The sequence below is a fragment of the Zarconia sp. genome, from assembly GCF_057467645.1.
Genome location: NZ_JBRJXU010000092.1, coordinates 57,672 through 115,342, shown reverse-complemented (window position 1 = coordinate 115,342; position 57,671 = coordinate 57,672). Strand labels below are relative to the sequence as shown.

The 57,671-nt window shown below is 50.9% G+C and carries 44 protein-coding genes and 1 pseudogene (2 of these 45 cut by a window edge); 21 read left to right on the top strand and 24 right to left on the bottom strand.

What is annotated here, in order from left to right; genetic code table 11:
* Both AC2215_RS13950 and AC2215_RS13945 read right to left on the bottom strand, forming a co-directional pair.
* On the bottom strand, positions 1 to 773 hold the start of the coding sequence (locus AC2215_RS13950; RefSeq protein ID WP_486810616.1) for a two-partner secretion domain-containing protein. 1,990 nt of this gene lie to the left of the window's left edge; the window shows 773 of its 2,763 coding nt (coding positions 1-773); the start codon lies at positions 771 to 773; its stop codon lies off the left edge, out of view.
* Positions 774 to 2,408: 1,635 nt separating this feature from the next.
* Entirely contained in the window at positions 2,409 to 4,007 is a 1,599-nt protein-coding gene (locus tag AC2215_RS13945; protein WP_486810615.1) for a photosystem II high light acclimation radical SAM protein, read from the bottom strand.
* 408 nt (positions 4,008 to 4,415) lie between these two features.
* On the opposite strand from AC2215_RS13945, the gene AC2215_RS13940 reads away from it, so the two are divergent.
* Positions 4,416 to 4,796 carry a DUF1830 domain-containing protein gene (locus tag AC2215_RS13940; protein ID WP_486810614.1) on the top strand — a complete coding sequence of 127 codons (381 nt, stop codon included), beginning with the start codon at positions 4,416 to 4,418 and terminating at the stop codon, positions 4,794 to 4,796.
* 186 nt (positions 4,797 to 4,982) lie between these two features.
* Positions 4,983 to 5,534, top strand: a complete 552-nt coding sequence (locus tag AC2215_RS13935) for a hypothetical protein (RefSeq protein ID WP_486810613.1) — start codon at positions 4,983 to 4,985, stop codon at positions 5,532 to 5,534.
* 96 nt (positions 5,535 to 5,630) lie between these two features.
* On the opposite strand, the gene AC2215_RS13930 is transcribed toward AC2215_RS13935, so the two are convergent.
* The gene (locus AC2215_RS13930) at positions 5,631 to 5,789 is read right to left on the bottom strand and encodes a hypothetical protein (RefSeq protein WP_486810612.1); all 159 of its coding nucleotides are present in this window, start codon (positions 5,787 to 5,789) and stop codon (positions 5,631 to 5,633) included.
* Between AC2215_RS13930 and AC2215_RS13925 the strand changes: the two genes are divergently transcribed.
* Positions 5,788 to 6,600 carry a carbonic anhydrase gene (locus AC2215_RS13925; RefSeq protein WP_486810611.1) on the top strand — a complete coding sequence of 271 codons (813 nt, stop codon included), beginning with the start codon at positions 5,788 to 5,790 and terminating at the stop codon, positions 6,598 to 6,600. The two genes, AC2215_RS13930 and AC2215_RS13925, sit on opposite strands and share 2 nt — an antisense overlap.
* 31 nt (positions 6,601 to 6,631) lie before the next feature.
* On the opposite strand, the gene AC2215_RS13920 is transcribed toward AC2215_RS13925, so the two are convergent.
* Together AC2215_RS13920 and AC2215_RS13915 are read right to left on the bottom strand one after the other, a co-directional pair.
* A complete protein-coding gene (locus AC2215_RS13920) occupies positions 6,632 to 7,147 on the bottom strand; it encodes a DUF2396 family protein (protein ID WP_486810610.1) in 516 nt (171 codons plus the stop codon).
* A gap of 202 nt (positions 7,148 to 7,349) precedes the next feature.
* Complete coding sequence (locus AC2215_RS13915) at positions 7,350 to 9,752, bottom strand: transporter substrate-binding protein (protein WP_486810609.1); 2,403 nt, start codon at positions 9,750 to 9,752, stop codon at positions 7,350 to 7,352.
* A gap of 519 nt (positions 9,753 to 10,271) precedes the next feature.
* Between AC2215_RS13915 and AC2215_RS13910 the strand changes: the two genes are divergently transcribed.
* Both AC2215_RS13910 and AC2215_RS13905 read left to right on the top strand, forming a co-directional pair.
* Positions 10,272 to 10,619: a Dethiobiotin synthetase gene (locus AC2215_RS13910; RefSeq protein ID WP_486810608.1), complete on the top strand. Its 348-nt coding sequence runs from the start codon at positions 10,272 to 10,274 to the stop codon at positions 10,617 to 10,619.
* 76 nt (positions 10,620 to 10,695) lie between these two features.
* On the top strand, positions 10,696 to 11,085 hold the full coding sequence (locus tag AC2215_RS13905) for a hypothetical protein (protein WP_486810607.1): 390 nt from the start codon (positions 10,696 to 10,698) through the stop codon (positions 11,083 to 11,085).
* A gap of 491 nt (positions 11,086 to 11,576) precedes the next feature.
* On the opposite strand, the gene AC2215_RS13900 is transcribed toward AC2215_RS13905, so the two are convergent.
* Positions 11,577 to 12,419 carry a choice-of-anchor L domain-containing protein gene (locus tag AC2215_RS13900; RefSeq protein ID WP_486810641.1) on the bottom strand — a complete coding sequence of 281 codons (843 nt, stop codon included), beginning with the start codon at positions 12,417 to 12,419 and terminating at the stop codon, positions 11,577 to 11,579.
* Between the two features lie 626 nt (positions 12,420 to 13,045).
* On the opposite strand from AC2215_RS13900, the gene AC2215_RS13895 reads away from it, so the two are divergent.
* The 3 genes from AC2215_RS13895 (at position 13,046) to AC2215_RS13885 (ending at position 20,656) form a co-directional block, all read left to right on the top strand.
* Positions 13,046 to 14,353, top strand: a complete 1,308-nt coding sequence (locus tag AC2215_RS13895) for an aminopeptidase P N-terminal domain-containing protein (RefSeq protein WP_486810606.1) — start codon at positions 13,046 to 13,048, stop codon at positions 14,351 to 14,353.
* An 852-nt stretch (positions 14,354 to 15,205) separates the two neighbouring features.
* On the top strand, positions 15,206 to 19,831 hold the full coding sequence (gene gltB, locus AC2215_RS13890) for a glutamate synthase large subunit (protein ID WP_486810640.1): 4,626 nt from the start codon (positions 15,206 to 15,208) through the stop codon (positions 19,829 to 19,831).
* 162 nt (positions 19,832 to 19,993) lie between these two features.
* Positions 19,994 to 20,656 (top strand): DUF4279 domain-containing protein, encoded by a 663-nt coding sequence (locus tag AC2215_RS13885; RefSeq protein ID WP_486810605.1) that lies wholly within the window; start codon positions 19,994 to 19,996, stop codon positions 20,654 to 20,656.
* 30 nt (positions 20,657 to 20,686) lie between these two features.
* On the opposite strand, the gene AC2215_RS13880 is transcribed toward AC2215_RS13885, so the two are convergent.
* The 3 genes from AC2215_RS13880 to AC2215_RS13870 form a co-directional block, all read right to left on the bottom strand.
* Positions 20,687 to 21,589 carry an ABC transporter substrate-binding protein gene (locus tag AC2215_RS13880; RefSeq protein WP_486810604.1) on the bottom strand — a complete coding sequence of 301 codons (903 nt, stop codon included), beginning with the start codon at positions 21,587 to 21,589 and terminating at the stop codon, positions 20,687 to 20,689.
* 28 nt (positions 21,590 to 21,617) lie between these two features.
* On the bottom strand, positions 21,618 to 22,394 hold the full coding sequence (locus tag AC2215_RS13875; RefSeq protein WP_486810603.1) for an ABC transporter ATP-binding protein: 777 nt from the start codon (positions 22,392 to 22,394) through the stop codon (positions 21,618 to 21,620).
* 349 nt (positions 22,395 to 22,743) lie between these two features.
* A complete protein-coding gene (locus tag AC2215_RS13870) occupies positions 22,744 to 23,943 on the bottom strand; it encodes a FecCD family ABC transporter permease (protein ID WP_486810602.1) in 1,200 nt (399 codons plus the stop codon).
* Between the two features lie 612 nt (positions 23,944 to 24,555).
* On the opposite strand from AC2215_RS13870, the gene AC2215_RS13865 reads away from it, so the two are divergent.
* Positions 24,556 to 26,895 carry a vanadium-dependent haloperoxidase gene (locus AC2215_RS13865; RefSeq protein WP_486810601.1) on the top strand — a complete coding sequence of 780 codons (2,340 nt, stop codon included), beginning with the start codon at positions 24,556 to 24,558 and terminating at the stop codon, positions 26,893 to 26,895.
* Positions 26,896 to 26,979: 84 nt separating this feature from the next.
* On the opposite strand, the gene AC2215_RS13860 is transcribed toward AC2215_RS13865, so the two are convergent.
* The 3 genes from AC2215_RS13860 to lepB form a co-directional block, all read right to left on the bottom strand.
* Positions 26,980 to 27,105, bottom strand: coding sequence for a hypothetical protein (locus AC2215_RS13860; protein WP_486810600.1), 126 nt, complete (start codon positions 27,103 to 27,105; stop codon positions 26,980 to 26,982).
* Between the two features lie 77 nt (positions 27,106 to 27,182).
* A complete protein-coding gene (locus AC2215_RS13855) occupies positions 27,183 to 28,115 on the bottom strand; it encodes an RluA family pseudouridine synthase (RefSeq protein ID WP_486810599.1) in 933 nt (310 codons plus the stop codon).
* A 33-nt stretch (positions 28,116 to 28,148) separates the two neighbouring features.
* Entirely contained in the window at positions 28,149 to 28,874 is a 726-nt protein-coding gene (gene lepB / locus AC2215_RS13850; RefSeq protein WP_486810598.1) for a signal peptidase I, read from the bottom strand.
* A 285-nt stretch (positions 28,875 to 29,159) separates the two neighbouring features.
* Between lepB and AC2215_RS13845 the strand changes: the two are divergent.
* Positions 29,160 to 29,506, top strand: a pseudogene (locus tag AC2215_RS13845) (amidohydrolase family protein); the annotation flags it as partial.
* Positions 29,507 to 30,257: 751 nt separating this feature from the next.
* Here AC2215_RS13845 and AC2215_RS13840 read toward each other — a convergent pair.
* Genes AC2215_RS13840 through AC2215_RS13830 form a run of 3 tightly spaced genes read right to left on the bottom strand, consistent with a single transcriptional unit; the run spans position 30,258 to position 32,522 of the window.
* The gene (locus tag AC2215_RS13840) at positions 30,258 to 31,430 is read right to left on the bottom strand and encodes a hypothetical protein (RefSeq protein ID WP_486810597.1); all 1,173 of its coding nucleotides are present in this window, start codon (positions 31,428 to 31,430) and stop codon (positions 30,258 to 30,260) included.
* A 2-nt stretch (positions 31,431 to 31,432) separates the two neighbouring features.
* On the bottom strand, positions 31,433 to 31,579 hold the full coding sequence (locus tag AC2215_RS13835) for a hypothetical protein (RefSeq protein ID WP_486810596.1): 147 nt from the start codon (positions 31,577 to 31,579) through the stop codon (positions 31,433 to 31,435).
* Positions 31,580 to 31,631: 52 nt separating this feature from the next.
* Complete coding sequence (locus AC2215_RS13830) at positions 31,632 to 32,522, bottom strand: AraC family transcriptional regulator (protein ID WP_486810595.1); 891 nt, start codon at positions 32,520 to 32,522, stop codon at positions 31,632 to 31,634.
* Between the two features lie 378 nt (positions 32,523 to 32,900).
* Here AC2215_RS13830 and AC2215_RS13825 point away from each other — a divergent pair, with 378 nt between their 5' ends.
* On the top strand, positions 32,901 to 33,965 hold the full coding sequence (locus tag AC2215_RS13825; protein WP_486810594.1) for an aldo/keto reductase: 1,065 nt from the start codon (positions 32,901 to 32,903) through the stop codon (positions 33,963 to 33,965).
* A 262-nt stretch (positions 33,966 to 34,227) separates the two neighbouring features.
* Here the strand turns inward: AC2215_RS13825 and AC2215_RS13820 are convergent, their stop codons facing one another.
* Together AC2215_RS13820 and AC2215_RS13815 are read right to left on the bottom strand one after the other, a co-directional pair.
* Positions 34,228 to 35,463, bottom strand: a complete 1,236-nt coding sequence (locus AC2215_RS13820; protein WP_486810593.1) for an LL-diaminopimelate aminotransferase — start codon at positions 35,461 to 35,463, stop codon at positions 34,228 to 34,230.
* Between the two features lie 401 nt (positions 35,464 to 35,864).
* Positions 35,865 to 36,800, bottom strand: coding sequence for a hypothetical protein (locus tag AC2215_RS13815; protein ID WP_486810592.1), 936 nt, complete (start codon positions 36,798 to 36,800; stop codon positions 35,865 to 35,867).
* A gap of 702 nt (positions 36,801 to 37,502) precedes the next feature.
* Here AC2215_RS13815 and htpG point away from each other — a divergent pair.
* On the top strand, positions 37,503 to 39,560 hold the full coding sequence (gene htpG / locus AC2215_RS13810) for a molecular chaperone HtpG (RefSeq protein ID WP_486810591.1): 2,058 nt from the start codon (positions 37,503 to 37,505) through the stop codon (positions 39,558 to 39,560).
* A 121-nt stretch (positions 39,561 to 39,681) separates the two neighbouring features.
* Positions 39,682 to 39,903, top strand: a complete 222-nt coding sequence (locus AC2215_RS13805) for a hypothetical protein (RefSeq protein ID WP_486810590.1) — start codon at positions 39,682 to 39,684, stop codon at positions 39,901 to 39,903.
* 13 nt (positions 39,904 to 39,916) lie between these two features.
* Here the strand turns inward: AC2215_RS13805 and AC2215_RS13800 are convergent, their stop codons facing one another.
* A complete protein-coding gene (locus tag AC2215_RS13800) occupies positions 39,917 to 40,057 on the bottom strand; it encodes a hypothetical protein (protein ID WP_486810589.1) in 141 nt (46 codons plus the stop codon).
* Positions 40,058 to 40,102: 45 nt separating this feature from the next.
* Here AC2215_RS13800 and rpmB point away from each other — a divergent pair, with 45 nt between their 5' ends.
* From rpmB to AC2215_RS13775, 5 genes are all read left to right on the top strand, one after another.
* Positions 40,103 to 40,339 (top strand): 50S ribosomal protein L28, encoded by a 237-nt coding sequence (rpmB, locus tag AC2215_RS13795; protein WP_486810588.1) that lies wholly within the window; start codon positions 40,103 to 40,105, stop codon positions 40,337 to 40,339.
* 546 nt (positions 40,340 to 40,885) lie between these two features.
* Entirely contained in the window at positions 40,886 to 45,706 is a 4,821-nt protein-coding gene (gene hpsA, locus AC2215_RS13790; RefSeq protein ID WP_486810587.1) for a hormogonium polysaccharide biosynthesis protein HpsA, read from the top strand.
* Between the two features lie 48 nt (positions 45,707 to 45,754).
* Complete coding sequence (locus tag AC2215_RS13785; RefSeq protein ID WP_486810586.1) at positions 45,755 to 46,522, top strand: type IV pilus modification PilV family protein; 768 nt, start codon at positions 45,755 to 45,757, stop codon at positions 46,520 to 46,522.
* Positions 46,523 to 46,603: 81 nt separating this feature from the next.
* On the top strand, positions 46,604 to 47,668 hold the full coding sequence (locus tag AC2215_RS13780; RefSeq protein WP_486810585.1) for a PulJ/GspJ family protein: 1,065 nt from the start codon (positions 46,604 to 46,606) through the stop codon (positions 47,666 to 47,668).
* A 52-nt stretch (positions 47,669 to 47,720) separates the two neighbouring features.
* Complete coding sequence (locus AC2215_RS13775) at positions 47,721 to 48,278, top strand: pilus assembly FimT family protein (RefSeq protein WP_486810584.1); 558 nt, start codon at positions 47,721 to 47,723, stop codon at positions 48,276 to 48,278.
* Positions 48,279 to 48,300: 22 nt separating this feature from the next.
* On the opposite strand, the gene plsY is transcribed toward AC2215_RS13775, so the two are convergent.
* Entirely contained in the window at positions 48,301 to 48,993 is a 693-nt protein-coding gene (gene plsY / locus AC2215_RS13770) for a glycerol-3-phosphate 1-O-acyltransferase PlsY (RefSeq protein ID WP_486810583.1), read from the bottom strand.
* 78 nt (positions 48,994 to 49,071) lie between these two features.
* Between plsY and yidD the strand changes: the two genes are divergently transcribed.
* Positions 49,072 to 49,584: a membrane protein insertion efficiency factor YidD gene (gene yidD, locus AC2215_RS13765; RefSeq protein WP_486810582.1), complete on the top strand. Its 513-nt coding sequence runs from the start codon at positions 49,072 to 49,074 to the stop codon at positions 49,582 to 49,584.
* Complete coding sequence (locus AC2215_RS13760) at positions 49,538 to 50,530, top strand: formylglycine-generating enzyme family protein (protein ID WP_486810581.1); 993 nt, start codon at positions 49,538 to 49,540, stop codon at positions 50,528 to 50,530. The genes yidD and AC2215_RS13760 overlap by 47 nt, the downstream gene beginning before the upstream one ends.
* On the opposite strand, the gene AC2215_RS13755 is transcribed toward AC2215_RS13760, so the two are convergent.
* From AC2215_RS13755 to AC2215_RS13740, 4 genes are all read right to left on the bottom strand, one after another.
* A complete protein-coding gene (locus tag AC2215_RS13755) occupies positions 50,516 to 51,112 on the bottom strand; it encodes a tellurite resistance TerB family protein (RefSeq protein ID WP_486810580.1) in 597 nt (198 codons plus the stop codon). The genes AC2215_RS13760 and AC2215_RS13755 overlap by 15 nt on opposite strands.
* A gap of 101 nt (positions 51,113 to 51,213) precedes the next feature.
* Positions 51,214 to 52,446, bottom strand: a complete 1,233-nt coding sequence (locus AC2215_RS13750; RefSeq protein ID WP_486810579.1) for a class I SAM-dependent methyltransferase — start codon at positions 52,444 to 52,446, stop codon at positions 51,214 to 51,216.
* 253 nt (positions 52,447 to 52,699) lie between these two features.
* Positions 52,700 to 54,025 carry a hypothetical protein gene (locus AC2215_RS13745; RefSeq protein WP_486810578.1) on the bottom strand — a complete coding sequence of 442 codons (1,326 nt, stop codon included), beginning with the start codon at positions 54,023 to 54,025 and terminating at the stop codon, positions 52,700 to 52,702.
* 270 nt (positions 54,026 to 54,295) lie between these two features.
* The gene (locus AC2215_RS13740; protein WP_486810577.1) at positions 54,296 to 54,856 is read right to left on the bottom strand and encodes a TetR/AcrR family transcriptional regulator; all 561 of its coding nucleotides are present in this window, start codon (positions 54,854 to 54,856) and stop codon (positions 54,296 to 54,298) included.
* Between the two features lie 248 nt (positions 54,857 to 55,104).
* Between AC2215_RS13740 and AC2215_RS13735 the strand changes: the two genes are divergently transcribed.
* Positions 55,105 to 56,694, top strand: coding sequence for a glutaredoxin domain-containing protein (locus AC2215_RS13735; RefSeq protein WP_486810576.1), 1,590 nt, complete (start codon positions 55,105 to 55,107; stop codon positions 56,692 to 56,694).
* A gap of 373 nt (positions 56,695 to 57,067) precedes the next feature.
* On the opposite strand, the gene AC2215_RS13730 is transcribed toward AC2215_RS13735, so the two are convergent.
* On the bottom strand, positions 57,068 to 57,671 hold the end of the coding sequence (locus tag AC2215_RS13730; protein WP_486810575.1) for an ABC1 kinase family protein. It continues 1,442 nt past the right edge of the window; the window shows 604 of its 2,046 coding nt (coding positions 1,443-2,046); its start codon lies off the right edge, out of view; it ends in the stop codon at positions 57,068 to 57,070.

Here is a 57,671-nt window from a genome sequence, read left to right as displayed (position 1 = left end):
AGTTGAATGGTTCCCATGGGTCGATTTGAACTGGCAAAGGGGGCATCCAAGCGTACGGTTTCATTATTGCCAGAAATCACATCGATCGCGCCGTCGGGGGCATTCAGATGTCCCCCTTCCAAAGCAATACTTCCCCCCACAACGGTGATGGTTTGAGTGGGTCGAACGGCGAGTCCGATCGGATTCTCTTCAAATGTAAATTGAGAGCGATCGACGATCGAACCCGGATTTGAACCCAGTTGCAATCCAACCGGAACGCTAACGGTTAAAAGGGGAGACGCTTGGGGTTCGACGGCACTATATATACTGCCATCTTCAAATAGCAAACTGTCAGCAGTGCTGGTCACAAACGACCCGCCAATATCGAGAGCGGCGTTGGCACCGAAGACGATCCCCGCAGGGTTGAGCAGGAATAGATTCGCCGTTCCATTGGCTCGAATCAAGCCATCGATATCGGAAAGTTGACCGCCGGTGACCCGAGTAATAATATTCTCGATGGTGAGGGCATTATCGAAATAAGCCGTAGAACCGGTCTCGAGGTTAAATCGATCGAAACTGTGGAATAGATTATTGCCCGCTTCCGTCCCGCCTGTAATTTGCTGGAGCGAGCCATCAATTTCGACGATCGAATTGTTGGGTAATGTACGATCGGGAATAATTTGAGCAAAAGTGCTTTGGGGAGAAACGAGTATTCCCAAAATCGATAAAATCGAGTAAATTTTTAGAAGATTTGAATACTTAATACTTGCAATATATTCTGTCTGTCTGTTCATACTTTTAATCGCCAGATGAATGGATTTTTTTTATGTCGATAAAAACATACTTGCTAACTCTTAATTATTTTTTATTGCAGCATAACGAACATCGTTTGAGAGATTACGAAAGGCTTAAAAAAAATAAACTATTTGATATAACGAAAAATTCATCCGTGATTGCCACTATATTTTAGTGGTTTACTAGTCCTACCATTAGAATTCATAAAAAGAGAGCGAAATCCTCTAACCTGGATGATTCATGAGCTGGGATTAAAATATCTCAAAGCCTTGTCGTGCCCAGAAATCTGGGAATTTCCCAAACCCCAAAAAACAGACTGTTTTTTGAAGTTTGATATGCGTCGGGATTGTGGCGTTTGGTGAAGAATCCAGGCTAACGTAGTGTATTGCATGCAAAAAAAATACAGTATCAAATACAAGATTCTGATATCGATCGACTCGACCTTAGATTAATTGAGTCTCGATCGAGAGTAAGGCTTAGAGGGATAGCTGATTGCGAGCGCAAGAAAAAATCAGGAGAACTCGACATCTATTTAGCCTAAATCAATTCTGCTTGCACCTGGGTTCAAGCGTTTTCAAAATTCAACTGAAATTCTCATAAAATCCTAGGAATCTATGTTTACCCGTCAACTTTACTTAAAGTGATTTTTGTAAATTTTTAACATGAATTGAAAAGTAAAAAATCAAGATTATTTTTAGTAATGACCTCTAAAAATAACCGCTCGAAACAAAATTCGATCCACCGGCTAAGTACAGAAATGAGATGCAGCACAAATTACCCAAAAAACAATGATGGGAACTCGAGATTGAAGCGGTAGATTTAAACCCGATTTTCAGAATTAGAGTTTAGACAAATTGGAGGGATAGAACCATCAAATCTTTATCTTGACTAGATTTGAAAGATGCAAGGAGGAATCGGAAAGTTCAAACTCAAAAGGCTTTCCACCTATGGGTTATCCCCTTCGCTATCTAAATTTTGTCTCGACTCCAGTCAGAACTTAATTTGCGAATATCGCGATCGTTCGGCACGATCGCAGTGCTCAAGTCCGTGAGGGCAGATCGTGAACCTCATCCATTCGAGAAACGCAATAGTCGTTCACCCCACCCAGTTGATTTGAATCGGTAAACCGATCTCGATCGCCCACAGATTTATCCCGTATTTGACCCGAGTAATCACCAAGGAATGAGTCCTACACAATGACCGATCGGAATGTGCGCGCTCAAGTCGTAGTATCGCTAACGTTTTAGATGACTTGTATCTGATGCTGGTCATCATCGTTGGGATCTGCTCGAACCAGCATTAGGATCGCCTGTTAGATTTAGTTAGATTTCGCGCACGTCAAATACCATTACATTATAAAAACGGAAGATTCCGGATGATTTTGGAGGGAAACAAAAATTTACCGCAGTCGTAACCACTGCGTTCGATAATGACGCCCACGAAGATCTCGAAAATGGTAAGACGTATGGCACACAGAGAAGTTAGGAGGAGAGTTTAGGCCTGTTCGGGAGGCTAAGGGAAAAACATACTTTATAAGATTGGCGTGTGTGCACCTCTCCTGAATGCACTGATGGAGAATCACGATCGCGAAAGATGAGCGATCGATTATCCCTTGACTCTCCCCCACCCATTCCTCACCCGGTTGCCGTTAACTGTTTCTTCTGCGATGGCGAAGATGACTTCATCGGTGCCGAAAGGGCTTCGCTTAACTCAGCACAACCCAATCGTTCCTCCAAAATGTTCATCACCTCGCGCCCGAAATCATTTTCGTTACGCTGCCACGCCTCCAAACAGACCTCACCGAAAAAGCTGCCCAACGGTTCGGGATTCCAGAGTAGTTTCCGCGCCGTCCAAGGCATCAAACTCATCGGATCGTAATCGGGTTTGAGAATACCTTCCTCGATCGCGTATTCTTCTAAATGCGTGTGGGGTTGCAAGCCGATAAAGAAAATCGCCGGTTCGACTTTATCCGCCCCAAAAATTCGTTCGAGTTCGCGATGGTAGGCAATGGTTTGGCGAATCGTCTCGAAGGTTTCGTCGATAACGTTGAACGAGTAGTTCACCGACACCAAATCGTTAAATCCAGCAGCTTTTAAATCCCGGCAGTTTTCCAGTACCACTCGCAGGTTATAGCCCATCCGCATTTTGCGGACTAGTTCCTGGGAACCGCTGGTAATGCCGATTTCAAAATAGTTCATCCCCGTTTTCACCATCAAATCGCACAGTTCGGGGGTGAGATTGTCGGCGCGAATGTAGGCCGCCCAATGGATATCGTCCATCCCGGCATCGATAAGTTTGCGCAACAGTTCGATCGCATCGTCAATAAACCGACGGGCCGGGATAAACTGGGCATCGGTAAACCAGAAGTTGCGAATTCCGCGATCGTACAACTGCCGGATTTCCGCCACCACTTCATCCGCCGGATTGATGCGCACTTGCTTCCCTTCAATGACGGTATAAATGCAATAGCAGCAGTTGTGGGGACAGCCGCGTTTGGTTTGCACCCCCAGGTAGAAGTCGCGATCTTGCAGGTAGTAGTCGAATTCGGGCCAAATACTTTCGATATAGTCGTAGTCGCAGGCAGTTTTTTCGATCGGGGTGGGGGCTTCGTGGATCGTCCCTTGCCGAGGTTGAGTTACCCCAGCAACGTAGCAGCGTTCGCTACCAATATCTTCCCCTCGTAGGAGTTTGCTCAGTAAAGCCTCTCCCTCTCCTACAGAGACAATCGTTCCTTTGGGCAAACTGCGTCCGAGTTGCTCGTAAAAGACGCTGACCGCCCCACCACCAACCACGGCGCGGGCTTCGGGATGATACTTTCTCGCTCGTTTTAATCCCCGCTTAATTAACCCCTGGTTGCGCCACAGTTCCGTATAGTACGAACCGGCCAGACGCAAGCCTCCGATTGCCCCCCGCAGCTTAATCGCTGGATTCTTTGCGTAATAAAATTCGAAGGCATTTTGCAGGGGATTGCCGCCTCGACCGCCAACAGGAGCGTAGATTTGGATATCGCGCCAGGAAAACACCAATAACGTGGGTTTAAACTCATCGATACATCGATCGAGGGCACTCGAAAAGTCCAACGGCGGCACCGCACCTAAATCGAAAATGCGCTGCTCGATGTCCTGAAACTGCTTGCGAACGAAATCGGCAAGGTAGACAACCCCGATGGGAAAGATCGGATTGCAAGGAAGGCGGACATATAAAATGCGGTTTACGATTCCAGAACTCGTCATCTCGAAATCTTTATATAACTTAACTTTTAAGATACCACTTATTTTTCGAGAAGATGGACGCTTTCCCCGCACGAAGGGCGATCCCCTGCTCAGAGATTCACTCCCTCCCAGTTTCTCGAATATTTCGACCTCGATCGCATTGATTCGCGATCGCACCATCCGATTGCTTAATTCAACCGATTCAAACGGATCTAGATTTCTGATGCCCGTTGGCGAGGCATTTTTCGATAGTTTTGGCTAAAAATTCCCAAAACGCTGGTTTTTTGTCAGATCGAATTTCCAGCTTTCTACGTGGAAATGCTGGCTTGGTAGTCACTTTTACAACTTGTGGGGATCGCAAAATGTTAGTGTGCAAATATAACAAGCAATTAATATTGTTTCACCCCAGTAATTCACTCACCTATAGCTATGGCTCAAATCCTCGATCCCTTACCTTTAGGAAGCGCCGACCCCATTACTTGCTGCTATGTCAATGCTACGAGCCAGATTCAGATTGCTCGCATCACCAACGTGCCCAACTGGTACTTCGAGCGAGTAGTCTTTCCAGGACAGCGCCTCGTCTTTGAGGCTGTCGTGGAGGCACAGCTCGAAATTCACACGGGAATGATGGCAAGCGCCATCCTGTCGGATACAATTCCCTGCGATCGCCTGCAGCTCCAGGTGGTCGATAGCATTGAAGAAAATTCTACCTCCCCAAGGGGATTAGAAGATGTAAATAATTATGAAGCATCAACCTCGAACGAGGCAACCCATGCATCGAAACGTAAGGTGCTCGCGTCTGTAGATTAAGCCAGACCGACGCTTGAGTTTCCATTGCCAGTCAACGAGAATTGGGGATAGCAGTAGTACCTGCTCAAACGCTCGAAAAAAGTATCCAGAAGGGATTTAGGATGTCGCGATTCGCTCGAATCGCCCGCACGGGGACGCAGTGTATGACTGCGCCCCAATTCTCACGTTTAGCCATATTCAACCATCGTGTCCGAAACCACCCAATCCTCCGAAACCACCCTCTATCGAATTTCCCCCCTAATTCGGCTGACCTTACTCGGTTTGTACGTTGCCCTAACCCTTCCCCTGCCTGCGTTGTCGACTCACACTCACGCACCGGTATCTCCGACGTTCTTGTGGGTGGGAATTGCCATTGGATTTGTTGCCTTGTACGGAGCCCTCAGCGAGCGAGTACGACTTGACGATCGCGGCATTCAAGTCACCTATCCCAACTGGGTTCCTTCCATATTACGTAAAGGTTGGTTCCTTCCCTGGTCGGAAGTCCAAGCCCTCAAACCGCGCTCTACCGGTCAGGGAGGTCTGGTTTACTATTTCCTAGCCAAATCCGGTCAAGGGTATCTGTTACCGGCGCGTGTTGCGGGATTTTCTCGGTTGGTGAGCCAAGTCCAAGCCCGGACGGGGATCGATACCACCGACGTTCGTCCCCTCGCTCAACCGTGGATGTACTTTATTCTGCTCGGTTGTACGTTGATGCTGTTGCTCGTCGATAGATGGACGGTATCGGTCGCCCTCGGATGAGTTTTTCGATCGCGATCGACACCCAATAAAATGTCTTGAATCTTTCGAGAAAGATTCATCTAAAAGTATTAAAACTTTGTTAAAGTTTTTAGAGTGCTAGATTGCATTTAAAAACCCGATATCTAGTATCGAACGGCATTCCAGTTGCTTGTTTTCCGGGACGGGGTAAGGGCGCGATCGCCCGTTCGGTTTCACCTCAACCGGGTCAATGCACGATCGCCAACCTTGTCCCCCTCGGAAATCGAGAATCCTCATGAAAAAACTCATTCGAGGTCTGCATCAGTTTCAGACCAGTTACTTCAGCACCCATCACGCCTTATTCGAGGAACTCTCGCGCGGTCAGCATCCCAGAGTTCTGTTCATCACCTGTTCCGATTCTCGGGTCGATCCGAACCTCATTACCCAAGCCCAAGTCGGCGAACTCTTCGTCATTCGCAACGCCGGCAACCTCATTCCCCCCTTCGGGGCAACCAATGGCGGTGAAGGGGCCGCCGTTGAATATGCGATCCAGGCTTTAGATATCGAGCAAATTATCGTCTGCGGTCATTCCAACTGCGGAGCGATGAAAGGATTGCTCAAACTCAGCAAACTCGAAGAGGATATGCCTCTGGTGTACGAGTGGCTCAAACAAGCCGAAGCCACTCGACGCCTGGTTAAAGAAAACTATTCCACCCAAGAAGGCGCTCAACTGCTCGATTTAACCGTTGCCGAGAACGTCCTCACCCAAATCGAAAACCTGCGCACCTATCCGGTGATTCACTCCAGACTCCACCAGGGCAAACTCCACCTCCACGCTTGGGTCTATAACATCGAATCTGGAGAAGTCCTCGAATACGATCCCACCCGCCACGCCTTCGTTCCCCCCGATGGATTCGTGGAAGCGTCCCTACAAGGTTGCACCCTGTCGCAATCTCCCGAGGCATCGGTTGGAGCTCAACTTCAAATCGTGCCCTCTCAGGGAGCAAGCGCATCCAATGGAGAATCGAGTAACGGAACCACCCAAAATTACAGCTGGCTGTCACCGGAACAACGAGACCGAATTTATCGGGGTTCGGCATCCCGGTAGCTCGAACTTGAGGCAGTTGCCAGTCGCTTCCTCAAGTTCGGAAACGAGAACCTGAGGACGAACCCATCTGTCGCTGACCCAGCCGCAAAAACAAAACCGCCGGAAATTGGTAGTATTCCATTACCAACCACGCGACGCAGGCGCTATGGGCGCACAAGGTTAACCCAGCCCAAAGGAAGGGAAACCAGCGCAAGGTACTATCGGGAAGCGGCGGAAAAACGTACGCCCCAAGGGCAACGATCGAAGTGGGCAAAAGCACGAAGGCGATCGCCAAACACCAAACCCACCCATTGAGGGGATCGACATCCCGATGGGTGGGCTTCCATTGATGACCGTTCCATCGCCACGCCAGGGGTGGAGAACTATCGACCAATTGCACCGATTGTTTGGAGAGATTCGCAGTAAAAATATGGTTGCAGGTCTCGCAGCCAAAGGCTTCCGTGAGGACGAGGGCGGAAATTTTTCCGCGACGGCACGCGGGACAAGTATACGCGCCGCGAAAATTGAGTGGGGTGGCCGATGGGGAGGAATTCGCTGGCTGGGTCATATTCGTTCTTGGGCGATCGCCTTTTGAATGCTTGAATGGAACGATCGATCTACGATTGTAATCTCAGTTGCCATCCGGCGTGCAGAAACCCTCGATATTTTGTAACCTTTCAAGTTCGATTCAAGTGCGATGGCACATGGAGAGTTTCGTGTCTGAGGTCTTTGGCAAGCGGACTCAGGAGTCGCTCCCGAACTGACGTTAACTAGGGTCCACTGCCCGAGTTACAACTCGGCAGGTATACCGTAAACGTCGAACCCCGACCGATTTCGCTGTCCACCGTAATCCTGCCCCCGAGCATCCGGCAAAAGTTTTGACAAATCGCCAACCCCAAACCCATACCGCCATATTGCCGCGCCAGGGAAGCATCGGCTTGGGTGAACGCTTCAAATAGATAAGATTGCTTCTCGGGATTCATACCAATGCCGGTATCGGCGATCGAAAACACCAAACATTCCGAAGCGTCAGACCCGAGGTTGAGTTGGGAGGCTTCCGTCCGCCAGACTTTGAACGTAATAGTTCCTGCTTGGGTAAATTTTGTCGCATTCCCGAGCAAATTTAACAGGATTTGCCGTACCTTACGGCAGTCAGCTTCCATCACCCCCAACTCCCCAGTGCAATCGACCGTCAGGGTATTTTGGTTTTGAGCGATGGTCGGTCTGAGGGTGGTCACCACTTCCTCCACGAGTTGAGACACCTTAAAGGTGGAAATCGTCAGCTTCATCGTTCCCGCCTCAATTTTAGAGATGTCGAGAACATCTTCGATCAGCGCCAGCAGATGCCGACCGGCTCGATTGATAGTTTGCAAATCCCGCACCTCTTCCCCCCCCAAAACTGCCACTTCGTCTTGAAGCAACTCGCTGTAGTTGATGATGGCATTCAGTGGCGTGCGCAATTCGTGGCTCATATTGGCTAAAAACTGATTTTTAGCGCGGTTGGCGGCTTCGGCGACTTCTTTGGCCGCTTCGAGTTCCTCCGATCTCGCTTCGAGTTGCCGACCTCGCACCTCCAGGCTTTTAAGCAACGTATTCACCTGCTGGGCGAGGGTATTGAGGGTCGCCGAGAGAACGCCGATTTCATCGCCAGAGACGATCGGCGATCGAGCAGAAAAATCCCCACTGGCGAGCAATTGGGCTTTTTGACGCAGCAAACTCAAAGCCTGAGTGATGCGAAATACCACCAGCAGGGCGACGGGCATCATCAACAAGCTGGTCACCAACAAGACTAACAACCACGATTGAGTGCGCTCGGCCGCATCGATGGCTTCTTTGGCTTCCTGTTTCGTAATGCTGTCGGGGGAGGGGGTTGAGGGTAGAGAACGAACCAAGAGTTTCATCGATCGTTCCAGTTGCTCGGACGCACTCCATCCCACCCCCGTGGCGATCGCTACCAAACTCGCCAGGGCGACAAATAACCCCATCAAACTCCAGCGCACTTCCCCCAGAAACCCCTTCGGAGAGATACCTACGGCCCAAGGATAGGTTTTGAGGAACGGATCCGGAGCAATCGGGCGCTTGGAGTTCCAAATTTCTTCAATGTGCCCGTCCGCACCCACGCGACCGATCCGGGCGATTTTCCAGGTATGACCGCGATCGAGTCGGGCTTTACCCCCCGGCGTTTTCCACTCGAGATGGTAAGCCGCCGCTCTAACTTTGTCCGTATCGAAGCTACCGGCTTTCTCGACAGCTTTTTTCCACAGATAGACATTGCCGTACGCCATGGCGATCGCATCGCCGACAACTCCCTCGGGACCGTATTTAGCCTGATAAGCAGCGATAAATGCCGGGTTGTGCGGCGTATTTAGGGTTTGAAAATAGCTACCGACCACCAGGTGACCTTTGATGTATTTGGCACCAATTTGTTGGATTGCCCCTTCGCTCAGACGGAAGGACATCACCGATGAGAGAGGAGACATTTCCTCGGTTGTTGATAAATGACGGAAAAAGGCAATATTACTTTCTCCGGCTAGAGCATTGAGAATGACATCCGGTTGGGTGGCCTTCATATGGGCGATCGCTCCGTGCAAATCCGTCGAACCCAGCGGAACGTAAACCTCTCCCACCCACTCGACCCGACGGGCTGCAAGTTGGGCTTGAACGATACGATTGAGATTGCGGGCGAAGATACCATCGGCACCGATGGCAAAAAACTTGCGCTTGCCGCGATCGAGTAAGTATTCGATTGCCGGGATGATGAATTGGTTGGGAGTTGCGCCCGTATAAATAATATTTTTCGATCGCTCGAACCCTTCATAAGTGACTGGGTAAAATAGCAGGGCATTGGCTCGCTCGAATTGTGGCAGCACGGCTTTGCGGCTAGAACTCGTCCAGCAGCCAAACACGACTCTCACCCGTTCTTGTTGCAACAGTTTTCGGGCTTTGCGGGCAAAGGTTTGCAAATTGCTAGCGCCATCTTCGATCTGAGGTTGTAAAAGACGACCCAGTACCCCCCCAGCGGCATTAATTTCATCGATCGCCAACAACGTCCCATCTTTAACCCCGACTTCCCCCAGAGCCATCGTTCCGCTCAGGGAGTGCAAAATACCAACTTTGACAGGGGAATTCGCGCGATCGACAGAAGAAGGAGAAAGACTGTGGCTGGGAGACATAAGCGACTCGATATCGGGTTGGGGAATTCTCGCTCTTATATTGTGCTTATATTTTCGCGATCGTTTTATAACTCAACTTCAAGGATTGGAGAATTCCACCCTAAGCTAACCGTTCGTTGGAGAAATGCAAAGCCATGGACGGAAACTTTCTCCGATCGTCGGAGGCGAGCACCTCGTATCTTTGTACTGACTGCATTCCGACCCGAATGGCTCGATCGAGTGTTTTCAATAGATGCGATCGTCACGTATTCCAAGCTCAAACTTCGGAAATTTTGGCTTTCCCGAAGAGTCTACAGCCGTTCGCGCGCGACTCTTTTGAAGTATCGCCGAGCGCTGAGGGCACGAATGCTGACCAATCTAAAATCTAAAATTCTCAACACTCCACCCTCACCGGACACTATCCGATCTCGCACCTGACATAAATCGAATGCTTCTCAAAATCTCGGAAAATCTCAATTCCTGCGACCGCTGGGACAACCCTGGTAGTCTGGGAATATTCCGCAATCTTCTGCTTTTGCCATGGATTCTAAAACCGCCTACAACTTTATCATCGACCAAGGAACGGCTCTGGTCACCCAACGCAACCCCGATGCCTTTCTGATGCTCCTCGAACGGGGTAAACCTCCCCTCCCCGGACAGATGACCTCGATTTTGCTCGCCCTTAAAACCCTCTACGAATCGGAAAAAAAGCTCGATCGACTCGATCGAAAACTCATCCGCGCCCTACATTTACTCTCCCTCGAAAGCTACAAACTCCTAGAAGTCGGACGTAAAAATGGAATTTTCTGGTCGCCGCTACTGGTTGCCGATGTCAATCGCCTCGAAAAAGCCGTAGACAGTATCTTTGCCGGAGAATGGTTGGAGTAGGGGAACCGACACCGTAAGATGAGGTCTGTCCCCAGTTAAGATAGAAGTATTTCCACCGATTTCCCAGGAGGCTGCTGTGAACTCAAACGGCTCCAAAGTCCTTCAATACGCAATCGCCAGTCTCAGCGCATGGCTGATGCCGATTGCGGTTATTTCTCTATTGTTCGTCATCGGTCTGGGCTGGCTGGTGAAGTCGTTTTTTATCGTCCTCGGGTTACTCCTGTTGTTGCCGTTCGTTTTGGTCTTGGGATTGCAATGGTGGATCGGTCGCAATCTCGTTCAAGATCGCTGTCCCGTGTGTACCTACCCCCTAACGGGGTTGGCGAATACTCCCATGCAATGCCCCAGTTGCGGCGAAGCGCTACAAGTCAAAAACGGGGGATTCGCTCGCGCTACCGAGCCGGGAACCATTGATGTGGATGCGGTGGATGTATCGGTTACCCCCATCCAAGAGTCGAAAGAGTAAGCCTTTAATGTGGTCGAAAAGTCTCTATTAACTGTCGAAGACCGATTTGATCTGACGGAGTGGGGTTTGGCAATCGCCCCCAGTATTCCTCTGAGAACGCCAGATTTCATAAGTAAAGTCAGTTCGGGATCGGACAGTTTCCGGTGAGGATGGGTAAGGGGGAAGGGAGAACGGGGAATGGGGAATGGAGTACTTTCCTCCCCAGCAACCCGATGTACCCTGTATTGTCGCCTCACTTTCGAGCCGCTGGCCGACCGCCCGAAGGCCACCGGTCGTCTGCATTCGGACCAGACGGCTTCAGCAAAACTGACGTTAATCAGTTGAAAGTAATCAGTAATAAGTTTGACCTGTGCTTCACGAAGGATTCAACAAACGAATGGGGTCGAAAATTTTTCTTCATGAATGAAGAGGCTTCGTCCCGTTTGATTAGGGTTTAACCTATACGACTTATTACTTATTACTTCAACCCAAAGGGCTTTATTTCCCTGCGTCTATACCTGGCGTTTGCGAGAGTAAGCGATCGCTCCCATTCCCACAAGCCCAAGCAACAGATTTGGTTCGGGCACCGATGTCGTCGGTGGTGTCGTCCCCAGGGTTCCACCCTGAATGAAGACGGCCGAATCGAACCAATTATCCCCCACATCTGCGATCTGAATCGTCAGGGTATTGCGAGCGTTTTGAGTTAAAATCCCCTCAAATCCCAGAACTTGGGTGTATCCATCAAGCTTCGTTGGGGTGGAAGACCCCGCTGGATTATTGATGTAGTCTGGATGAAAAGAGGTTGGATCGGTAGAATTGGGAACGATCGTATTAATATCTACCGTTTGTCCGTCACTGAGTCGAGCTAAATTTTGACCGTTGAGGGATAAGGCAAAAGAATCGTTAAAACCTCGGTCTCCAAATTCAACAAATTCTTCCGATCCAAAGACATAATTGAAGAAAACTTTCTCAACGTTATCCCCCACATCAAACTGAATCTCGACGGTTGTTGTATCGCATTCGGGGAGGCAAAAACCGTTAAAGTTCGTACTTAAATCTCGTAGGGGGATCCCATCTCCATCTAGGGTCGTTCCGTCTAAGGTATTCACTCCGGATAACTCTTCAACGTTGCCAGTACTCAACACCACTCCAGATTTTAAGCCAAAGGGATCGTCTGTAAAAAGACCGAACGCCATGGAATTCCCTGAGACGGAGATATCGAAGTTACTCAAGCCTGTTGTTTCTCCTAAAATGGCATTGAGTAAATTACTGGTATTCGGGTTTGAGGTAATATTAAATGCCAATCCCATTTTGGAACTGATGAGGGGAGCGCAGAGGGCCACAACCACCGACATCAAAGTTCCCACGGGGGAAATCATCCAGATTTTCATCGTTCTCGAAATTGTGACTAGAAGATGGACTCGATCCTTGAAGTTAAGCTTTAATCGTAGATTAGGTTCGGGTCATTTTTCAGAGAATCGATCGGGATACTTTAGCATAAAACCCCAGTTCTCTGTGTCTTCTAAACTCACCTCACACCCCTTTTTTCTCGAACCTCACCCTAAAAATATGACATGCGATCGTACTGTCTGAAGTCTAACTAAAAATCAAAAGCTATAGCTTTTGCTATCTCGATTTTTGTTGAAGTCGAGCGATCGATTCGAGGAGTTAAAAACAAAATTTAAATCGAACTGTAAAAGTCATATCTCGTTTAATTAGAGACGTTCGATCGATGGAATTAATTAGTTTGAAGTTATCGGTATTTTATCTGATTATAATTGAAAAACCGATTTAGGTAAAATATGACACAGACATTTCCGAGTGTTATTCCCTCGAATCCCCAAACAATCATGTCTTTACCTCTAGCGAATCGTTACTCACCCAACTTCCAAATCTCGAGCGTGCCGAACGTTGCGAGATCGGGCGATTTGGAGTGAAGATTGTATAGACGGTTTTAATTGTAGGAGCCAGGACGTTTGCTATGGAATCAGAGTATCGTCAGCGACGGCAGCAAGTGATGACCAAAATGGGTAGCGGCACGGCGATTTTTCGCAGTGCCCCCATGGCGGTAATGCATAATGACGTGGAATATGGATTTCGTCAAGATAGCAGCTTCTTCTATCTGACGGGATTTAACGAACCGAATGCCGTGGCGGTACTCGCCCCCCATCACGAAGAACACCAGTTTATCTTGTTCGTGCAAGCCAAAGATCTCGAACGAGAAACCTGGACGGGTTTGCGGGCTGGGGTTGAAGTCGCCAAAGAAAAATACGGGGCCGACGTTGCCTATCCCATTGGCGAACTCGATGAAAAACTACCCCAGTATCTCGAGAATGCCGATCGCATCTTCTACCATTTCGGGCGAGATCGCAGCTTCGATGGCAAAGTTCTCCAACACTGGCAGCGACAAGTGCGCATGGTTCCCCGTCGCGGAAGTGGTCCGATGGCGATCGAAGATTCTGGCAATCTAGTGAATCCCATGCGATTGGTGAAAACCCCAGCGGAGTTGACCCAGATGCGCCGCGCGGCCGAAATCGCCGTCACCGCCCACAATCGGGCGCGGGAGTTCGCCCAACCCGGTCGGTACGAGTACGAAGTGCAAGCCGAAATGGAATATATTTTTGCCGCGGCTGGGGGAAGTCCGGCCTATCCCTCGATCGTCGCGTCTGGGCAAAATGCCTGTATCTTGCACTATATCGAGAACGATCGGCAAATGGAGGATGGAGATTTGCTCCTCATCGATGCCGGATGCTGCTACCAATACTACAACTCCGACATTACTCGCACCTTCCCCGTGGGAGGGAAGTTTACCCCCCAGCAGAAGATCGTTTACGAAATTGTGCTCGAAGCGCAAAAACAAGCCCTAGAGCGCGTTCGACCGGGATTGCCTTACAACGAACACCACGACGCGGCCGTGCGGGTTATTGTCGAAGGATTGATGGAGTTGGGATTGCTCGTCGGGGAGATCGAAGAGATTATTAAGGAGGAAAAGTACAAGCCCTTTTACATGCACAAAACCGGGCATTGGTTGGGTCTCGACGTTCACGATGTGGGGGCTTACAAACACTCGAAAGAGGCGTGGCAAACCCTACAACCCGGTCAAATTCTGACAGTGGAACCGGGAATTTACATTTCTCCGAATATTAAGGTTGCCGAAGAACAACCCGAAGTCGATCCCCAATGGCATGGCATTGGCGTGCGCATCGAAGATGATGTTTTGGTGACATCAACCGGGCAAGAGATTCTCACCGCCGGAGTGCCGAAATCTCTTGAAGAAATGGAAGCTTAATCGTCAGCATCGAGCGTCGGATCTCGATCTCGATCGAGGATTTCTCAAACCCCAGGAACATTTACCCAAACCTCAATCCGAATTTTGGGAAATCCGTCGCCCAAAGTGCCCTCGAGATCGTCAGGATCTCAGGGCGCCTGCGAGTGCGACTACAAGGCGGGATCGACTGTCAAAACAAAGGTTTACCTCATGTAGAGTATCCGGACCGATCGTGTCATCCTGGAGTTTTTGTTCGGCTAAATGTGGGGGTGAGGGCAATGGGGCCAAGGGTTGAGTCGCGTCGGGTTCGTTCCTAGGTTGCGGAGGAGAAATTCTGTGGATTTCTTTAGAGTGACTAATGATGCAATAATCTAAAAAGCATCTTACCTAAGTATTTTAGGTTTGACATTGTCAAAGTTGGGTATTTTCCCTTAAAATCTTTATCTCGCAACTTATTTCAATTTGGGTCGAACCAGTCGAACTGATGAGAAATTGTATAAAATCTCACGGTATCGTAACCCAAAATATAATAAGACCACCCTCGCGCAGCAGCCTCGAAATGGCCCCAGTTTGGAATCAAAGACAATTACTTCTCCGAAGTAGTATTTATCTGAGTCGCTTGAAATACCGATTTAGATTCACCTCTGGGTCAGGATTGTAGTGGGGTCTAATTCGATAAGGAGGCGTGGCTTGACGGTGCGATATCGAGTCAGCCCGATCGAGAAATATAGACCCAGGCGCTAAAGTCTAACGATCCCACCCTCGATCGAGGGAAAATCTCGATAGGAACTTCATGGGAGATGACGCGCGATCGCGAAAATTGACCGTTTGTTAATCAGGAGACATTTAGGAAAGATCGTGGAACAGTTTGGCATCAATCAAAACTCAAAATTCACTCAACCCGATCGAGTAACGCCTGCGGAACCCTTCGGCGGACAACCTTGGTTGGTTGAAGAACGGGATGCTTGCGGTGTCGGCTTTATCGCCCACCAAGACAACGAACCCAGTCACGATATCGTCGTCAAAGCATTGGCGTCTCTATCCTGTTTGGAACACCGAGGGGGATGCAGCGCCGACTACGACTCCGGTGATGGTTCGGGGGTGATGGGCGCCATTCCTTGGGATATAATCCAGCAGTGGCTGAGGGAAGAATCGATCGCCATTCCCCCGCCCGAACGCACTGGGGTGGGGATGGTCTTTTTAACCCAGGACGATGGAGCCGCCGCGGAAGTGCGGCAAATCACCGAACGGGTGTTGGCTCGCGAAGGACTAGACGTATTAGGTTGGCGACCGGTTCCCGTGCGACCGGAGGTTCTCGGACCGCAAGCGCGGGAAATGCAGCCGCGCATCGAACAGCTGGTGGTGACCTCCGAAACCCTGGTCGGAGATGCTCTCGATCGCCAACTCTACCTGGCCAGGCGGGCGATCGGTAAAGAACTCGAAACCACCACATCGATGAGCTGGGGCGACGATTTGTACATCTGCTCCTTCTCTTGTCGGACGATCGTCTACAAGGCAATGGTGCGCGCCTCGGTCCTGGGGGAATTTTACCAAGATTTGACAAACCCCGACTACGTCAGTGCCTTTGCCCTGTATCACCGCCGATTCAGCACCAATACCATGCCCAAGTGGCCCTTGGCGCAGCCGATGCGATTGCTCGGTCACAACGGGGAAATCAACACCTTGCTCGGCAACATCAACTGGATGAAAGCCCGCCAAGCCGAATTTGCCCACCCCAACTGGAACGAGCGCATCGAGCAACTCATCCCCTGCGTCGATACCAATATCAGCGACTCGGCCAACTTGGATAACAGCTTCGAGTTACTGGTGCGATCGGGACGCTCGACTCTCGAATCCTTGATGTTGCTGGTTCCCGAAGCCTATCAAAACCAACCGGAACTCGATCGCTATCCGGAAGTTGTGGACTTCTACGAGTACTACAGCGGCATCCAAGAACCCTGGGACGGACCGGCCCTGCTCGCATTTAGCGATGGAAAAGCCATCGGTGCCGGTCTCGATCGCAACGGATTGCGCCCCGCCCGCTACGTGATCACCCGCGATCGTCTGGTCATCGTTGCCTCCGAAGCTGGGGTGGTGGATCTCGATCCGGGAAATATCCTCGAAAAAGGTCGCCTCGGTCCCGGTCAGATGCTCGCTGTCGATCTGGAAAACCACCAAGTCTTGAAAAACTGGGACATCAAGCGCAAAATTGCCGGACAGCATCCCTATGGAGAATGGGTGGCCGCCCGTCCGCAACTGGGAGAAGCCAACGGCAGCAGTACCCCTGCAGATGCCCCCGATGCCCACAACTTGTTGCAGCAGCAAACCGCTTTCGGTTACACCCGAGAAGACGTGGACATGATTATCGTCCCCATGGCGCAGCAAGCCAAAGAACCCACCTACTGCATGGGCGACGATATTCCCCTGGCGGTTCTTTCCGATAAACCGCGCCTGCTCTACGACTACTTCAAACAGCGCTTCGCCCAAGTCACTAACCCGGCCATCGACCCCCTGCGCGAAGGTTTGGTGATGTCTTTAAATATGGTCTTGGGAACGCGGCGGAATTTGCTCGATGCCGCACCAGGAGCCGATCGTCTTCTGAAACTCGAAACCCCCGTATTGACCGAGGCCGATTTGAGCGGCATCAAGGGATCGGGTTTGAACGTCGTCACCCTGTCAACCTTATTAGACGCCAGTGCCGGTCCCGAGGGATTGCAAGGGGCTGTGGTTGCCCTGTGCCAAAAAGCCGCCGAAGCCCTGGAAAATGGGGCGGAAGTATTGGTGCTCAGCGATCGAGATGGAGCCAGCAGCGATCGCACCTATATTCCTCCCATGCTGGCGGTCGGTGCGGTTCACCACCACCTCATCGATCGGGGATTGCGGATGAAAGCCTCCCTAGTGGTGGATACGGCGCAGTGTTGGAGTACCCACCATTACGCCTGTTTGGTGGGTTATGGCGCCAGTGCCGTTTGCCCCTACCTCACTTGGACGACCCTGCGGGCTTGGTGGCACGAGCCGAAAACTCAGAAAATGATGGGGTTGGGCAAGCTCGAGAAAATGACCCTAGCCGAAGCGATCGCCAACTACCGCAAAGCCACGGAAGCGGGATTGTTGAAGATTCTCTCGAAGATGGGAATTTCGCGCCTGTCGAGTTACCAAGGGGCACAGATTTTCGAGGCGATCGGTATCGGTGGCGATTTGCTCGAATTGGGGATGACAGGAACCACCTCCCGCATCGGCGGCATCACCATTGCCGAACTCGCTCGCGAAGTGTTTACCTTCCACCAACGGGCGTTCCCCGAAGTCAATAAGCTCGAGAACTTCGGCTTCATCCAGTACCGCAAAGGGGGCGAATACCACGGCAACAATCCCGAGTTAACCAAGGTGCTCCACAAAGCGGTACGGGAAGGAACTTACGATCACTACCAAGCCTACCAGGACTATTTGGGCAACCGTCCAGTCGCTGCCCTGCGGGATTTGTTAGATTTCCAGAGCGATCGCGACTCGATTAACCTCGACGAGGTGGAATCGGCAGAAGAGATCGTCAAGCGGTTCTGCACCGGCGGTATGTCCCTGGGAGCGTTGTCTCCAGAGGCCCACGAAACCCTGGCGATCGCGATGAACCGTTTGGGGGGCAAGTCCAACTCCGGAGAAGGGGGCGAAGATCCGATCCGCTTCCGGGCGCTCGATGACGTGGATGGGGAAGGTCATTCGGAAACTCTCCCCCACCTCAAAGGACTCCGGAACGGGGATACGGCTTCCTCAGCGATTAAGCAGGTGGCATCCGGACGCTTTGGGGTGACCCCCGAGTATTTGATGAGCGCCAAGCAAATCGAAATTAAGGTCGCTCAAGGGGCGAAACCCGGAGAAGGAGGACAACTCCCCGGTCGCAAGGTGAGTAACTACATCGCCATGTTGCGCCGTTCCAAGCCGGGGGTCACGCTAATTTCTCCGCCCCCCCACCACGACATCTATTCGATCGAGGATTTGGCACAACTGATTTTCGACCTCCATCAAATCAATCCCCAGGCGAAAGTCTCGGTGAAGCTGGTCTCTTCCATTGGCATCGGGACGATCGCCGCCGGGGTTGCCAAAGCCAATGCCGACGTGATTCAAATTTCCGGTCACGACGGCGGTACGGGGGCCTCTCCCCTAAGTTCGATCAAGCACGCCGGCAGTCCCTGGGAATTGGGTTTGACGGAAGTGCATCGAGTGTTGATGGAAAATCAACTGCGCGAGCGGGTGATTCTGCGGGCCGATGGCGGTATGCGCGCCGGTTGGGACGTGGTGATGGCCGCGCTGATGGGGGCACAGGAATTTGGCTTCGGCACGATCGCCATGATTGCCGAAGGTTGCATTATGGCTCGCGTCTGCCACATGAATAGCTGCCCGGTGGGGGTGACCACCCAGCAAGAAAAGTTGCGCAAGCGCTTCCCCGGTATGCCCGAACACGTAGTGAATTTTTTCTTGTTCGTCGCCGAAGAGGTGCGAGCGCTCCTGGCGCGGTTGGGTTACCGCTCGATCGCCGAAATTATCGGGCGTTCCAACCTGCTGAAGGTGCGCGAAGACGTGCAACTGACCAAAACTCAGTCACTCAACCTCGATTGCATCACCAAATTGCCCCAAGGGGAAAATCGTAATTGGGTGACACCTCCGGACATTCACACCAATGGGGACGTGCTCGACGACGAGTTGTTGGCCGATGCAAACATTGCCGGAGCAATTGCCAATCAAAGCAGCGTCAGCAAGACCCAAGAGATCGTCAATACCGATCGCTGCGTGGGCGCTCGAGTTTCCGGGGCGATCGCCAAGAAATACGGCAACACTGGCTTTGAGGGTCAACTGAACCTCAACTTTAAAGGCAGTGCCGGACAGAGTTTCGGGGCGTTCAACCTTCCCGGCATGACGCTGAGTCTCGAAGGGGCGGCCAACGATTACGTCGGCAAAGGGATGCACGGCGGCGAGATTATCATCAAGCCTCCCGTGGGAACCACCTTCGACCCCTCGGAAAACGTCATCGTCGGCAACACCTGCATCTACGGCGCAACGGGGGGAACCCTGTACGTCCTGGGTCTGGCGGGAGAACGCTTCGGCGTGCGCAACTCCAAAGGACAAGCGGTCATTGAAGGGGCCGGCGACCACTGCTGCGAGTACATGACCGGTGGCGTTATCGTCGTCCTCGGGAAAGTGGGTCGCAACGTCGGCGCGGGTATGACCGGCGGTTTGGCTTATTTCCTCGATGAAGAGGGTAACTTCCCGGCGAAGGTGAACCCGGAAATCGTCAAGATTCAGCGAGTTTGCACCCCAGCTGGGGAAGCGCAACTCAAGGGGTTGATTGCCGCCCATGCCGAACGTACCGGCAGCCCGAAAGCCCAGCGGATTCTGGCGAATTGGACGGAGTGCTTGCCGAAGTTCTGGCAGGTGGTTCCGCCCTCGGAAGCAGATTCCCCAGAAGCGAGCAACCAATCTTTGGAAGAGAAGGAGTTGGTTGTGAAGTAAGGTCAGCCTTTAGCCGTCAGCCGTTAAAAAAGCAGGTAGCTGACGGCTCAATGCCGACGCAGTTCTTCATGAAGATGGGTTAAACCTAAGCCGCCATTTTTCTCGATGAGTTCTTTTGATTCTGAGGGAGAGAAATGGCGGTTAGTTTTGTAGAGATTAAAATTGGAGAGTTTAGCCAAAAAAGTTGCAATTTCGGAAACTCTCAATCCAACATTGGGAGTCACAGAACAAGTACTAGCAGTACATCAACTCGTCATCAAGGAGAATACACCCGTCATTTTGTATGTTGACGAGCATGAAGAACCCGGTACATTTTACGTCTATTTTGCTATTGAAAACGAACCGTATTACTTTGTTATTGTCGTTCGAACAGAAAACGATCGACTCATTGCTTCAGCATCTTATATGGAAGCAGCAGTCAGATTCTATCTCTCGATTCACAGTACATTACTCGATCCAAGAAGTATTACCGAACGAGTTCAGTTAGCACCCACGAGAAGCAACAGAATAGGTGAGAAGAGATTTCCAAAATCTTCGGTTAAATTTCAAGATAATCGCTGGTACTTTGAACCTCAGAAAGATATACCTGGAAACTTAGGAAGTAAGCTCAAATTTTTACTCGAACGACTCGAACCTGTAGAAGCAAATATTACCAGTCTTCAGGATGAATGTGAAGTTTATATTGGCATTTGCTATGAAGGCTATAGAAATTGGATGGGAGGATGTAACATCGATCGAGAAACAATTCGTAGAATTGCAGCATTAGGAGCTGAAGTAGATTTGGACTTATATGCCTATGGAGAATGTAGCCTACCTTACTCCTAGTTAGCTTGGAAATAATTAGACGCTCTAAACTTAATCCACCACAATTTTACCAAGCCGATCGCACGCTTCCTCAATTTTTCCAATACTACCCGGATTGACAAAACCATAGTAATCGACAGTGTAGATACGATCGCTTTTGCTGGCTTCGAGTTGCTTCCAAAAAGCATCTTTTTGGAATTGCTCTAAAATACCTTCATTCCCCGGATCGACGATTAAAATCGTATCGGGATCTTCCTGCAAAACTTTCTCTGCCGATAGAGTGACATAGCCCCCGATCGGACTTTCTCCTTGAAGTTCTCCTGCCAAATTAGGCGTATTAAACTCTTGTAGAAAATCCCCGGCCCAACTCGTTTTATTCGGAGCTAAAATCGGCTGGCGACTGACGAGAACTAACGTAGATTTACCCTGAATTGGGGCTTGTGCCAAACAAGCCTGATATCGTTCCAATAAAGGTTTAGCATCGGCACTTAATCGATCGGCTAAATCTTCTGTAACTTGCGTCAGCGACTCCCAACTATCCACCTTGACCAACTGCGTTGCAATCCCGATTTCATCCAATCGTTGAATAATCGCATCGTGAAACCCTTCTGCCCCAATAACCAAATCCGGTTCTAGGGCAACAATCGCTTCTAAATTCGGCGGCGTGCGACCGCTACTCACCGTCGTCAGTTCGGCAAATCGATCGTCTTCTTTGAAAATATCGCTACCGGGTATTCCCACTAGCTTAGAAGCCGCGAGCTGCTGGGTAATATCGGCGGTTAAAGAGGAGAGTGCCACGACACGATCGATAACCGTTTCTGCCGCCGTTTCTGCAGCTATTTCTGCATCTGTAACGTTGGCTTCAGGACTATTAGCCTGCAGTTGAGAATTCGAACAGGAGAATAAAAGCAAAGATAAGCACAAAATCAAACCGGTTTTGAAAGTCTTCATCATTTTTCACCCAAGAATTAATGGTTATCGTTTATTCATCGGAAATCGGACAAATCTGAACTCCCACCGGAGTATCCAGAACGATCGCATCCACATCAAACACCGCTGCCACATTCGCCGGCGTGAGCATCGCTTCCACTGCGCCCACCCCAAACAGCCTGCCCTGGCGCACGAGAGCGAGGCGATCGCTATATCGAGCCGCTAAATTAATATCGTGTAACACCGTAATAATCGCCAGTTCTTGCTTTTGATTTAAGTTTTTGAGTAAATCGAGTAACTGAAGCTGATAGCGAATATCCAGATAAGTCGTGGGTTCGTCGAGTAACAGCACTTTCGGATTTTGGGCCAGCGCCAACGCCAGAAACACCCGCTGCTTTTCCCCCCCCGAAAGTTGAGCCACCGAGCGATCGCGAAATTGCATCACCCCCGTTTCCACCATCGCCTCCTCCACCTTCTGTTTCCCCGCAGCATCGAGTTCCCACTCCCACCAGTTTTGATACGGCGCGCGGCCCAAACTCACCAGTTGTTCCACCGTCAAACCGGGAGGAACCGTCTGCTGTTGGGGTAAGATGGCCAGCTGCCGTGCCACCGCTTGCATGGGTTGGCTGTGAATCGTTTTGCCATCGAGCAACACCATCCCCTGCTGCGGTGCGAGAATGCGACTCATCAGACGCAACAACGTCGATTTCCCCGAACCGTTTGCCCCCAACAAGCTCAGCCATTCCCCCTGTGCCAGGGCTAAATCGATCGCTTCGACAATCGTTGTCGTCCCGTATCCTCCCGACAAATTTTGAGCCTCCAAGGGCATGGTTGCGTACCTCGACGAAAATAAAAGTTAGCGGGCGTAAGTGACGAAACCGGAAGGGATGCGAACGGAAAATCGATCGTGACGCCACGTGCAACTTAATGCGGGGAAAAGGGGAAAGGGTGAATTTTTTGACTCGCTCGCCACATGGCCTTGCTCAAACTTGCACATCGCATTACATAGATGCATTCTTTTTTCTATCTCCCTTGTCTCCTTGTCTCCTTGTCCCCTTGTCTCCCTTGTCCCCTTGTCTCCTTGTCCCCTTGTCCCCTTGTCCCCTTGTCTCCTTGTCCCCTTGTCCCCTTGTCCCCTTGTCCCCTTGTCCCCTTGTCCCCTTGTCCCCTTGTCTCCCCTACAACCCCCCCATCCCCGCACGGCGGTACAGCAGCCAGATAAACACCGGAGCCCCCAAAAAAGCCGTGACAATCCCCACCGGCAGTTCCACCGAACCCAAGCGGGAGAGCAAGTCGGCAAAAGCCAGCACCAGCGCCCCACCCAATGCCGAAAAGGGAATCACCGCGCGATAGTCCGTACCCACCAGCAGCCGAACGCCGTGGGGAACGATGAGTCCGATAAAACCAATTAACCCGGCAATACTCACCGCCCCAGCCGCCAACAGCGCTGCCGTGGCTCCAATTGCCGAACGGGCGCGCAACGGCGACATTCCCAACCCGACGGATAAATCGTCCCCCAGGTTGAGTAGATTAATCCAAGAAGAGAGCAAACAGGCGATCGCTAAAGCGACGAAAATATAAGGACCAGCCACAGTGACTTCTTGCCATCCCCGACCGTTGAGGCTTCCCACCAGCCAGGTGAGCGCCGCCTGTACCCGCCCGTCTTCAGTGGTGAGCAACAGCGCCGATTGAATCGCACCAAACAAGGCACTGACCGCCACTCCGCCAAGAATCAGACGCTCGACAGATAGGGTCGAACCCTGACGGGCAAGGAGATAGACGAATAGGGTCGTCAAAACAGCCCCCAGCCAGGCGCCGATGGGAACCCACAGTTGGAGGAAACCCAAACTCAGCATGGCGACGGCAACCAGTCCCGCCCCCGCTGAAATCCCTAAGAGGAAGGGACTCGCCAGACCGTTGCGCAGCATTCCCTGCATCAGCGCCCCCGAGGCTCCCAACGCCGCACCCACCACCAGAGCCGCAATCACGCGGGGCAGCCGCAAATCCCAGATAATAGTCTGATTGACGGTGCTGCCTCGATGGAGGACGGCATCCCAGAGTTCGGCAGGACTCATGCTGACGGTTCCCCGAGACAGGGAGAGTGCAATGACGAATATCAATCCCAGGCCGACGATGAGGGCCGCGAATCCGGTTCGATTGCCAGCGGTGAGTTGTCTCAACGATCGAGGAATATCTGTTGGAGGAGAACCCATGGATGTATTGCGATCGAGGGATAGGAAACGGTTCGATCGCCCTTGGGTAATATAGCAATCATTGATGTCATCGAGCCAATAAAATATAACAGTTTGCGCCGATCTGGTTCCATCAACCCTCGGGAATGGGGAATGGAAAATCCGGGTCCGATCGAAAATATTCATCTACAGCTTGCTAAGGGGCAGATCCAACCGGTCAATACCCAGGGGCGATCGCCTAAAACGCAAAACAATCCGTATTTTCTCGGAGATTGCATCTTCGCAGGAAAGTCCGGTCAAATCCACCTTAAATCGTCGTTCTAGACAACTTTTTTTCCGGCGTTAGATGTCAATTGATGGTGAAATTTCCTATTGGGTCTATTGACTCTACTGAGAACCACTCCGTCAGAATTCTGAAAATTCACTGAGGACGATCGAAAGTTAGTCGAAGACAATTATATTAAGCGTACCAATTTTTTTTCCACCAACCGGTTTAACACAGGGTGTAATCTTAACAAACTAAGGATATTAATTACCGTCAGAGCTTGATGGTTATTCCTTAGTGCCGTTTGAGTCTTAATTGAAAATTTGGAATTGATTTTGTGGATTGATTGAAGTGATAGATAGACCGTACCACAAATATTCCTAAGGAACAAATTATTTTTTCAATTGAGAACGATCGACGAAGCTTTCAAGCGTTGGCAACTGAATTTTAAGACTTCAATGTTGTAGCGCGAATCTTTTCGAGTCTTTTGTATCTTGCCGTTTCGAGCTTCTTTATCCTTCCCGGACACGTTCATGAACGAGAATAATACCGACATCGCCTTCAATCTCAATCCCGAAACTCAGCTGGTGACCGTTGACGATCCCACCCCATCTATTTCAGTGATTTGGGATCGTGCGGTTCAGCAAGCCGTTATCGATACCGCGGTGGGACCAACGATCGCATCTCGCGCTTACGGCATGGTGCATACCGCCATCTACGACGCTTGGGCAGCTTACGAAGATGTGCCCGTTTCTACCCAACTCGGCGACAGCTTGCAACGTCCCCAAACTGAAAATACACAAGCCAATAAAACCGAAGCCATGAGCTATGCAGCTTATGGCGTGCTGACGGACTTATTTCCCACCCACACGGCAACCTTCAACGCCGTCATGACCGAATTGGGGTTCGATCCGGCCAATGCCACCAGCGATACCGCAACCCCCGCAGGCATCGGTAATGTCTCGGCGGCTGCATTGCTGGAATTCCGCTACAACGATGGCTCGAACCAACTTGGGACTGACCCGAACGGCAACGGTATCCCCTACTCGGACATTACCGGTTACCAAAGCGCCAACCCTGTCGGCAATGCCAGCAACATCGAACTTTGGACGCCCGAGTTCGTTCCCATCGATGCAGAACCCGGTGAAGCGACGGGCATTCAAAGCTTCCTCACGCCTCAATGGGGAAATGTCACTCCTTTTAGTTTGGAATTTGGCGGCCAGTTGCGCCCCGTGGAACCGAAACCCTTTCTCCTCGTCGAGGGTGAAGTCGATATAGAAGCGAGAACCATTACCCTGGGCGATGGTTCGACAGTCAACATCAGCCGGGATATTGTCGGCACGATTATTAATCCCGAATTTATCGAACAAGCCGAAGAGGTGGTTGATTACAGCGCTAATCTCACCGACGAGCAAAAGCTAATCGCCGAATTTTGGGAAGATGGGGGGGGAACCTCATTCCCTCCCGGTACGTGGATGACTTTCGGGCAGTTCGTTTCCGCACGGGACGATCGCACCCTCGATGAAGATGCCCAAATGTTCTTTGCTTTGGGGAATGCAGTCTTCGATGCCGGGGTCGCCACCTGGGAAGCCAAAACCTACTACGATTACGCCCGTCCCGTTCGCGCCATTCGCGACTTGGGAGAACTGGGACTGATTGGCGAATTTAACGAAGCCCTCGGCGGTTACGCTATCGATGCCTGGACGCCCAACGCCGGCACTCAAACCATCCTCGCCACCGACTTTCTCACCTATCAAACCCCCGGTAGCGACCCCTCCCCACCCTTTGCTGAATATACCTCCGGACACAGCGCCTTCAGTGCTGCCGGTGCGGAAATCTTGCGGCTGTTTACCGGTAGCGATGACTTCGGCGGTTCCGTCACCTTTGAAGCGGGCGAATCTCGCTTCGAACCAGGAATTACTCCCCAACAAACCCTAACGCTGCAATGGGATACGTTTACCGAAGCCGCAGATGAAGGGGGAATTTCTCGCCTTTACGGTGGTATCCACTTCACTGATGGCGACGTGTACAGCCGTCTGTTGGGGCAACAGGTAGGGGGCGATGCGTTCTTGAGTGCCCTCAATTATATCCAAGGCGGCACCGAAACCGATATTTCTGCATCCCAGGCCATCTTCAGCATCGAGCAATACGCCCGCTTTTTTGGCAAAGAAGATTTACTCGAGGATGCCGGCGATGGAGAACTCGGACTGGGGTTTGATGAAAGTTACTACCTGGGGATGTACGCTGATGTTCGAGAAGCGGTTGCCGAAGGCTTCTTTGAGAGCGGAATGGAACATTTCCTCGAATTCGGTATCGTTGAAGGTCGCAACCCCAGTGCTTTATTTAACGAAGCCTATTACTTAGCGCGCAACGTGGATGTTGCCGATGCCGTAGAAGCCGGTCAATTTACGAGCGGTCTGGAGCATTTCCTCAAATTCGGTATCGTTGAAGGTCGCGACCCCAGCCCGTTTTTCAACTATACCCAGGCGATGCAAGTCATCAACTCCGAGCAGATCGACTCTCTGACGGGAGAATCAACAGAGGAAGCGGATGAAAATCTCGAGTTAGCAGAAGAAACCGAAGATACTCTCACCTCCAATCCCCATACATGGTTGTTCGATGAAGCCTTTTACCTCATCCAAAATCCGGATGTGGCGAAGGCGGTTATCGAGGGGAATTTCGAGGATGGATTCGAGCACTATATCGAATTCGGTCAGTTTGAGGGTCGCGATCCAAGTCGGATTTTTGACGAAAGCCGCTATCTCAGCCAGAATCCCGATGTGGCTGAGGCGGTTAACGAGGGAGAACTGCGCAGTGGCTTTGAGCATTTCATTCTCATCGGTCGCGCAGAGGGTCGCGAAATCCTGTTTTAACGTCAGGAAGGGTGTGGGGTGTAGGAAATAGTTCATCAGTTTCTATCTGCGCGTCACCGCGTCTCCCCCTCTCCCTAAATAACGTCAGTTTTGCTGAAGCCGTCTGCTCCGGATGCCGACGACTGGTGACGTTCGGGCGATCGGCCAGCCGCTCGAAAGTGAGGTGACAATACTGGGTACATCTGGTTGCTGGGGAGGAAAGTACTCCATTCCCCCCGACCCCTTTCCCCGTTCCCCATCCTCACCTGAAACAGTCTTATCCAAAACTGACGTTAAATAACGATCGTTCAACCGGATCGAACATGACGAAGGCGTAGAACTTTGAGTAGCTTCTCGAGTGATTCCGGTAGGGGGGCGATCGCCTCGATGGTTTCTCCCGAGAGGGGATGTTGCAGGGTAAGTTTCCAGGCGTGCAGGGCTTGTCCGGGTAAATTGACCCCCACGGAACGCCCAGAACTATAGACGGGATCGCCAACGATCGGATGTCCGATATGGGCGCTGTGAACCCGAATTTGGTGGGTGCGACCGGTATCGAGGCGGAACTGCATCAGGGTATAGTTGCCCAGACGTTCCCGGATTTGCCAGTGGGTGCGGGCATAGCGTCCGCCGCGATCTTCGGGGACGATCGCCATTTTTTTTCGATCGACCCGGTGGCGACCGATGGGTTGCTCGATGGTGCCGGATTCGGTGTGGGGTGCGCCGTAAACGACGCCGAGATACTCGCGACGGGCCGTTTTGGTTTTTAGCTGGGTTTGCAGGTTTTCGTGGGCGAGATCGGTTTTGGCAATGGCGATCGCCCCGGTGGTATCTTTATCCAATCGGTGGACGATGCCCGGTCGCCGCACGCCCCCAATTCCGGCGAGGGAGTCGCAATGAGCCAGCAGGGCGTTGACGAGAGTATCGTTTTCGTGTCCCGGTGCGGGATGAACCACCAATCCAGCAGGTTTGTTGACGATCGCCATCTGGTCGTCTTCGTAGAGGATATCCAGGGGCAGATCGAGAGGTTCGAGTTCCAGGGATTGAGGTGGGGGGATTTCCACTTCCAAGCGATCGCCTGGTTGCACGGCCATCTTTTTCGAGGTGCAGATGCGATCGTTGAGGCGCACCTGTCCCCCATCGATGAGTTGTTGGATGCGCGATCGCGATAAGTCTGCCAATCGATCGGCTAAGAATCGATCGAGGCGCTGACCCCCGGTTTCTGCTAGTATTGCTCTTTTCATCGCCTCCGGTGGTATATGCGATGTTGTTCCACGTTATTCTTCTTGTGTCAAATAAGAGGGGCGCTCGATGCCGCCAATCCGCTGAATCGGCCAGAACCGAACCACCGCGCGACCGATGGTTTCGTTACGCTCCACTACGCCCCAGCAGCGGCTGTCGTAACTATTATTGCGATTATCCCCCATCACCAAATAAGAATCGGCCGGAACGACCGCTTCCCAGACTTCCGAATCCCCTCGTTGCTTTTGGGTGAAATAAGGAGCTTGATGGCGGCACACATCAACGCGGGTTCCTTCCATCAGTGCCGGAACCTCTTCTTCGGTTACCTCGGGCGTTTGTTCCACATAGGGTTCGTCGAGCCGTTCGCCATTGGCGTAAACTTGACCGTCAACGATCTCGATTTTGTCTCCCGGCAGTCCGATAATCCGTTTGATAAACGCTTCTTTAAATCCCTCTTGCTGAAGCTGAGCCGTGGGTTTGAAGACGACGATATCACCGCGCTGGATATCAGAGAAACGATAGCCGATTTTATCGATCATCAATCGATCGTTAATTTGCAGAGTCGGCAGCATCGAACCCGTGGGAATATAGCGCGCTTCCGCCACAAACGTCCGAATCCCGAAGGCGAGAACGGCACTGAGTCCCAAAGTTTTCAAAATCTCAAGCCAAGTATTTTCTTCCGCCACAGGAGGATTCGCGGAGATTCGAGCGGCTTCCGATTGGGATTGTGACTCGGAAATGCGATCGGGCTGCTGGGTCATATAACGTCTGGTGAAAAAGAATTACGAAACGATAAAGATTCGGCTCTAGTCTTTGTCCTCTAGTATACTCGCAAGCATCAAACCCCGCTCGGAACGTTTATGTCATCTTCTACACCGATTTCTGAGCCTCTACTCATTCGTCGCCCCCGTATCCTGATGCCCGATGGGGAGTTCCTCACGGGGGACGTGTTGATGGCGGGGGGCAAAATCGATCGTGTCGAACCGGAAATCGCGATCGCCTCCGATGGCGAGGTTAAGGAAATAGACGCGGCGGGACTGACATTGTTGCCGGGGGTAGAAACCTGCCGGCCGTTGATGCTCGCTCAAGCCATGCAAGGTCGCTGTACTGTCGCCCAGGTGTCGAATTGGATGTCAACAGCGGTAGCAAAAGCCTATAACATTCCGAACAAAGGAGCGATCGCCCCCGACTACGATGCCGATTTATTTTGGTGGATTTAGAGGGCGATCGTCCACTGGAAGCCAAGAATTTATTGACTAAATGCGGCTGGAGTCCCTTTGAGGGGTGGAATCTGACGGGATGGCCGATGGTAACCGTGGTTGGGGGGAAAGTGGCTTATGAAGACGGACAGTTGAATCTGGACGTACGGGGCGAGGCGCTGCAATTTGGTTAACGTCAGGCGCGAGATCGGACTGTTTCAGGCAAGTGTAGAGAACGGGAAAAGGGTGCGAACTGCCATCACATCAATTTCTTTTCCCTTTAACCTTTAACCCTTCCCCTTGTGGAGCAACGACCCGATCGCTGTTTCCCTTTGTCTCGATTGTTGCACTTGTCGGTTGAGAAAGCTAGGCTAGAGATTATAGAGGCTGTGCCTCGAAGAAATCTAACAAGACACAGCCCGTCCTAGTTGCTTGCTTGAAGCCCCTGCCCTCTTCTGGGTGGGGGTTTTTTATGGACGCTTACTAGCTTACTGACCGAATGCTGCTTCGTGAAGATTTCGAGGGAATATTTGTCAAAATTTCAAAATTGCTTCGATCGAACTTTGTATAGGGTCTGTTTGACCGGTGCTTCAAGCTTTGCTTTAAACCATAGAAATAGATGTCTAGAAGCCATAAATCAAACGAGAAGGAGAATTATTCAAATTCACGAGCGTGGATAAATTCAAGTAAAAATCAATTTATTTTTGACTTTTTACCCGATTTCCAATAGAGCGTAATCCGTAAATTTAACGGGTCAACTTTTCCTTTACCTTCCCCACCTCGACCGCGTTTCTCACAAGTAAGTCAACGTGCGTTCGGGATAAGCTGAACCCCTGATTCTGCCGTTACTGATTTTCAGCATTTGTCGGTCTCAAACCTGCATTCTCTCGTTGAGGCAGTTAAAAATCGACTCTTAACCCGAACTGACGTTAAGTCAGAGCAGATTCAAGCGGATCGAATATGACGGGGATTGCGCCCGGTGAAATAGCTGCGGATTTCGCCATTGTGTTGCCAAGCCGACTGAAATTGATAGGCAATCAGAGTGACGGCCGTGCGGATGGTTTTCGTACCTTCAGGAACCAACCATGCCGAAAGGAGGTGACCATCGCGATCTTTACACAACAGCAGCGGTTGCTTGCTGTAGGGGGATTCGAGAAGGAGGTATTCGTTCTCGTACCGCTGTCGGGCAGTTGCTTTGGCTTGCAGTTGAGCGATGGTGCTCGACTCGTTTTTGAGGTGGCGGGCGATGCAGTGGCGGGTTTCGCGATCGAGCTCGACTTGCAGCAGCCAGCGCGCGTCCCACTCTTCCATGGGAATCGCCCCAATTTCTGGGGGAATGCGTCGTCCGTCGACAGCATAGACGCGGAAGCCATCGGCATAGTCGATAGCTGGTTTTCCAGTGCGATCGCTCTCCAGAACCAGGCGTTTGGGTCGATCGCACACTAAACACAAGTCCTGGGTGGGATAGATAAAACTCGTGTGGCGCGCGAGCATTTTAAACAGCCACCAGGCTTCAGTCACCTGAGATCCGAGGTTCCATTCAGAAATTGCCCAATCGAGCCAAGCACCATCCTTGAGTGCCGCGATTTGAGGGCTATAGCTGCGATCGAACAGTCGTTCGCCTCGGTTTTGAGTGGATGAGAGTTTGACACCGGATAACCGCAACTGGCGCTCTTTACCGTAGCGAGTGGCAAATTCTTTGACAATTAACCTTTGGAAGGTATCTGCATCCTGTCGGACCCGATCCGGTTGGGAGATGGTTTCCAGAAAGGCTTGGGGTAACTGAGTTTTGAGGGGTTGGATGAGATGGCGATCGAAATAGATGCGCACTAACCCAGTCAGACTCATCGCGTCGGGTCTGAGAGATTCGGGCAGCAGCACATTCGGAAATCCGGGCGGTTGCTTGAGAGAGTGCAGGCGTTGCTCGAAGTCACCGATGCCGCACACAAACTCCACTTTGGGTAGATTCAGCCCCAAGGTTCGGTAGAGAACGCCAATGGTAGAGCGAGCTTTATCTGGGTCGATGGTTTGGGTTCCTAGACCGATGTTGTGCCATTTGCTGCGATATTCACCAAATGTTTCTCGGGAGAAATTTGAAACTGAGATCTGGGTGTTCATGGTTAGTCGTGTGCGGGTCGTACCATCGATCGCGGACTTTCATCTCCAGTTTCTTCGATTTTTTTAAGAACTGCCATCGGTAACTTTACCCGTGCAATCAAGCGGACGGCTTGCGGTATCCAAACTTCCGATCGAGAAAATCTCATCATGGAGATCGAACTTCAGCCGACAATTATCGCCATCGACGATCGCGTTTGAGAATTACATTTTTTGCCGGATAAACTGTTTGGGGGTTACATCTTTTACTTTTTTAAACACCCGAGTAAAGTGAGATTGGTCGGTAAAACCAAACTGATAGGCAACTTGGGCGATCGATTCAGTTTTGAGAGCATTGGCTGCCTTTTCAATCCGCCGTTTCAGTAAATATTGATGAGGTGTCACTCCGATGGCGGCTTTGAACGATCGCGAAAAATGAAACTTACTCAAACCCGCGACTCGGGCCAAGTCCTCCAGACAAATGGATTGGGTCAGATACGCTTCGATATATTCAAGAACGCGACCCAAACGTTGGCGTTCGATCGCCGTAACTCGAGTCAATTCTACGGGAATTTTCGTGCTGTAGTGATTGACAAAATGTGCTACTAATGCGGTAGATAACGTATCGGCATAAAACCGACCGTTCGGACCGCCACTTTCGGCTTCTACCAGCAATGCTTGCATTAGCGTTTGCAGGTGTTTATCTTTCGATCGATGCACTCGTCGAAAGACTTGGCGATCGATAAGTGGATAGTCAGGCAGTACGTCGATAATTTTTTCCGGCTCGAGGGTCAGCAACACAAATTGATTGTGAGTCTTAATTCGATGGGAAAAGGGGACTCCCGCCGGATTAATCCACACATCTCCCGTTTCGTAGCGGTGGGTTTTGAAGGTTTTTCCATCTTTCCATTCCCACTCGAAAGCCGGTCCGATGTTCATGGCAAAATAATGCTGCGGAACGGTGACATCATCGGGGTTAAACTGTTTGTTTTCTCCCTTTTCGATGTAAATTCCCTCCCATTCTAGATTTTTGCTCGATACCAGAATTCGTCCGGCATCGACCTCGGGCTTGGGTTTGAGAGTTTGGCTATCGACAAAATCGATCTGGCTTTTCATGGTTTCTGGTTGGAACGCTCCGTTCGATTCCCGATTAATGCCTATTTGGATTAAGGATCGTCAAGATTGAAGAGACAGCTTGCAAGCTTACACCCCATACTCCACCCCGATCGGACACGGTCTGGTTTTGAACTGACGTTATAACGCCATGTGCAACTTATCCAAAATTTTCTCCCACGGGGGGAAGGGGGAAGGGAAAAGGGGGATAAGTCTACTCGCTCACCATATGGCGATCGCTGAAAATTTCACACCGCGTTAATAGCAATTTTGTACCAAAACAGCGCACGAAAATGCTAGTCATCGACCGCAGAAATATTCGATATTTGTTCTTGTCGGACCTCGAATAATCCGACGATCGATACTTCAAGAGATGACGCGATGAATTACTATACACTCGGCAATACCGGACTCAAAGTCAGCCGTCTAGCGCTTGGAACCATGACCTTCGGGGACGACTGGGGCTGGGGTGCGGACGAGGCAAATGCCCGTAAGCTATTCGATACTTACCTCGAAGCTGGTGGTAACTTTATCGATACGGCCGACCTCTATACCAACGGGAATAGCGAGCGAATGCTGGGTCGATTCGTGAAAGATAGCAGCACTCGCGATCGCATCGTCATTACCACCAAATTCAGCTATAACGGCGAACCCGGCAATCCCAACGCGGGGGGAAACGGGCGCAAGAATATTCTCCGGGCGATCGAAGGCTCTTTGGAACGCCTCGGAACGGACTACATCGATCTCTATATGCTGCACACCTGGGATCGGGTGACACCTGCCGAGGAAGTCGTCCGCACTCTAGATGACTTGGTGCGTTCCGGGAAAGTGCGCTACGTTGCCCTATCAGACGCCCCCGCCTGGTACGTGGCGCAGGCACAAACGATCGCCCGAGAACGACACCTCGAACCCATCAGTACCGTCCAACTCGAATATTCTCTCGTCGAGCGCAATATTGAATTTGAGTACGTCCCCATGGCTAACGCTCTGGGTGCGGGCATCATGGTCTGGTCGCCTTTGGCAAGCGGTCTGCTGTCGGGCAAGTACAAGCCCTCGCAAAACGGCCCGGAAGGTTCCGGTCGCCTCGCCACCCTCGCCGATACCGATAATCCCGCCTTCAATAAGTTTACCGAGAAGAATTGGGCGATCGTCGCCGAACTGGAAAAAGTGGCAAACAAGTTAGGTCGATCGATGGCGCAGGTCGCTGTCAACTGGGTTGCGAACCGTCCTGGCGTTGCTTCAGTCATTGTTGGGGCGACGAAACTGCATCAGTTAGAAGATAACCTGGGTGCGTTGGATTTCGAGATTCCTGCCGAGTTAAAGCAGCGCCTGGATGAGGTGAGTCAACCCGAAGTGCGTTTCCCTTATACCTTCTTTGAAACCGGCATCCAGGGAATGATTAACGGAGGTACAACGGTGGGAGATAAGCCCAGCAGCTACCGCTAACCGATTTTGACAGAAGGGTCCCGATCGGGTGTTCCGGCTAGCGAGAACAGCGAAATGTAAGCTTCATATCGCCACAGATCTGACAGGTGTTGGTGGCAGGGGAGGCTTCGGGAGGTAGGGAGGAAGGACCCTGGGTTGGAGAGTTGGGTGAGGACTCGAAACGTGCAATTTCCCTCGGCGCAACTGCCCGCCCGACAACGGATGTCGAGGGGTCTGCAATGCCAGAAAACTGCGATCGACCCCTCGATAATATTGCCGACTGCTATCCCTTAAAGGTGTCGCTAATCCGCTTCATCGCTTCTTCGACATTTTCCCGACTGTTAAACGCCGAAATTCGGAAGTAGCCTTCCCCAGCAGCCCCAAATCCAGAACCGGGGGTTCCCACTACGTTCGCCGTTTGCAGCAATTTATCGAAGAAATCCCAACTCGTCAGACCGTTAGGAGTTTTCACCCAAACGTAGGGGGCATTGACTCCGCCATAAACGGTCAGTCCGGCTGCGGTGAGGCGATCGCAAATAATTTTTGCATTTTCCAGATAGAAGCTAATCAGCTTGGAAATTTGTGCCTTACCCTCATCGGAATAGACGGCTTCGGCACCCCGTTGGACGATATAAGAAACGCCGTTGAATTTAGTGGACTGGCGGCGATTCCACAGCTTCCACAGTTCCACGTCCGATCCGTCAGCTGCTTTTGCGGTCAGGGTTTTCGGCACTACAGAGTAGGCGCAGCGGGTTCCCGTAAACCCGGCATTCTTCGAGAACGATCGAAACTCGATCGCGCAATCTCGGGCCCCTTCAATTTCGTAGATGGAATGGGGCAAATCGGTATCGGTAATAAACGCTTCGTAGGCCGCATCGAAGAAAATAATCGAATCGTTGGCTTTGGCGTAATCCACCCAGGCTTTGAGGTGTTCTTTGCTCGCAGTCGCCCCGGTGGGATTATTGGGGAAGCACAGATAAATCAGATCGACTTTTTCCGAGGGAATTTCCGCGGTGAAGTTGTTGTCGGCGGTAATCGGCATATATACTAATCCGCCGTATTTTCCGCCATCATCAGCGCTGCCGGTATTACCGGCCATCACGTTAGTATCCACATACACCGGATAGACGGGATCGGTAACGGCGATTTTGTTATCCTTGCCAAAAATATCGAGAATATTTCCCGTGTCGCACTTCGCACCGTCAGAGACGAAAATTTCCGACGCATCGATTTCGCATCCGCGCGCCTGGAAATCCGTCGCAGCAATCTTCTCTCGCAGCCAACCGTAACCCTGTTCTGGGCCGTATCCTTTAAAAGTCCCCCGATCGCCCATTTCCTCTACGGCGGCTGTCATCGCCGCGCGACAGGCTTCCGGGAGGGGTTCGGTGACATCGCCAATGCCGAGTTTGATAATCGGTGCGTTGGGATTGGCTTGGGCGAAGGCATTCACCCGTCGGGCGATTTCAGGGAAGAGGTACCCGGCTTTGAGTTTGAGGTAGTTATCGTTGATGGTTGCCATAGTCGATTGCGATGTAGATTGCGAACTCGATTGCGACGAACGCGGTTAAAACACGTTAAAACAGTGTACCCAAAGATGGTTCGCCTCAGGGGTTTAGACAACATTGCGATCGGAGTTTCTATTTCCGCTTGCCCGATCGCATTCTCTTTCTATCGTTCTCTAGAAAGATTCAGCAGCTTTAATAGATCCCCCTCCCGTCCCCCTTCTTAAGGGGGAAGCCATAGGATGCTTCGTAATTAGTCAATGTAAAACTTGTTCTAGTTCCCCCCTTAAAAAAGGGGGTCAGGGGGGATCTAAATCGATTAGACCTAAATTTTTACCGCTCCCTCCGCAACCTCCCAGATTTCCTCCAACTCTCCGATCGAGTGAATTCTAAATTAAAGGATTACCAAATTCTTAGATTATCTCTCATTAGATAACAAACCGCGCATTTTATATTTAAAACTGCGCTTGGATAAGTAACTGCAAAGCCAGCGATACCGTTTGGATTGGCGATCGAACTCCGGTAAATTTTCCAGAGACCCTCGCCACTCTTCACCTTTAAACATCCAGTGATAGTGAATGGAGACCACCTCATCAAAACTTTGGATGCGTTCTGACAATTGTATTTGAGATTGCTTGTGGAGTGGGTAGTTGTAAGTTGGAGAGAGGGTTAAAAAGTTGCAATTCTTGGAGGCGATCGTTGCGGCGAGAGTTAACTGGTCTAAATGAAAAATTCCGGAGTCCGGAATGAGTTGATGTGCCATGGCTCTCTTAAAGTTTTCGAGCCAAGCCGAAAAAATCCCTGAATCTCTTCTGGCAGCAACCATCCCCGAATTCCAATACCCGCGTATTGTTTCTTTTTCTACGGTCGTTTCCACCCAAATGTCTCGATCTATTTCAAATAGATTGTAGAGTTTCTGCCAATAGTCTTCTCGATCGTCTCCCTCCCCGGTAGAACCGATATGTTTGCTATCGACTGGACGAAAAGCAATATCATATCTGGGTGATAAGAGTAACTCTTTTGGCTCTTGAAAAAAAACTTGGTCGCTATCCAAAAATACTAAAACTTCGGCATCAATATTTTGTTCCCCATAAGCCGAAACGAGAATCTTATTAGCGATGGGATAATACTTATACTCGGTATTGAGAATTATTTTTTGATGAATGACCTCTAACCCGTCAAACTTCTCTAAAATTTGAGGATCGATTTCATCTCCTTCCCGAGGCTGAACGCTATAAATTGGACTGTCTTTTAAGGTTCCGCCAAAGCAGCGAAGACTTTCGGCTAAAAGAAGAGATTTTTCCGCTAAATCTCCGGGTTCCGTGCACATTAGAAATGCAATTGAACTGGTCATTCCCTAAATTTTTCCTAAAAAAGTCGGGTATTCCACACGCAAACGCTACAATGCCCGTATCTTAAATCGATCGCCACCAATCCCTTACCCCGATCGCTTACCCCAATGGCCGTCACCCCATTATATTCGGGGTAAGTAGGGAAATCCGAATGCGATCGGACGGACAATCCCAACGCCAGAATGGGATGCGATCGCCCAAAATCAAGACTGAGGACACTTAGACAATCCTATCCACATCAACTTACTCAACTCAGGCTGTCAAGGTAACTCCGCCCCAGAAGGGACGGAGCTTGGGCAGACAACCAACTGCCGGAACTTGACTACACCGTAGAGCCTAATCCTGGCACGTACTTCTAGGTGTTTCGCTAGCCTGGACTATCTACAAACCCGTGTTGTCGGGTGTGGGGTAATGCCCAGACATCTTGGATTAGGTGGTGGAAGCGACGGACGATGTCTTAAAAAATTGCTCTACTTGGGGAAACACGCCAGTTCCTCTACTTGGGGAGACCCCAAGACCGGACTGGCTCCCCAAGACTGCATTTTTCGCAAGTCCAAATACAGGTTTTGAGAGTTCCTGGGTTATACCGCTTAAAAACTCTCATTTTTGTAAAGCTGTCCTAGAAGCGCGCGAGGCACGGCGAGGAAACCTTGCCATGTGCAATCGCGCCTCTAAGGACGGGATTTCAGACCCAAGGAGTTTTGATGACTGTATTGGAACAAGGCAACATTACGATCCATACCGAGAATATTTTTCCCATTATCAAGAAGTCTCTCTACTCCGATCATGAAATCTTCTTGCGGGAACTCGTGTCGAACGGTGTCGATGCGATCGAGAAGTTGAAAATGGTTTCCTACGCTGGAGAAATGAGCGGGGAAATAGGCGAGCCGGAAATCATAATCGGCATTGATAAAGAGAAAAAGACTCTCTCCATTAGCGACAACGGCATCGGAATGACAGCCGATGAAGTCAAAAAATATATTAATCAAGTCGCCTTTTCCAGTGCGGAAGAGTTTATAGAAAAATATAAAGGTGGGGCAGACCAACCAATTATCGGTCACTTTGGATTGGGTTTTTACTCCTCCTTCATCGTTGCCTCCCAAGTGGAGATCGATACCCTATCCTACAAAGATAACGCCCAGGCCGTTCATTGGACCTGCGACGGTTCTCCCTCGTTCCAACTCGAAGAATCCGATCGCACCACCCGAGGAACGACTATCACCCTCACTCTGCAGGGAGAGGAAGAGGAGTACCTCGAAGAAGCGCGGATTAAGCAACTGGTGAAAACCTATTGCGACTTCATGCCCGTCCCCATCAAGATGGTGAAGGCCGCCGAACCCGTTACCCCAACCGAAGGGGAAGAAGAAACTCCCGCCGAACCGACAGAAACTCTCGAAATCGTCAACCAGCAAAAATCGATTTGGCGATCGTCCCCTCGCGACCTCAAGGACGAAGACTACCTCGAATTTTACCGCTACCTGTACCCCTTCCAAGAAGAACCCCTCCTCTGGGTACACCTAAAAACTGACTATCCCTTCGACATCAACGGCATTCTCTACTTCCCCAAACTCAAACCCGACGTGGATGTTACCAAGGGGAATCTGAAACTCTTCTGCAACCGCGTCTTCGTCAGCGATCATTGCGAGGAAATTATCCCTAAATTCCTGCTACCGATGCGTGGTGTGATCGACAGTCCCGATATTCCCCTGAACGTATCCCGTAGCGCTTTGCAGATGGATCGCACGGTGCGCAAAATCGCCGACTTCATCGCCAAAAAAGTAGCCGATCGCCTCAAAGCATTGTATAAGGAAGATCGCAGCCACTACGTCAAGTGCTGGAAGGATTTGGGCACTTTCGTCAAATTCGGCTACCTCAACGACGAGAAGTTCAAGAAACAGGTCGAAGACTTCATTATTTACCGCACAACCGCCGATTTAGCCCCGGCAGCAGCCGATAAACCCGCCGTTCAGGTGGAAACTGAGGACGGAGATGCCTGGGCCGATGTCACTCCCACGGACGGGGCAACCACCGACGAGAAAGGGGATTCTTACACCACCCTCGATGAGTACCTCGAACGGAATAAAGAAGGCCACGAAAATCGCGTCTTCTATTGTACCGAACCGGCTTCCCAGTCCACCTACGTCTCACTGCACAAAGCGCAGGGATTAGAAGTGCTGTATCTCGATGCCTTCATCGACACTCACTTTATCAGCTATCTCGAGCGCGATCGTTCGGAGGTGAAGTTCTCGCGGGTGGACTCGGAACTCGACGATACCCTCCTGGATAAGGAAAAAGAAGCAGAAATCGTCGATCCCAAAACCAACAAAACCCGCAGCGAACAAATCAAGGAACTGTTCGAGAACGCCCTGGGCAAACCCCAAGTCACCATCCGCACCGAATCCCTCAAATCCGATGACCCCCAAGGCACGCCGCCGGCGATGGTGTTGCTGCCAGAAGCCATGCGCCGCCTGCGGGATATGACGGCCCTGCTGCAACAGGAAACCGCTCTATTCCCCGAAGAGCATATTTTGGTGGTCAATACCGCCCACCCGATGATTCAAAATCTGGCGAACCTGAGTCAGGGCAGTATCGTTCAAGCCGACGGTACGTCTCCCTCGGGAGAGTTGGCAAACCTGATGTGCCAGCACGTTTACGACCTAGCACTGATGGCTCAGAAGGCTTTTGATGCCCAGAGCATGAAATCCTTCGTAGATCGATCGAATCAGGTGTTAACTCGCCTCACCGACAGCGCCTCGAAGTAGGAGTCAGTCAGCCCTGGGGCAGGATTTTTAGGGGCAAAGCATTTGAGCAGTAAAGTATGGGTGAAACGAAACCTGAAATCTCCAAATGCTTCGCCCTCCTTGGGGAACAGCGAGAGAGTCAATGGAAAATCGACAATGGGGAAGTTGTTCTAAACTCCCTCCCTGCCTCACCACGTTACCGCATCACCGAGTCTCTTCTTCTCCCCATTTCCCCATCTTCAATCAATTGGTATCCTCCCAATCGACGATCGTGACTCTTTCGACCCCTCTTACCAATCCAACTGCCACGATCGAGTCAACGAAACTCAAACGTTGGTCCGTCGAAGACTACCACCGCACCTAACCCGGCAGCACCTCTAGCGTTTCCCCATATCGAGATTGCCCTCACTGCCATCCTGCCGCTCGTCTCCTGAATTTGCCCTAGAATCTCGATCGCCCTTTGAGTCGATGAAATTTGATATAATTAAAGACTGGGCATATCCTATACTTTGCCCCATCCCCAATTTCCATCCCCATTCAAAAATTCAAATCAGGAGATTTTCATGGGCAGAAAATGTCAGTTAACGGGCAAGAAAGCCAACAACGGATTTGCCGTATCTCACTCCCACCGCAGATCGCACAAACTCCAGCACGCTAACTTGCAGTGGAAGCGCGTCTGGTGGCCTCAGGGCAATCGCTGGGTGAGACTGAGACTGTCGACCAAAGCGATTAAAACTCTAGAAACCAAAGGTTTATCGGCGATGGCTAAAGAGGCGGGAATTAACTTAAATAAGCTCTAAGTTGGGTGTTTTCTCCCTTCGCGGGGAATTCCAATCTAATGAGCTTTTGCTATCAATCGTGAGGGACGTATCCGTTGTACGTTCCTATTTTTTTTGAAGTCGCAAATCGAGATGATGCAAGGTTGTAGGGTGAATGAGGAACTCTCGAAATCGGTCAGTGCTCAGATCGAGTTCGGTTAAATACTTATAATGACCGTTGGGATGAGCAACGAGCGCTTCGGGGGCTTTGCTTGCTCTGGGGGGGCAACGAGCGCGTGGGGAGAAAAAATTCAGCAATCGCGCCTAATTATAACGAATTATCCGAGTCCGATCCGATCGAACCTTAGCGACTCATCTTGACAAGAAGTCCCTCAAAAGTTAGGGCGGGGGCGATCGCTTCTCGAAAAAAAGTGGGTATCCTAGTGAATATGCCCTGCGCCGATCGCCAAATTCATGGCACCGACATTATTGCATCGAAAGGTCTTTGCAGGCTAAGACGAAATAGGTTAAAACAAAAAACCGTTCGTGTCGTTTTAAGTTCGTGTCGTTCGCATCTGCCGAGGAGTTATGGCAAAGCACAAATTGATTACCATGCTTCAGCGTCGGTTGAGAAATACCTGGAAGTTTTGCTACGGGGCGATCGCAAAGCGCCTGCGGAAACTACTGCGCCCGGTGTTTGCCGCATTGGGTCGCAGATCGAGTGCTCGTGCCGGATTTGTTCTCCCCACGGCAGCACTGCTTCTACTGGTGGTGTCCTTGGTGATTGGAGCGATGCTCATTCGCACCCTCAACCGCACCGAACAGGTGGTGAACGATCGCCAAGAGAAAGTCATCTACAATGCCGCCACGCCAGCAATCGATCGGGCCAAAGCGAAAATCGAATATCTCTTCACCCAAGATACCCGACTACCAAGTGGTGTGCCTTCAGAAGATGTTCTGTGGTCGATGATGCTCGATGACGGCAGTGCAAATATCTCTTCCTTAGGAACCGATCCCTATCAGTTACCGGACGAAACTCGCCTCGACATTAACGGTCAGACGGCAAACGCTTGGTCTTTTCAAAGTGATAGTAATGGCGATGGGGAAAACGATACCACCATTGCCTACTCGATTATCTGGCGACTTCCACCAGGTGCGGACGCACAAGACCAAATCGAACAAATACTCGATCAGACGGAAGATGCCGTTCAGAATCGGGCACAGACCTTGTCCGTGCGCAACGGACCCTTTTCGAGTTCGGCGAGTGCAGGTTGCAACGTTCAGGGTAACGTCGTTCCAATTGAAAAAGGTTTCTTCAGAGATAGCCAAAGTAGTGGAATTTTGCGCAAAAATTTCCAGATTGATGCCTTTGCCATCTCCAATACCGACGAACGAGGTACAGTAACCACTCTAGAACTGCAACAAGACCGACAAGCCGATCGCGGTAATAAATTTGGGGCTTTGTTTCGTTACGATCTCGAAGTGGCTCCCGGTCAACCATTCAAGTGGAACGGGGCCATGCACACGGACGGTAGCATGCTGGTGGGAAACCGACGGTTTCGAGGCTATTTAATTAGTTCTCCGGAATCTTGTCTCTACCAAGCCGGTTCGGATACCTCTGCGATTACCTCTCCGAGTGGTGATGACTCAGGATTTCAAGGGCAGATGATGAGTGCCAACCTCAACGGAAACAACGTGGTGGGCCGGGATAATTATTTTCACCTGTATGAAAGCGACAAAGCAACCGTCAATGAGAGAGCCGGTCGAGGCTCGATCGAGAACGAACCTTTGGTTCGATTTAGCTCCGATACAGATTCAGTCCGGGATGGAATTCAACCATCTCAAATCTCCCTCGATCCCATCAAACTCTTTACAACGGGCGAATCTGCATATCAATCGGACCTGACCTCCGATGCGATCCGCGATCCAAATTGGTCGAACACGGCTTTTGTCACGCAAGAAAGAATGGTTGGGGCAAATTCGAATACCTCCTTCGAGATCGATGACTTTTACCGTGCCGACGATCGATATGGTCCCAAGCCCGTCTACGATAAAAATTTAAGCTTGCAAACACTGGGGCAGCAAAACGGTGACCCGATTTCCGGTGAGGATAAATTGCTCACCCTCGATCCCGTCGGTGATAACGTCAGTTCTAACCCGCGCGATATGGGCTTGGATGGTTTCTGGGAACGCCGTGCCTGGCGCGAAGGAATGCGGGTGATGGTCGGACAGCGTCTGGAGTTGGGGAACGATCCCCTACCGACTCCCGTAGACTATCTAGGTGAGGGACTCCGCAATACCCTGATACCTGTCAACCGTAACAATAATGCTCGGGAGCACGAAACCCTACAGCGACGCGCTCTGCGAGATAACCTGGCAGCGGTGCAAACGACGGCAATTTATCATTATGCCTCCGGGCCGACGAATGAGAGCGATCCTCCCGTCGCCGCAATTATTAGTACCGTTCACCCCGGAACCTCAGAAACTCTCAAGCGCAGCTCGATTTTCAAACCCATTCAATTTGGGACGAGTAATGCAGGGATATTTGGGACTAACGGATTTGGAGACGATCCGAACGAAATCGCGATCGACTTTTTCACCGGTCGAGGCACGAATGGATGGGAAATTGACATTCCGGCTGGTTACTTTACCCGTGCCGACGTCCAGACGGCATTAGAAAATCTCGCTAATTTTTCCGGCGATGACGATGGTGCTTTTCCGCCTTTACAGGAGAATGGTGGAAATATTATTCACCCTTACCCAGAACTCACCAAATGGGGAAATTTCTCGAATCTGAAACGAGCTTTGGGACCCAACGGCAACGGTAGCATTGCCGACGAGTCTTACAAGCATACTGCAGCTCTGACGTTGGGAATGTTAGCCTACAATCTCACTTATCTCGAGGCTTACAATTACAACGACGCGAACAACCGGCGAAATCATCTCAACGAAATCGATGCGATTTTGCAAGGTGGACCGGGCACTCCTCTCGCTCCCCTTCCCTTGGAGCATCCCTATGCGAAAGATAACACTGGCAATCCGATTCAAGGAACGGCAGAAGAAGGATTACCCCTGGGAGCAACTCCAGAAGAGTACGTGGCCGTCATAGAAAATATCGATCCAGATTTAGGAGATATCGCGCGGCTCATCCACCTCAAAGAGCAAACCAACCGCGATCGAACCTACGGATTCCGGGCTTCACCAACGACTCTAAACCAATTCCAATATACAGTTCAATACCTACATAGCGATCCTGCCCAATCTAGCACTGGCAATGATGAATCCTTTACCTATGGGGGAATCACCTACGATGCTTCTTCAAACAATAGCAATCCGCCAGTTAGCGGAGGAACTTCGCCAGCCAAGAGTGCATACTTCACCTGCGATTTCAGCGCAGCAGGCAACAACTTTTTCGGTTTTGGTCCTCCTCCAACTGACGATATCGATGCTGAAAAGCGGTTTATCCGTTTGGCAACCGCACTGTGCGGTGTTAACGAAGATGGGAACGCAGATGGTCTTCTCACTAATGCAACCGAAGACTTAAACGGTAACGAAATCCTCGATTCTGTTAAATATCCCTCCTTGTTCTACCTGTTCCCCAATGCGAATCACGATCGCACAGGTGCTGGGTTAGCACTGGAATTCAGGCAGCCCACTGCACCGTCAACCGCTTTAGATCCGCCCGATCGATATTTAACCGATACCAATCTTCCCAACCCTCAATTTATCGCTCTCGATCCGCAAGATATAGTCCTAGAACCCAAGGATATCGCCGCGTGGGATTTACCCATCGATCCGATCGGGCCGAACCCACCCGCTCTATGCAATAACAATGCCACCGCAGCAGACCCGAATACCAATTGCGGGAAACTCAGCCTTATCTACGACGGTACGAACTACTACCGACTTGCATTTAAAGATAGCGCTTTCTTCAACGGTCGCGAAATGATGAACGTCCGGGCGCTGAATATGGATTTGGAGCTGCTCAAGGACAATACAACCCCCAACGGGGACTTTTGGCTGGCTGCGGGTGATGACAGCGATGGCATTCAACGAGACGGAGGCATTATCTACGCTTTCCGAGAAGATGCCATTCGCGAAGATGCGATCGCTCGCCCTCAAGGAGGAGCCTGCAATAACTTTGCCGACTTTGCCAGTGGCAATTGTCGCTCTGATGCCACCGATCCCGTCGATCCGGCTTTGAGCGCCAATGGAATCAGTCCCAAACCCGTGGATTACTATCCCGATCCCGATCGGCGTCCCTACGGATTTCGCCTGATGAACGGCGAGGATATCTCCCGCGATCCAGCCGGAGGACAGACTCACTATGGCATCACGTTTGTTTCCGATAACCCCGCTTACTTACAAGGGGATTTCAACTGCCACGGCTCTTGTGCTAACCCGATCCAAGAGTTCGATCAAGAACTCGATGATGATTTTTCGCCGAACGAGTTCTACAGCAGAACGACATTGAACGAGAGCTTTGCTCGCGCGACAGAAGGAGATTCCTGGCGCTTCAGCGAGTTCCTCGTCGATGCGATGACCTTGCTCTCAGACAATTTCTGCGAGGGGAGCCTAGAAGACGGCTTCCTCATCGCCAGTGCGGGTGTTGCTAACCCCAACCTGCCGGCAGAACTCAGCAATTTGGGGCGATCGGCTAACCCGAGCTTAAGCGACGTCTATGGCTGTGCGAACAACAGCGAAGTCTACACCTCCTACACGAATCAGAACCGACCCCAAAACCCGTTGACGGGAAATTTTGAATGGCTTCGGGAGAATCCGGCCGATCCAGGCTCGCCGATTAAAATCTCGGCCAACGGCAACCCGGAAATCTACGAGCCGACTCAGACAAATCCCAATATCCAGCCCCTGTCCACCGTGATAGACTACAACGGAAATTATCATCTATTTACCGCGAGCTTTGATGGAGCCGGGGGCGACGATCAAAAACCGATGAACGTCGCGACCGACCAGCAAGTAAACGCCGTGATCGTGAGTGGGATCGTTCCCTCCCAAGCCGGTCAAACCTACGGCGGTTTGCATAACTTCCCCCGATTTATCGAAGATTGGTTAACCGGCGAGCAAGCCGCTAGAATTAGCGGCTCTCTAATGCAGTTTAACTTCAGTACCTATGCCACTGCGCCCTTCGATCAAGATGCTTGGGAACCCGGTCTAGCGGCTCAGCTTGGGACACCGATCATTCACTACTACCAAGCTCCTCAACGTCTCTGGGGTTACGATGTTGCCCTGCAGTACGTTCAGCCCGGTCCCATTACTACGCGCCTGGTCAAACCTAGCCCGTTCCGCAGCGAGTACTACAGCGAACTTGCCCTCGACGATCCCTATATTCTCAATTTGCGCTGTGCTGGGGCAAACGGCCAGATCGATCCTCGCGCCCTTTGCGAATAATGAATGTTAGCGCTCTGACCGACCCCAAATTGAGTTCCACCCAATTGAGTGTCCGTTGAGTCGTTCGATTTTGAAGATGCAGCGATCGCTCGAGCAATTCCTTGCAAGGAGACCAAAATGTACCAACCCATCAATCGATTGAAAAAACAACTTAAAATCCGGGGAACGGCTCGAGCGTCCGAGCAAGGGTTAACGCTCATGGAATCGCTAATCGCGGTGATCATGGTGTCGGCTGTCGCGGTTGCCATCACCCCTCCCATTTTCCTCTCGGTGGCGACCCGAGTTCAAAATCGTCGAGCCGAGCAAGCTCTGCAATTGGCTCACGGTCAAATCGATCAGGTTCGAGTGTTAGTCGAGCAAGGCCTCAATGCGAATAATATCGATCAACTCCCAGCCTTGGCGGATGGGGCAGTGAGTTTGGATAATATCGATCCTCCCGGTAGCAAGTATTCAGCACTGCAGTCGACGAACTACAGCTGCTCTGCCTACGATGTAAATCCCGAACAAGTGCCAGTGAATCAGGCTTTACCGGTAGATATTAATGGTGACTGCGAGGTCGACTTTTTCGTACAAACGTTTCGATATAAAGATGTCAGCGGTCCGATCGATCCAGGTATCCCGATCGTATTTCACATGGGAGTCAGAGTTTACTACAGAAATGCAGAATTACAGAATGCCGAAAAAAAACAAGCCTCATTAACACTGACGACAGGAGAAGGACAACAAAGAACTCATCCTTTGGCGGTCATGTCTACGGCTCTGGCTCAAGGGGATAAAGATGGTTCTTTAGATGGATACCGCGAGTTTTTACAATAATCAATTTATGGTTTCATCGATTTAAATTCGATTTAAATTCGATTTAAATTCATTGAATATTTGGTAGAGGGTGGGCTTAAAATGAGCGGCAAACTCATGTCTTTTCAATACGTACAGTTTTTTTTGAATAAGCTCGGGAGATCGATATCGAAACAAAAAAAGTCCGGATTTACATTAACCGAGCTGTTAGTTTCGATTATTATTGCTTCGCTGATTGTGGTGGGATTACTGAGTTTAGTGGTGGAATTGCTCACAACAGATTCGCGAGAAATTGCCCGTACCGAAACCCAGCGAGAGATGCAAATGGCACTCGACTTTATCAGTACTGATATTCGAGAAGCGGTTTATGTCTATGACGGTGATTGCTTGGCGCTTCCAAGTACCGATAATAACTGTTCGGGAATTTTCGCAGAGGGATACGTTCCCATTCCTCAAGACAGCGTCCCGATTCTGGCATTTTGGAGGCTAGACCCTTTACCCGATGTCCTAAAAAATCAGTGTGCTGCCTCCAATGCCAATAATCCGCTCGTCATCGGCACTCAGACAGTTCCCTGCCTGCAAGGGCAGATGTATACCCTTGTCGTGTACCACCTGACGAGAAATGGGGATGATGACTTTTGGCAAGGCTTAGCGCGCATTCAGCGCTATGAGTTGCCTCAATTCGATAATGGAGGACAACCCGTTTCGGGATATGCAGATCCCACCGATGCAACCACTTTTGCCAGCTGGCCTCTTGACAGAAGTAATCGTTCTGTTGCGAATGGTGCTCCTAGTCTTCAAGGTCGTGTTACCACGTTAGTCGATTTTGTCGATAGTAGACCCATGGACGAAATTCCCGAACTTCAGGAGGGCAGTTCCGAAGATCCCGAAGTAAGATGTCCGACCAATTACGTGCTGACTCCGAGCGATACAATTTTAGCAGCCGAAGGCTTTGCGGATATGCGTAATTTCTATGCCTGCGTCCTCTTACCCGCACAATTGAGGGACCAACAAGCGACAGGTGCTTTTAACCAAAAAGTGATTCTATTTGTTCGAGGGAATGCCAAAGGCAAGCCGGGAATCGATACCGTGAACGAAGGATTTATGCCAGCCATTGCCACTCAGGTTCTCAACCGAGGGGTACGGAACAAAGCTCCCTCGCAGTAAATGTTCGCTGGCAGTAATCTTAGATCGGCTTATTTGAACGGGAGGCAAATTGATGTTGATGCGACGAAATCCCAAAGATGCTGTGGCGGGCTTTACAATCGCAGAAGGCTTAGTGGTGATGGTGATGGCTGGAATTCTAGCAGCGATCGCGGGTCCGAGTTGGCTGGGGTTTCTCGATCGCCGGCGAGTCAGTTCCGCCCAAGACCAGGCGCTTCAAGTAATGCGGTCGGCCCAAGCCAAAGCCATTCGGCAAAAACAAACTTGGGAAGCTGGTTTTAAACAAGAGGGAGATCGCATCAAATGGTCTGTTCACCTCCCGTCAAATACCCCAGTCTGGCAAGACTTGATAGAAGGTGAGTCTGATAAAGTGAAACTTCACAGTAGCGATCTCGGTGGACCATGTACGGACACGGAGCATTGCGTCCGGTTTCAAAGTCGGGGCCTGCTTGACGATGATTGGTTAGCAGGCAAAAACACGGGAGATTCGATCGCTCAAATCACATTTACGACTGCCAATGGTAAAGAACCGCGTTGTGTCATCGTCGCCACCCTCCTGGGTTCTCTGCGCACGGGTCGGTCTGTCGAAGATGGATGTGCCGCGCCAGACTGAGGATGCGCTCCTAGATCGATCTTCAATCTGCTCCGGCTAGCTTCTGCCCCAAACGCGGTTCCGTGCCATCGAGCAACCGCTGAATATTCGCCCGATGCCGGAAAACGATATATACCGCGGCAGCCACTCCAAACAAGCAATAGGCGAAAGGCTGATGGGTGAGGAGCATGAACGCAAAAACCCCGATCGCCGCCAACATCGAACCCAGGGAAACGATCCGGGAAATCGACAAGACGATCGCGAAAACTCCCAAGGCCCCCAGTCCCACGGGCCACGCCATCGCCAACAAAACTCCTAGGGCACTGGCCACGGATTTTCCCCCTCGGGTTAACTGGTCATCTTTCGTACTCAGTATCAACCAAATCGACTGACTGTGACCGAAGATGGCGGCAATGCCTGCCAGCGTCACCATCCACGGCAACCAGCTTTCGGGATTGACAGAGGCAGGAACCCAAGAGGCGATCGCATCTAGAGCGTAGCATCCGCGCACCAAGACGATCGCCGCCACGGCTTTAAGGATATCGACGGCTAATGTCAGCGCAGCCGGTCCCTTACCCAACACCCGTAAAACGTTGGTTGCCCCGGTAGAACCCGAACCTTGCTGGCGAATATCAATGCCTTGCAACCCCAAACCTAACCAATACCCCGTTGGTGTCGAACCCAGCAAGTAGGCGAAAATGAGTAGAAGCCCGTTAGCACTTAACCACAACACCATAATTTGAAGATTTTATAAACTTGTCAATATCCCACCATTGTAAAGGGAATTCTCCGCACCCACTTCATCGAGCGACCCATGCAACCCTCCCACAATTCCCAAAATATCCAGATGGGTCGATTGTTCCCCATCTTCGATCGCATTGCCGTTGCTGCCATCGGGGGATACCAACGCCATCTTTCCCCTCATAAAGGCTTTTCCTGTGCCCATCGAGTCCTGTACGGGGATGTGTCTTGTTCCGAATACGTCAAGCGCCAAATTCAAGCGGTGGGATTGGCTCGAGGCATAGTGATGGCGCGCCAGCGATTTGCCGCTTGTCGGGAAGCGAACCAAATGTTGCAAATGCGAGTGGGAAGTCCGGTTCAAATCGAGAGTCTAGCCAACGATCGCCAACGATGGTCGAAACGACGGTGGCATCGGAGGTCTTGCCAGAATAGCTGTAACTACCTTGAGTGTAGCGGTTGCTGTAGCGATGTTGACTGTGGCGATTGCGATCTGCCGGGTTGGGATGGATTTGATTGTGGCGATTTCGGGGATTGTGGCGGTGGCATCGATTTCTGTTCGGGTGCCGACTGTGGAAGTTGTGGGTAATCGCGTGAATCAGACTCAAAAAATCAAATGGTGGGCAGTTGCTGCGGGAGTTGCGATCGCAGGGATTTCACTCGGTGGATATTTCCTCAAACCTCGCCCCGAACCGGTGACCCTTTCTCGCGAGGAATGCGAAGGGGATGGCGAGTTTGTCTGGATTGAGGGGGGTGAATTTATTCGCGGCAGCGACGATGCCGAACGAGGCTATGCCTATGAAATTTCTGCAGTGGCTGCTGCTGAAAGTACGGAACTCGTGGACCGATCGGAATCGAGGTTGCGACGGCAGGGTTGGTTCGATCGCGAATACCCACGCCGAGAGGAAAATTTACCGGCATTTTGTATCGGTCGCAACTTAGTCACGAACGAGGAATATCAAGCCTTCATCCAGGCTACCGATCGCCCCGCACCGGCGATTTCTGAATTCGATTACCAACAGCAAGGGTTTCTCGTACATCCCTACACGACGGTCAAATCTTACCTGTGGAACGATCGAGCCTACCCCCCCGGACAAGGACGACATCCGGTTGTATTAGTTTCCTACGAAGATGCGATCGCCTACGCGGATTGGAAAGGACAACTCGACGATCGCACCTACGGCTTACCGACGGCATTGCAATGGGAGAAAGCGGCACGAGGAAAGGATGGGCGCTATTTTCCCTGGGGGAATCAGTGGTACGATCTCGGGACGAATTGGGCCGGCAGCGAACCCCAAGGCACCAGCGAGATCGCGATTTATCCCAATAGCCGCAGTCCTTATGGTGTGGAAGATATGGCTGGAAATGTGTTTGAATTTACCGCCACCCTCTACCAGCGAGGATTGCAACGAGTCAGTGTGATGAAAGGCTGTTCTTGGGATGACTTGCCGGGGTTTTGTCGGGGAGCATACCAGCATTCGCGCCCGATCGAATCTCGTCATATTCTGTTTGGATTTCGGTTAGTGCGCCAGTAGCAATTCGCGGAGGTATCGGGCAGCTTTGACGAAGACTGAATGGGGAGATGGAAATCGATCGGGATCGAGCAGATCGCACACTTCTCTGAGGGCTCGATCGTCGATTTCTTCAGACCCTCCAAAACTCGCTTCGAGAACCCGAAGATATGTGTGATTGACTTGAAGGTGGCTGGCGATCGCTCCGAGATATTGACGTTCTTTGAGATGGATCGTGCCATCGGCGCTCGACATCTGACAACCAAAGCCAACGATTAATAGTTTTTCGGCCACCGATAGGGAAGCGCTTAAAACCGGTAAATCGTCGAGTCTTCGATCGAGTTTTTTCTGGTGAATCCCTTTCAAGATCGTTTGAATAAATCGATCTCGATCTCTGTCGGGTTCGATGAGTCGATCGAGCACAGCTTGCAGTAGCTGCGTTTCTCGATGTTCGATTTTGCCATCCACAAACAGCGTCCCGAGCAAAACCCAAACCAAGCACGCTAAGAAAATATCTGCCTCGGTGATGCGTTCTCGATCGAGTTGCCCTGGGGCAATCTGCGATAAGAGTTCGATGGCTTCGGGATTTATCGGTACTCGCTGCATGAATGAGTTAGCTCATCGTTTTCACCATCATATATTGGTTCGCACTTGGGTGTGGGGTGTGGAGGCGGTTGGCTACAGCTATAAAATCTAAAATCTAAAATCTAAACTCGAAAATCTAAAGGTGGTTCCTTTAACCCACTCAACGATCGCCCTTTTTCGACTTCCGACAGTCCCCGACTCTGCACCAACACCCCAAAACCCCCCAACCCCATGGGATTGATGAGGGAGTGGAGAACTTGACGGCGTTGCATGATGGTGGCAATATCTCGGGCGGTGGCGGTTCGGTTCTCGCCGGGAAGGTTTCCCCGTCCTAAGGTCGCAAGGCGTTCCCCCCATCCCAATGCCATCAAAAACAGTCCCTGTTGGGTAAATCCGAGGGTGGATAGACCGCAGGCTTCTCCCCGATGTTCTAAAGCGGTAAAGTTGACGTGGGCGGTGATATCTTGATTGCCGATGTTGATATAGGGGTTGTCATGATGGCGGTGCTGGTAATAGCACTGCAAGGTTCCGCTCGATCTCCCTATGCTGTAGTAACGCTGTGCATTGTAACCATAGTCGATCGTGAGGAGGTAGCCCCGTTGCAACCGTTCGGCAACGGTTTCGATCCAATCGAGGGCGGCAAGGTTGATTTCGCTTCTAAATCCATCGGGGTAGGAACTCAAATCGAGACCCATTGCCTCAAAATATCGATCGAGTTCCGGAGTTGAAGGTTCCCCGATCGTTTCGATAAATTGTGTATTTCTCTCCTCTATTTCTGAAGCGTCAGAGGATGTGGTGACGTAAATTTCTTTTAACTTGCCCCCATCGATGACAAATTGATGCACGGGAAAGGCATCGACGAGTTCGTTGGAAAAGCAACAACCGATAATAGAATTTGGAGCGATTTCTTCCCACTCGCACCAGCGAACGGAATGGTTTTGAAGCTGCTGCTCTAATCGCTGCTGTTGTTCTTTTTTTAGGCGATACGATTTTTCAACTATAGTATATTCGATCGCGCGATAAAAATCCAGGTGTTTTTGTTGAATATACGTTAAGATATCCCCAGCTAAAATTCCCTGACCCGCCCCCATTTCTACGAACTGAAATGGATGGGGACAACCCAAAACTTGCCACATTTCCAAAAACTGTTCGGCAAGAGTTTCTCCAAAATCCGAACACAAATGGACGGAGGTCACAAAATCTCCCGGCGCACCCAATTTTCCTTTGCCATTGTAATAGCCGTGCTGGGGATGGTAGAGCACGCCATCCATATATTCAGCAAAGGGAATTCGCTGTTGGGAACTTTGAAGAATCTCGTTCTCGATAATTTGACATAAATCGAGATTAGAAGTCATGTTTTAGATCGCTTTTCATCAATAGACCTGGAGGAGGAAAAGGGTTAAGGGTTAAGGGTTAAGGGGGAAAGGGGGAAGAAATTCATGACTGAACCATAGATATTGATTTGATTTTTGATTTTCGCGCCGATGTCTAATATAGAACCCTACTGATGCGGGTAGGCAGTTCTATACAGACCTGACAGCTTTCAAGTGAAATACCCACCTAAAAAACTGCCCACCCTACAAATTTCCGCGCTTCCGAATTCCGAATTCAACGAGCCGGTTGGTGAGAACCAATTAAACTGCCGTCCGACTTTTGATACAGATCGATCGGGATTTTCGATCGATTGCTAATGGCAGCAAACCCGTCGATGAGAATCTGTTTGTGCTCTTCAATGCGAGTACGGGTATCGAGATCTCCTTGAGCATTCGAGTTACGGGTGATGTTGCGAATGTATTCCACGTACTGGGGCAGCACGTACACCTTAATCAGCTCAGGGGTGCTGACATACTCGCAAATCGAGATCGGGCCGTCGCACAGCTCTTTGAGTTCGGTTCGGGCGCGATCGAGGGCTTGCTGCTCCCGTCGCACGGCGGAAGTCCCTTGCAAAATGCCGTAGTACGATTCCACCAGGACTTGCGCTTGGGGGTACAAGGAGGTGCCTTCGGGCACTTGTTGGGCGGCCCCGATTCCCTGTTGCCAGAGGGAAACAGCCTGATTCCACTTCCGTTGTTCCTGGAAGGTTTTCGCCCGATCTGCCAGTCGGATGGCTTCGTTGTAAAAGTTGGTGGCAATTTGCTCTTGGGTGCGTCGTTCCCGAGCGGTGACGAACATCGGTTCGTAATCCGCGAACAGCTCCTCTGCCCGTTCTTCGGCGAGGGTGCCTTGAGGAATCCGTCGCAGGGCGGAAATCGCCGTTTGCCAACTGGCGTAGGTGAGTTGCCACTCTGGCAGATCCTGGGCGACGCTTTGCCGTGCTTGGGCGATTTCGGCGGCGGTCAGCGCCGTTTCGAGTTTTTCGTTTGCGGTTTCTTCGATGGTTTTTCGCTGTTCGATCGACCCTAAATTCGATCGATACTCAGACAGTTTTGTCTGGGCGAAGGTAAAAGCCGGACTATTTTGGGGCACTTTCTCCAGTTCTTCGATCGCTCCTTCCCACAACCTCTGGATTTCCTGCCAGCGCTTAGCCGAATGGGGGGGATTTTGGCTTTTGCGCGCTGCTAAATTCCCTCGATTCAACGCACCCGAAACCTCCAGGAGCATATCCCGCTGCTGCTGGTAAAATTCCCGCAACTCTTTAGCAGTTCCGTAATGGGTCGACCAGCGGGGGATATCCTCGAGCAGTTTCCCAGCTTCGGCAAGCTTCTGGTTCACCTCGATAAATGCAGCGGTCGATCGCTCCGTATCGAGTTTTTCCAAGCTATTTTGACTCAGTTGTTGGGCGCTCGCGATGGGCTGGCACGGTCCGATGGTGCAGGGACGAGTCAGGGCGTATCCCAGACTCAACACCATCACCGAAGCCAGACCCGTCCCGGCCACCCATGCTGGAAGCCAGAGTTGCCAGTTGATTTGTGACGATTGCGCGACAGCTTTCATAAAACCACCATTACCAGTTTTGTCTTCGGAGAGTTGGGGGCCAAATCAGGAAGGCGATCGCTACATTCATCGCGCCACCCTCGATCGACCGAATCTGTCCACTCCAAAACCCAAGAGCAACAGTGATTTGAGTATACGTGAAAAAGCTGCCTCCGATCGAGTCTTTCGGCTTCTAGACCCTCGGAAGTCTAGCCACCGAACATACACGGTCCATCGCTCGAGAGAAGTAACGAAAGGCAACTAACGAACGCATTTCGCAAGAGGGTTAATTTAGTCCCGACGGGTCAGAATAAGATGCTCGATCCGTATTTGTTCTGACCGTTCAGCTCGATTAGCTCGTGCGCCGAGAGTGCATTCGCCAATGAGTGAGTAATACACCATTCGAGCACGTACCATCGCCTCAAATGGTGTAAAGCCCATTTCGAGGAATAGAGTCTTCGTATAGTCCAATCGTCGCCGATCGATTTGGTCGAGTGTCGTCGCCACCTTCAGATCGTTCGTTGCCCAAGATCGAATCGCGTTTTCGAACTGACCGCCATCTTGAATCGCTATTTCTAGCAAGTGAAGCAGTTTCGTTGATGCATCGCTTGCTAGTGACTCAACTCGTTCGATAATGCCACCCGTCTCGCGATTCACCCAATCTTGCAAGATTGCTTCTAAAAGCTCTTCTCGATTTTTGAAATGCCAGTAAAAACTCCCCTTCGTCACATTGAGCAACTTCGCAAGGGGTTCGACTCGCACTGAGTCTACCCCCTTTTCAGCTAAAACCCTTCGCCCTAAGTCAATCCAGTCTTGCTTTGCGAGCTTGATGCTCTCTTTTTTTTTAACCATACGGCAGCGTATTGACAGGTTGGCTATGTCCATACTAACCTATAACCATACGGTAGCGTATCCCAAAAAAGATTATGGGTGCTTTCGGCACGGAGTATGGGCTTTGAGTGCTCCCGCCCCCCCCGGACACGACCGGATACTGATTCATGGCGTTCCGAGATCGAACTCGGAACTGTTGTTGAAAAGAAACCTGCGCTCCAATCAGTATCACCAAGCATCAAGACTCATGAAATAATTCAGGAGGACACATGGGACAGATCTCGATTTTTTGGAAACAAGGTTGCCCTCATTGCAAAAAAGCCAAAGATTACCTAGCAGCCCGGAATATTCCTTACCAGAGCTTTGATATGACCGAAGATGCTCGTTTGAGAATGTTGAGCATCTATTTAAGCGGAAGCCAAACGGTTCCACAAATCTTTTTCAATGACGAGCACATCGGTGGTGCCAGCGATATGTTAGGTCTCGATCGAGCGATTCTCGAGCGAAAAATTCAAGAAACGATTGCCGCGGCCGATCTCGATTTTCCACCACCAGTCTCAGATGCGGAACTGGCCAATGCAGAACTCCCCCTCGGCAAGATTCTAGATCGATACATCTGCGATTGGGAAACCCATCCGGAAATCAACCAAATTCGACCTTACTACGAGGCTTTATTTGGTTTTCTGCCGAATATGTACGGCTACATGACAATTGTTGATGGCTATATTACGGCTTGGTTAGCTGCATTTTTGGGCTTATTCGAACCGACTTCGATCGCGTTGGGTGATTTCCGCATGACCGTGGCGTTTACGACCAGTGTGGCTGCGGCTTGCTCCTACTGTACGGCTCATGCGACGGGTGCCGCCCTCGACACCGGAACCACACCCACCAAACTTCGGCAGATTTTTGAGTTCTATCAACATCCCGAAGGCAAAGATGACTCGGTATTACCGTTTACTGAAGCCGAGCGAGTGATGATTCGTTTGGCCCGGGGAGCGGCTTTAAACCAAGTCTCGGACAAGGATCTCGAGCGACTTCGACAACTCGAACCCGATCGCGGTGACGAATTGATTGCAAGTGTTGGCGCAACAGCCGCCAGTTTTGGCTTCTTCAACCGCTTTAACGATCTCATGGGGGTTGAATTAGAAGCCCCGGCTCTGGACGCGGCTCGAAGCAGCTTGGGAACCCAATGGGACGTCGGCAAGCACGATAGTCAAGATCGACCCAACGCAACGGCTCATCCCGAAGAAAGTGCACCAGACCCATCCAAAATCCTCGAACGGGAAAAAGCCTTTATTACCCAGGTGCGATCGTACTTAGAGGCTGCCATCGGCAACGATCTGAATGTTTACTTGCAAGAGAGTCTGGGAATCGTTCCCAACTGGCTTCTATCTCTTCCTGAATCTGCTCGAATGGCGGTTTCCCATTTATATGTCTTGACGGTTGCCCAAGGACAGGTTTCGGCAGAACTGAAACATTTAATGCTGTACGTCCTGACCGATATTACAGGACATCAATACCTCAACCATCTTGAAGGTTCCCTCGCGAAAAGGGCAGCGATTTCCCTGGGGACATCTCCAGAGCTAGCCCAGAGGCGCTTAGAGCAAAGCTTAGAGGCCGCTAAAGTACAAGGGAGGGCGTACGAGGATTTAAGTGAGAAGGAATGTGCGGCCCTGTGGTTGGCGAAAACAGCCTCGGTTTATCCTCCGTTCACCCCTTCACCCTTGGTGCTGAGTTTGAAGGAGTATTACACGCCCGATCAAATGGTCGAGTTAACCATGTGTCTGGCAGTGGGTGGTCTCGCCCAGCGTTGGACGGCAACGATAAAAACACAGAACGATGAAAACACAGACCGCTGATTTGACAGCAGCAGCTTGAATGTTTGAAAAGTCAATCGGAGAGGGAGCTGTACTCTGGCACATTCGTTGAAAGTGAATTAGCGTCAGGTCGGTGTAGAGGGTAGAGTAGGGGGCGATAACGACTGCTTAGAGTCGATTAGAGCCAGTGGGTTCGAGGTTCTTCTACTCATGACTCGAATCTACATCAGCTCCCTGGACTTTCAACTCTCCTTAACCCGAACTCGCGTTACCTAGTTCTCAACAGGTGAAAGCTATAGACAGTAAGCATTTTAAATTTTGCGTGCATCGCGGGCGGTGTCGGTTTGAGTCCAGTTCAACTTTTCAAGACACATTTTTGCATTTTTAATTCTGCATAGCAGCACTAGCTGTCACCCTAACCTGCCGCTGGAGGTAGAGAAGGCTGTCTGGGTGCTGGAGAGGGAATCTCCACCTGAGATCCCGAGTCATCGCTCAGCAGCAGCGTCCGAATCATCCGCGCCAAGAATCGCTGAGCTAAACTGCTGGCAATATCCTGACCCATGCGTTGAGTTTCCGGCTTTACCAGCAGCTGGGGAATGCGCGGCAGGAGTTCCATGGCATCAAATCCCGGCGTATCCCGCAAGATGGTTAAAATTCGCTTGATGCGTTCGAGGGTTTGCCGGTCTTGGGAAACAGCCCCATTCGAGTGACTGCTGTTTGAAGGTTCTGGTTGCTTCCAACCCAACCATTCCCCGATCGCCGCCTGGGTATTGCGTGCGGCATCTTGAGAGAGCAAATCGACGCTTTTCACCACTTCCTCGACGATGCGCTCGCGGATGAAGGTTCCGCGCTCGGAAAACACGAAGTCTAAAGCTTGGTTGAGTCCGGCACCGAGATCGTAGTCATCGCTGGTGCGAGCGTTCTTGAGCAAGTTTTCCAAGCGATTCCAGCGAAAACTGCCATCTTTAAACAAAAGTTGTCGCAAAGAGGTGCGCAATTCCGGGGAAGAGTCGGTGAGC

Excerpts from the sequence above, each read along its gene's own strand:
- AC2215_RS13755 (WP_486810580.1), bottom strand. The coding sequence starts at position 51,112 with ATGCAGCGAGTACCGATAAATCCCGAAGCCATCGAACTCTTATCGCAG.
- AC2215_RS13775 (WP_486810584.1), top strand. The coding sequence starts at position 47,721 with ATGTTGATGCGACGAAATCCCAAAGATGCTGTGGCGGGCTTTACAATC.
- rpmB (WP_486810588.1), top strand. The coding sequence starts at position 40,103 with ATGGGCAGAAAATGTCAGTTAACGGGCAAGAAAGCCAACAACGGATTT.
- AC2215_RS13910 (WP_486810608.1), top strand. The coding sequence starts at position 10,272 with ATGGATTCTAAAACCGCCTACAACTTTATCATCGACCAAGGAACGGCT.
- yidD (WP_486810582.1), top strand. The coding sequence starts at position 49,072 with ATGCAACCCTCCCACAATTCCCAAAATATCCAGATGGGTCGATTGTTC.
- AC2215_RS13895 (WP_486810606.1), top strand. The coding sequence starts at position 13,046 with ATGGAATCAGAGTATCGTCAGCGACGGCAGCAAGTGATGACCAAAATG.
- AC2215_RS13900 (WP_486810641.1), bottom strand. The coding sequence starts at position 12,419 with ATGTCGGTGGTTGTGGCCCTCTGCGCTCCCCTCATCAGTTCCAAAATG.
- AC2215_RS13930 (WP_486810612.1), bottom strand. The coding sequence starts at position 5,789 with ATGAGGATTCTCGATTTCCGAGGGGGACAAGGTTGGCGATCGTGCATT.
- AC2215_RS13880 (WP_486810604.1), bottom strand. The coding sequence starts at position 21,589 with ATGATGAAGACTTTCAAAACCGGTTTGATTTTGTGCTTATCTTTGCTT.
- AC2215_RS13860 (WP_486810600.1), bottom strand. The coding sequence starts at position 27,105 with ATGGAGTACTTTCCTCCCCAGCAACCAGATGTACCCAGTATTGTCACC.
- AC2215_RS13830 (WP_486810595.1), bottom strand. The coding sequence starts at position 32,522 with ATGAAAAGCCAGATCGATTTTGTCGATAGCCAAACTCTCAAACCCAAG.
- AC2215_RS13920 (WP_486810610.1), bottom strand. The coding sequence starts at position 7,147 with ATGACCCAGCCAGCGAATTCCTCCCCATCGGCCACCCCACTCAATTTT.
- AC2215_RS13840 (WP_486810597.1), bottom strand. The coding sequence starts at position 31,430 with ATGAACACCCAGATCTCAGTTTCAAATTTCTCCCGAGAAACATTTGGT.
- AC2215_RS13865 (WP_486810601.1), top strand. The coding sequence starts at position 24,556 with ATGAACGAGAATAATACCGACATCGCCTTCAATCTCAATCCCGAAACT.
- AC2215_RS13825 (WP_486810594.1), top strand. The coding sequence starts at position 32,901 with ATGAATTACTATACACTCGGCAATACCGGACTCAAAGTCAGCCGTCTA.
- AC2215_RS13940 (WP_486810614.1), top strand. The coding sequence starts at position 4,416 with ATGGCTCAAATCCTCGATCCCTTACCTTTAGGAAGCGCCGACCCCATT.
- AC2215_RS13915 (WP_486810609.1), bottom strand. The coding sequence starts at position 9,752 with ATGTCTCCCAGCCACAGTCTTTCTCCTTCTTCTGTCGATCGCGCGAAT.
- AC2215_RS13735 (WP_486810576.1), top strand. The coding sequence starts at position 55,105 with ATGGGACAGATCTCGATTTTTTGGAAACAAGGTTGCCCTCATTGCAAA.
- AC2215_RS13805 (WP_486810590.1), top strand. The coding sequence starts at position 39,682 with ATGGAAAATCGACAATGGGGAAGTTGTTCTAAACTCCCTCCCTGCCTC.
- AC2215_RS13780 (WP_486810585.1), top strand. The coding sequence starts at position 46,604 with ATGAGCGGCAAACTCATGTCTTTTCAATACGTACAGTTTTTTTTGAAT.
- AC2215_RS13870 (WP_486810602.1), bottom strand. The coding sequence starts at position 23,943 with ATGAATATTTTCGATCGGACCCGGATTTTCCATTCCCCATTCCCGAGG.
- AC2215_RS13925 (WP_486810611.1), top strand. The coding sequence starts at position 5,788 with ATGAAAAAACTCATTCGAGGTCTGCATCAGTTTCAGACCAGTTACTTC.
- AC2215_RS13820 (WP_486810593.1), bottom strand. The coding sequence starts at position 35,463 with ATGGCAACCATCAACGATAACTACCTCAAACTCAAAGCCGGGTACCTC.
- htpG (WP_486810591.1), top strand. The coding sequence starts at position 37,503 with ATGACTGTATTGGAACAAGGCAACATTACGATCCATACCGAGAATATT.
- AC2215_RS13945 (WP_486810615.1), bottom strand. The coding sequence starts at position 4,007 with ATGACGAGTTCTGGAATCGTAAACCGCATTTTATATGTCCGCCTTCCT.
- AC2215_RS13855 (WP_486810599.1), bottom strand. The coding sequence starts at position 28,115 with ATGAAAAGAGCAATACTAGCAGAAACCGGGGGTCAGCGCCTCGATCGA.
- AC2215_RS13745 (WP_486810578.1), bottom strand. The coding sequence starts at position 54,025 with ATGAAAGCTGTCGCGCAATCGTCACAAATCAACTGGCAACTCTGGCTT.
- AC2215_RS13875 (WP_486810603.1), bottom strand. The coding sequence starts at position 22,394 with ATGCCCTTGGAGGCTCAAAATTTGTCGGGAGGATACGGGACGACAACG.
- lepB (WP_486810598.1), bottom strand. The coding sequence starts at position 28,874 with ATGACCCAGCAGCCCGATCGCATTTCCGAGTCACAATCCCAATCGGAA.
- hpsA (WP_486810587.1), top strand. The coding sequence starts at position 40,886 with ATGGCAAAGCACAAATTGATTACCATGCTTCAGCGTCGGTTGAGAAAT.
- AC2215_RS13815 (WP_486810592.1), bottom strand. The coding sequence starts at position 36,800 with ATGACCAGTTCAATTGCATTTCTAATGTGCACGGAACCCGGAGATTTA.
- plsY (WP_486810583.1), bottom strand. The coding sequence starts at position 48,993 with ATGGTGTTGTGGTTAAGTGCTAACGGGCTTCTACTCATTTTCGCCTAC.
- AC2215_RS13740 (WP_486810577.1), bottom strand. The coding sequence starts at position 54,856 with ATGGTTAAAAAAAAAGAGAGCATCAAGCTCGCAAAGCAAGACTGGATT.
- AC2215_RS13750 (WP_486810579.1), bottom strand. The coding sequence starts at position 52,446 with ATGACTTCTAATCTCGATTTATGTCAAATTATCGAGAACGAGATTCTT.
- AC2215_RS13835 (WP_486810596.1), bottom strand. The coding sequence starts at position 31,579 with ATGATGAGATTTTCTCGATCGGAAGTTTGGATACCGCAAGCCGTCCGC.
- AC2215_RS13800 (WP_486810589.1), bottom strand. The coding sequence starts at position 40,057 with ATGGGGCAAAGTATAGGATATGCCCAGTCTTTAATTATATCAAATTTC.